Origin of the sequence: Chryseobacterium sp. LAM-KRS1 (assembly GCF_013184525.1) — a bacterium.
GTDB lineage: Bacteria > Bacteroidota > Bacteroidia > Flavobacteriales > Weeksellaceae > Chryseobacterium > Chryseobacterium proteolyticum.
In genome coordinates, this window is the sequence record NZ_JAAOIZ010000003.1 from 461,372 (window position 1) to 519,042 (window position 57,671).

At 34.9% G+C, this 57,671-nt stretch carries 37 protein-coding genes; 18 read left to right on the forward strand and 19 right to left on the reverse strand.

What is annotated here, in order from left to right; genetic code table 11:
* Window positions 1-14 precede the first annotated feature (14 nt).
* The 4 genes from G9C87_RS09600 (at window position 15) to G9C87_RS09615 (ending at window position 9,482) form a co-directional block, all read left to right on the forward strand.
* Window positions 15-902, forward strand: coding sequence for a cbb3-type cytochrome c oxidase N-terminal domain-containing protein (locus G9C87_RS09600; RefSeq protein WP_172280479.1), 888 nt, complete (start codon window positions 15-17; stop codon window positions 900-902).
* 287 nt (window positions 903-1,189) lie between these two features.
* Window positions 1,190-6,214 carry a translocation/assembly module TamB gene (locus tag G9C87_RS09605; protein WP_172280481.1) on the forward strand — a complete coding sequence of 1,675 codons (5,025 nt, stop codon included), beginning with the start codon at window positions 1,190-1,192 and terminating at the stop codon, window positions 6,212-6,214.
* Window positions 6,215-8,542 (forward strand): BamA/TamA family outer membrane protein, encoded by a 2,328-nt coding sequence (locus G9C87_RS09610; protein ID WP_172280482.1) that lies wholly within the window; start codon window positions 6,215-6,217, stop codon window positions 8,540-8,542.
* 1 nt (window position 8,543) lies between these two features.
* Window positions 8,544-9,482 carry a YihY/virulence factor BrkB family protein gene (locus G9C87_RS09615; RefSeq protein ID WP_172280484.1) on the forward strand — a complete coding sequence of 313 codons (939 nt, stop codon included), beginning with the start codon at window positions 8,544-8,546 and terminating at the stop codon, window positions 9,480-9,482.
* 34 nt (window positions 9,483-9,516) lie between these two features.
* On the opposite strand, the gene argS is transcribed toward G9C87_RS09615, so the two are convergent.
* The 9 genes from argS to G9C87_RS09660 form a co-directional block, all read right to left on the reverse strand.
* On the reverse strand, window positions 9,517-11,283 hold the full coding sequence (gene argS, locus G9C87_RS09620) for an arginine--tRNA ligase (RefSeq protein WP_172280486.1): 1,767 nt from the start codon (window positions 11,281-11,283) through the stop codon (window positions 9,517-9,519).
* A gap of 161 nt (window positions 11,284-11,444) precedes the next feature.
* The gene (locus tag G9C87_RS09625) at window positions 11,445-12,872 is read right to left on the reverse strand and encodes a SusD/RagB family nutrient-binding outer membrane lipoprotein (protein ID WP_172280488.1); all 1,428 of its coding nucleotides are present in this window, start codon (window positions 12,870-12,872) and stop codon (window positions 11,445-11,447) included.
* 10 nt (window positions 12,873-12,882) lie between these two features.
* Window positions 12,883-15,906, reverse strand: a complete 3,024-nt coding sequence (locus G9C87_RS09630; RefSeq protein WP_172280490.1) for a SusC/RagA family TonB-linked outer membrane protein — start codon at window positions 15,904-15,906, stop codon at window positions 12,883-12,885.
* A 381-nt stretch (window positions 15,907-16,287) separates the two neighbouring features.
* The gene (locus G9C87_RS09635; RefSeq protein WP_172280492.1) at window positions 16,288-17,709 is read right to left on the reverse strand and encodes a SusD/RagB family nutrient-binding outer membrane lipoprotein; all 1,422 of its coding nucleotides are present in this window, start codon (window positions 17,707-17,709) and stop codon (window positions 16,288-16,290) included.
* 12 nt (window positions 17,710-17,721) lie between these two features.
* Entirely contained in the window at window positions 17,722-20,727 is a 3,006-nt protein-coding gene (locus G9C87_RS09640) for a SusC/RagA family TonB-linked outer membrane protein (RefSeq protein ID WP_172280494.1), read from the reverse strand.
* Between the two features lie 524 nt (window positions 20,728-21,251).
* Window positions 21,252-22,682 (reverse strand): SusD/RagB family nutrient-binding outer membrane lipoprotein, encoded by a 1,431-nt coding sequence (locus G9C87_RS09645; protein ID WP_172280496.1) that lies wholly within the window; start codon window positions 22,680-22,682, stop codon window positions 21,252-21,254.
* Between the two features lie 5 nt (window positions 22,683-22,687).
* Complete coding sequence (locus G9C87_RS09650; RefSeq protein WP_172280498.1) at window positions 22,688-25,717, reverse strand: SusC/RagA family TonB-linked outer membrane protein; 3,030 nt, start codon at window positions 25,715-25,717, stop codon at window positions 22,688-22,690.
* Between the two features lie 483 nt (window positions 25,718-26,200).
* The gene (locus G9C87_RS09655; RefSeq protein ID WP_172280500.1) at window positions 26,201-27,733 is read right to left on the reverse strand and encodes a SusD/RagB family nutrient-binding outer membrane lipoprotein; all 1,533 of its coding nucleotides are present in this window, start codon (window positions 27,731-27,733) and stop codon (window positions 26,201-26,203) included.
* A 19-nt stretch (window positions 27,734-27,752) separates the two neighbouring features.
* Complete coding sequence (locus G9C87_RS09660; RefSeq protein WP_172280502.1) at window positions 27,753-30,746, reverse strand: SusC/RagA family TonB-linked outer membrane protein; 2,994 nt, start codon at window positions 30,744-30,746, stop codon at window positions 27,753-27,755.
* A gap of 315 nt (window positions 30,747-31,061) precedes the next feature.
* Between G9C87_RS09660 and G9C87_RS09665 the strand changes: the two genes are divergently transcribed.
* Complete coding sequence (locus G9C87_RS09665) at window positions 31,062-31,646, forward strand: ribonuclease HII (RefSeq protein ID WP_172280504.1); 585 nt, start codon at window positions 31,062-31,064, stop codon at window positions 31,644-31,646.
* Window positions 31,647-31,705: 59 nt separating this feature from the next.
* On the opposite strand, the gene yidC is transcribed toward G9C87_RS09665, so the two are convergent.
* The 4 genes from yidC to G9C87_RS09685 all read right to left on the reverse strand — a co-directional run bounded on the left by yidC (window position 31,706) and on the right by G9C87_RS09685 (window position 36,475).
* Entirely contained in the window at window positions 31,706-33,505 is a 1,800-nt protein-coding gene (gene yidC / locus G9C87_RS09670; protein WP_172280506.1) for a membrane protein insertase YidC, read from the reverse strand.
* A gap of 193 nt (window positions 33,506-33,698) precedes the next feature.
* The gene (locus G9C87_RS09675) at window positions 33,699-35,306 is read right to left on the reverse strand and encodes a CTP synthase (RefSeq protein WP_172280507.1); all 1,608 of its coding nucleotides are present in this window, start codon (window positions 35,304-35,306) and stop codon (window positions 33,699-33,701) included.
* A 127-nt stretch (window positions 35,307-35,433) separates the two neighbouring features.
* A complete protein-coding gene (locus tag G9C87_RS09680) occupies window positions 35,434-36,003 on the reverse strand; it encodes a YceI family protein (protein WP_172280509.1) in 570 nt (189 codons plus the stop codon).
* A gap of 61 nt (window positions 36,004-36,064) precedes the next feature.
* The gene (locus G9C87_RS09685) at window positions 36,065-36,475 is read right to left on the reverse strand and encodes a hypothetical protein (protein WP_172280511.1); all 411 of its coding nucleotides are present in this window, start codon (window positions 36,473-36,475) and stop codon (window positions 36,065-36,067) included.
* A 60-nt stretch (window positions 36,476-36,535) separates the two neighbouring features.
* Between G9C87_RS09685 and radA the strand changes: the two genes are divergently transcribed.
* From radA to G9C87_RS09700, 3 genes are all read left to right on the forward strand, one after another.
* Entirely contained in the window at window positions 36,536-37,885 is a 1,350-nt protein-coding gene (gene radA, locus G9C87_RS09690; RefSeq protein WP_172280513.1) for a DNA repair protein RadA, read from the forward strand.
* Between the two features lie 303 nt (window positions 37,886-38,188).
* Window positions 38,189-39,730, forward strand: coding sequence for a M12 family metallo-peptidase (locus G9C87_RS09695; protein ID WP_172280515.1), 1,542 nt, complete (start codon window positions 38,189-38,191; stop codon window positions 39,728-39,730).
* Between the two features lie 80 nt (window positions 39,731-39,810).
* Window positions 39,811-40,404 carry an ACP phosphodiesterase gene (locus tag G9C87_RS09700; protein ID WP_172280517.1) on the forward strand — a complete coding sequence of 198 codons (594 nt, stop codon included), beginning with the start codon at window positions 39,811-39,813 and terminating at the stop codon, window positions 40,402-40,404.
* A 358-nt stretch (window positions 40,405-40,762) separates the two neighbouring features.
* Here G9C87_RS09700 and G9C87_RS09705 read toward each other — a convergent pair whose 3' ends face one another.
* Entirely contained in the window at window positions 40,763-40,957 is a 195-nt protein-coding gene (locus G9C87_RS09705; RefSeq protein WP_172280519.1) for a hypothetical protein, read from the reverse strand.
* Window positions 40,958-41,388: 431 nt separating this feature from the next.
* A complete protein-coding gene (locus G9C87_RS09710; protein WP_172280521.1) occupies window positions 41,389-41,892 on the reverse strand; it encodes a DUF6702 family protein in 504 nt (167 codons plus the stop codon).
* A gap of 66 nt (window positions 41,893-41,958) precedes the next feature.
* Here G9C87_RS09710 and G9C87_RS09715 point away from each other — a divergent pair, with 66 nt between their 5' ends.
* Both G9C87_RS09715 and G9C87_RS09720 read left to right on the forward strand, forming a co-directional pair.
* Window positions 41,959-42,537: a HupE/UreJ family protein gene (locus tag G9C87_RS09715; protein ID WP_172280522.1), complete on the forward strand. Its 579-nt coding sequence runs from the start codon at window positions 41,959-41,961 to the stop codon at window positions 42,535-42,537.
* A 67-nt stretch (window positions 42,538-42,604) separates the two neighbouring features.
* Window positions 42,605-44,977: a M1 family metallopeptidase gene (locus tag G9C87_RS09720; RefSeq protein ID WP_172280524.1), complete on the forward strand. Its 2,373-nt coding sequence runs from the start codon at window positions 42,605-42,607 to the stop codon at window positions 44,975-44,977.
* A 27-nt stretch (window positions 44,978-45,004) separates the two neighbouring features.
* Here G9C87_RS09720 and G9C87_RS09725 read toward each other — a convergent pair whose 3' ends face one another.
* Both G9C87_RS09725 and G9C87_RS09730 read right to left on the reverse strand, forming a co-directional pair.
* The gene (locus G9C87_RS09725; RefSeq protein WP_172280526.1) at window positions 45,005-45,706 is read right to left on the reverse strand and encodes a LytR/AlgR family response regulator transcription factor; all 702 of its coding nucleotides are present in this window, start codon (window positions 45,704-45,706) and stop codon (window positions 45,005-45,007) included.
* Complete coding sequence (locus G9C87_RS09730; RefSeq protein WP_228456994.1) at window positions 45,699-46,808, reverse strand: sensor histidine kinase; 1,110 nt, start codon at window positions 46,806-46,808, stop codon at window positions 45,699-45,701. Before G9C87_RS09730 ends, G9C87_RS09725 begins: the two co-directional genes overlap by 8 nt.
* 152 nt (window positions 46,809-46,960) lie before the next feature.
* Between G9C87_RS09730 and G9C87_RS09735 the strand changes: the two genes are divergently transcribed.
* Genes G9C87_RS09735 through G9C87_RS09745 form a run of 3 tightly spaced genes read left to right on the forward strand, consistent with a single transcriptional unit; the run spans window position 46,961 to window position 50,248 of the window.
* On the forward strand, window positions 46,961-47,650 hold the full coding sequence (locus G9C87_RS09735) for a DUF2490 domain-containing protein (RefSeq protein WP_172280528.1): 690 nt from the start codon (window positions 46,961-46,963) through the stop codon (window positions 47,648-47,650).
* 42 nt (window positions 47,651-47,692) lie between these two features.
* Window positions 47,693-48,979, forward strand: coding sequence for a CitMHS family transporter (locus G9C87_RS09740; protein ID WP_172280530.1), 1,287 nt, complete (start codon window positions 47,693-47,695; stop codon window positions 48,977-48,979).
* A 54-nt stretch (window positions 48,980-49,033) separates the two neighbouring features.
* The gene (locus G9C87_RS09745) at window positions 49,034-50,248 is read left to right on the forward strand and encodes a cation:dicarboxylate symporter family transporter (RefSeq protein WP_172280532.1); all 1,215 of its coding nucleotides are present in this window, start codon (window positions 49,034-49,036) and stop codon (window positions 50,246-50,248) included.
* A gap of 51 nt (window positions 50,249-50,299) precedes the next feature.
* Here the strand turns inward: G9C87_RS09745 and G9C87_RS09750 are convergent, their stop codons facing one another.
* Complete coding sequence (locus G9C87_RS09750) at window positions 50,300-51,481, reverse strand: trypsin-like serine peptidase (RefSeq protein WP_172280534.1); 1,182 nt, start codon at window positions 51,479-51,481, stop codon at window positions 50,300-50,302.
* Window positions 51,482-51,742: 261 nt separating this feature from the next.
* Here G9C87_RS09750 and G9C87_RS20885 point away from each other — a divergent pair, with 261 nt between their 5' ends.
* The 4 genes from G9C87_RS20885 (at window position 51,743) to G9C87_RS09765 (ending at window position 56,808) form a co-directional block, all read left to right on the forward strand.
* Window positions 51,743-51,877: a hypothetical protein gene (locus G9C87_RS20885; RefSeq protein WP_262888827.1), complete on the forward strand. Its 135-nt coding sequence runs from the start codon at window positions 51,743-51,745 to the stop codon at window positions 51,875-51,877.
* A 188-nt stretch (window positions 51,878-52,065) separates the two neighbouring features.
* Window positions 52,066-52,344 carry a co-chaperone GroES gene (groES, locus tag G9C87_RS09755; protein WP_029295711.1) on the forward strand — a complete coding sequence of 93 codons (279 nt, stop codon included), beginning with the start codon at window positions 52,066-52,068 and terminating at the stop codon, window positions 52,342-52,344.
* A gap of 110 nt (window positions 52,345-52,454) precedes the next feature.
* Complete coding sequence (groL, locus tag G9C87_RS09760; RefSeq protein WP_172280536.1) at window positions 52,455-54,080, forward strand: chaperonin GroEL; 1,626 nt, start codon at window positions 52,455-52,457, stop codon at window positions 54,078-54,080.
* A 250-nt stretch (window positions 54,081-54,330) separates the two neighbouring features.
* The gene (locus G9C87_RS09765) at window positions 54,331-56,808 is read left to right on the forward strand and encodes an AAA family ATPase (RefSeq protein WP_172280538.1); all 2,478 of its coding nucleotides are present in this window, start codon (window positions 54,331-54,333) and stop codon (window positions 56,806-56,808) included.
* 327 nt (window positions 56,809-57,135) lie between these two features.
* Here G9C87_RS09765 and G9C87_RS09770 read toward each other — a convergent pair whose 3' ends face one another.
* Window positions 57,136-57,354 (reverse strand): helix-turn-helix domain-containing protein, encoded by a 219-nt coding sequence (locus G9C87_RS09770; protein WP_172280540.1) that lies wholly within the window; start codon window positions 57,352-57,354, stop codon window positions 57,136-57,138.
* Window positions 57,355-57,448: 94 nt separating this feature from the next.
* Between G9C87_RS09770 and G9C87_RS09775 the strand changes: the two genes are divergently transcribed.
* A complete protein-coding gene (locus G9C87_RS09775) occupies window positions 57,449-57,634 on the forward strand; it encodes a SymE family type I addiction module toxin (RefSeq protein ID WP_172280542.1) in 186 nt (61 codons plus the stop codon).
* Window positions 57,635-57,671 lie beyond the last annotated feature (37 nt).

Here is a 57,671-nt window from a genome sequence, read left to right on the forward strand (position 1 = left end):
AAATACATGTAAAAATGAAAACACGGACACCCATTTCTATATACATCATTGTAACCGTAGGATTAACAGTTATGGCATTCGAAATGTTTGCTCACGATTCCGGTTATTTCAGTTCCCCATTCTTCTGGGCATTATTACTGATTGCCACCATTCTCCTTTTGATCATGAACTCGATTGGAGATCTGGTGGAAAATGAAAAATTCAGCAGATTGAGTTCGTATGAAAAACAAGAATACCTTAGGGAAAAAAGTACTCCTTATTTTCAGAAACTCTGGAATTCTGCTTTTAAAAAGCAATCACAAACTGAGGAAAAAGACATTCTCATCGATCATGGTTTCGACGGAATTACGGAACTGGATAATTCATTACCCAAATGGTGGATTGGACTATTTTATTTCGGAATTATTTTCTGTGCTGTATATATGCTGGCTTTCGCCTTTACAGATTATGCACATCCGGATGCAGAATATGATAAAGAGACCAAAGTAATGCTGGCTTCCATTGAAGAATACGAAAAAAATGCTCCCACCATTAATCTGGAAACGGCAAAATACAGCGCTGATAACATCGCAGAAGGTGAGCAACTTTTTAAAACCAATTGTGTAACCTGCCATGGTGATGGTGGCAAAGGAGGTATTGGTCCCAATTTAACGGATACATACTGGATCAATATTAAAGAAAAAAGCCTGTTTAAAAATGTTTTCTGGATGCTTGAGAATGGTTCACCGAACAATCCAGCTATGAGGCCATTTGTTAAAGAAGGGACAATTACCGGAAGGGATGCTGAAAAAATTGCCGCTTATGTTTATCACATCAATCAGGAAACCACACCCATTACTGTTACTCAGGGTAGCGCTGCACCCCAAGGTGAAGAAGTAAAATGGGAGAATAATAATCAGTAAAAATACAAACTAAACTTTTCAACTATGCCTCGCCCCCTTTTGAAAATTAACTAGCATTATATTATTTTCGATACCCTTTTCATACTTGAAAATAAACAAAAGGGGGCTTTTTTAAAGAAAAAAATCAATCCTTGCTTTGGCTGTTGTCTCAATTATTCACTTCACTTCGACACAACTAAAATTCCATAAATGGCAGCCAAGGCAGGATTTTTGCATTCTCCAGAGGGTACCACACCAGGTAATTTTTTAAATAGTATTAATTATCTTTGTTCTAAACCCTATCACATTTGAAACTGAAAATCAATAAAAGAAAACTCCTAAGACGCACTGCTATTACCATTATATCGATATTGGTATTTCTTACCTTACTTATTTTAAGCTTGAGACTTCCGGCAGTTCAAAACTTCATCAAAGACAAACTTATTGTTTATCTTGAGAAAAAAATCAAAACAAAAGTAAGCCTTGAAAGGGTTTATATAGGTTTCCCTAACAGCCTGGTTATGGAAAATCTTTATTTAAAGGGGCAGAATATTGATACACTTCTTGCTGTAAAGAAGCTCGATGTAGGCCTGAACATGCTTAAACTTATTAATTCTACAGCAGATATTACTTCTGTTGATCTTGAAGGAGTACAGGCCAACGTGGTAAGAAAAAAAGACGGAAAATTTAATTTTGATTATATTATCGATGCCTTTGCCACTTCTGATAAAGAAGAAAGTCCTTCGAAACCGTTTATTATTTCATTGGATAAAATCAAATTAAAAGATATCGGGATTAATTTTAATGACCAGCAATCCCGAAACGATATTAAATTATATTTTAAATCTTTTGACACCAGGGTAAAAACTTTTGATTTAAATAAAAATAGCTACGCCGTTAATGATATCAACCTCGATGGACTGAAGCTCAAATTAAAGCAGGATATTGTAGAAGAGGTTTCAAAAAAAGTTGAAAAGAAAGTAGATTCTCTTAACCAGAAAAAATCAATGAGTATTGGATTAAGGGGAATTAAGCTGACAAATTTTGATATAGATTATGGGGATGACAATACCAAAACCTTTGCAAAAATTGTATTTAAAGAATTAAGTACTAAGGTCAATAAGCTGGATCTTGATAACAACTCTTACAACGTAGCCAATCTGTTTCTTTCCGGAGCAGATATTAATGCCAATCTTTATCTGCCGGCTCAAAATGCCAATCCCAAAAACTCAAAAGAAGAGCCTAAGCCTTCTGCGAATGCTGAAAAAGCAATGAAAATACTTTTGGGGAAGATGGTTTTGAACGATGTGAAAGTAGCATACAATAATACCGCGATTACTCCTACAAAGCAGGGAATGGATTTTAACCATCTTAATTTTTCAAAAATGAATGTGGAGGTCCGTAGTTTCAAGATGGAAAACAATACGTTTGCAGGAACTGTAAGCTCTGCGGAAATTAAGGAAAGTCGTGGGCTGGATATACAGAAATTCAATACAGATTTTGTATATGGTGAAAGACAGGCCTATCTGAAAGACCTTTATTTGCAGACCTCAAAAACAATTCTAAGGGATGAGGTTGTTTTGGAGTATAATTCAATCGAACAACTCAGTTCAAACCTGGGCGCAGTAAAAATATCAGCTAACATTAAAGATTCCAAAGTAGGATTTGCCGACATTTTAAATCTGGTTCCAACTTTAAGGACAACGGTTCCGTTTAATAAATATCCTAATGCAATACTTGCAGTAAATGCAAATGTAAAAGGAAATGTAAATGATCTGCTGATCCAGAATTTTAAATTATCAGGGCTTGATCAACTAAGGGTTTCGGCATCAGGAAGAATTAAAAACGCCATGAATCCCGATCAGTTATATTATGATCTGAAAATTGGCGAACTGTCATCTTCTGCAAAAACAATCTTTAACCTGGTACCTAAAAATACTATTCCATCGAATATTTCCCTTCCATCAAATTTCAGCATCAAAGGGACAGCGAAAGGAACCACGAAGATGGTTGATACCAACCTCAACCTGTATTCCACTCTCGGAAATGCAGCAGTTATTGCCAAGGTGGATATGCGCAGAAAAAATCATGAACTCTATGATGTAAAGGCTAATTTGCAGGGGATACAGGTGGGAAAAATTATACAGAATAAGGACATTGGCTCGGTTACAGCTCAAATCTCTGCAAAAGGAGAAAGTTTTGACTTCAAAAAAGCAAAAGCAGATCTTAAAGGACATGTTGCTTCAGCAACCTATAAAGGATACCAGTACCGAGATATGAACCTGACCGGAAAAATTGATAATGGTGCTTATAATATCCTATTGGATTCTAATGATCCTAATGCCAACCTGAAATTAACAGCCTCGGGAATATATAATGAAAAAAAACCTACGGTAAAGGTTAATGGAAATATTATCAAAGTAGATCTCAATAAACTAGGCTTCTATGATAAACAAATGATTATCGGTGGAAAAATTGAGGGTGACTTTACAAATCTGGATCCGGATCATCTTAATGGTTATCTGAATCTCCAAAATTTCGCGTTCTCGGATACCAAAGAAGTTTATCCTGTTCAGGAAGTAACGCTGAAAGCAAGTTCGGCAAATGATTCAACAAGCATTGTCCTCAATTCTCAGATTGCTGATGTCGAGCTCAAAGGAAAATACAGGTTAACGCAGATTTTCGGATCGTTGGCTCAGACCATTAACCAGTATTACCAGTTTCAGAAACCTGATAAATCTCAAAAGATCGATGCAGGACAATATTTTACCTTTAATGCAAAAATTAAAAATGATGATCTGATCAGAAAGTTTGTTCCGGATCTTAAAAGTTTTGAAACAATCAATTTAGCTGGAAATTATAATGCTGACTCCCATAAAATTGAAATCGACGGACAAATTCCTCAATTACTATATGGTGAAAACTCCATTGAAAATGCTTCACTTAAAGTAACGAATGAAAACGAAGCCCTGCAATATAATTTGAATGTTGCCGGATTGAAAAGCTCAAGTTTTGCTTTAAATAAAATAAATATTGGCGGAGATATTTCTGACAACACTATCAATTATAACATCACGACCAAAGATCAGAAAGATGTGACGCAATTCCTGATAGCCGGAAATGCCAAATCACTGAATGACATTACAGAAATCTCGTTAAATCCAAACGGCCTCAAATTAAATTATAATGACTGGACCGTTGCGGAAGGAAATAAAATACAGATTAGCAGCAAAGGAATTGTAGCAGATAACTTCAGACTTTCCAACACGGGAAGCGAAATTTCCCTTCAGTCCGAAAGCACATCTCCTAACAGCCCTTTAAATATTTCATTAAAGGATTTCAAGATAGAAACAATCACAGAGGTCATTAAAAAGGATTCTCTACTGGCAAAGGGAACGATCAACGGTACAGCTCAGCTAAGGGATCTTACAAAGGACATGACATTTACCTCAGACCTCAACGTTTCTGATCTTTATGTATTTGGAAATCCAATCGGGGACCTTGCTGTAAAGGTTAACAGTACTTCACCTAAGCTTTTAAATGCCAATATCGCATTATCAGGCAATGATAATGATGTAAAGATCGTTGGAGATTATAATACATCATCAAGCACATTTGATTTAGACATGGCTATCAATAAGCTTCAGATGAAAAGTGCCCAAGGCTTCTCAATGAATGCCATTACCAATACGGAAGGATACCTTTCCGGAAATCTTAAGATTACAGGAAGTCCGGATAAGCCTAACATTCTCGGTAAGGTAAAATTTAATAATGTTGGGCTTGAGATAGCAAAGACGGGAAGTGATTTCAGAAAACTGAATGATGAGATCGATTTTACCAGCCGTGGAATTGAGTTTAATCAATTTAAAGTGAATGATAAGGATGGAAATGCACTTGTCGTAGACGGGCAGGTCCTTACACAAACCTATAGAGACTTCGCCTTCAATCTTGATGTAAACGCTAAAGATTTTAAGGTTGTAAGTTCTGAAAAATCCAATGATGCCATGATGTACGGGATTCTTGCTATCGACGCAGGACTGCATATCCGTGGTAATCTGGATCTTCCGAAAGTAGATGGAAGATTAGCCGTGGCGGATAATACGGATTTTACATTTGTCCTTCCTCAATCCAGCCCGTCATTGCAGGAAAGAGATGGAATCGTGGAGTTTGTAGATCAGGATCAGGTGGTTTTAAACAAAACAATCAAAGCTGACTCTTTGAAAGCTCAGAGCCGCATTAAAGGCATGGATGTAAGTGTAAATATCGAAGTAAGTAAAGAAGCAAAAATGTCAATTGTTATTGATAAGGCCAATGGTGATTTTGTAAAACTGCAGGGAGAGGCGGAACTGACCGGAGGCATTGATCCATCCGGAAAAACTACCCTTGTGGGTGTTTATCAGGTGGAAAAAGGATCTTATGAGCTTTCTGTAAGTGTACTTAAGAGAAAATTTGATATTCAGAAAGGGAGTACCATTACCTGGACAGGAGAGCCTACTGCAGCCATTATGGATATTACGGCCATTTATAAAACCGAAACGGCTCCAATTGACCTAGTTGAGCAACAATTCACGGGTGATGCTGCTACATTGAATCAATTCAAACAAAGAATTCCTTTCAATACGTTGTTAAAAATGAAAGGTGAATTACTGAAACCACAGATTACATTTGACATCACTACAGATAAGAAAAATAATGCTGTTTCATCTACTGTAACTGAGGCAGTTGATCAGAAACTTACCCAGCTCAGAACCCAGGAATCGGAAATGAATAAACAGGTCTTCGCTTTGTTATTATTGAACCGTTTTATTGGAGAGAATCCATTCCAAAGCAGTGCAGGAATGTCTGCGGAAGCAATGGCAAGACAAAGTGTAAGTAAAATCCTTTCGCAGCAACTGAATAACCTGGCTTCAGGACTTATTAAAGGAGTTGATCTAAATTTTGGGCTGGAATCTTCCGAAGATTATTCTACCGGGCAGAAAAATACAAGAACCGACCTCAACGTAGATATTAGTAAAAAGCTACTAAACGATCGTCTTAAAGTAACGGTGGGAAGCAATTTCGGCCTGGAAGGTGATGCCAGACAAAATGAGAACACAACCAATATCGCAGGAAATGTTACTGTGGATTACAGTCTTTCCAAAGATGGCAGATATATGCTGAGGGCTTATCGTAAAGATGAATATCAGGTAGCCCTGCAAGGACAAATTATTGAAACAGGTGTCGGTTTCATTATTACATTGGATTATGACCGATTCCGGAATATTTTCAGGAAATCAAAACAGGACAAACCAAAAAAAGAAAATAAAAATAACCAAGTGGTAGAGTTTAAATAAATGGGAAATACATTCAAAATATATCTTACATCTTTATGTGCATCGGGATTCGCTGCCATTTCACTTTCGTGTAGCAATACAAAGTTTCTGAAAGAAGGACAAATGCTATACACCGGTGGTGAAGTAAAAATTGAAAATGATACCATCTCCAAAAAAGAGAAAAAAGAACTTCAGGCCGCTTTGGAAGAAAATCTGGTTCCCAAACCTAATTCAACCATTCTGGGCCTACGACCAAGGTTATATTTTTATAATATTGCCAAAGAACCTAAAAAAGAAAAAGGATTCAATTACTGGCTTAAATATAAGGTGGGTGAGAAACCCGTCTTATTAGGAGACGTTGACCGTGAATTCAATAAAGACATTATTGTTAATTACTCCGAGAATAAAGGATATTTTAATGCTAAAGCCACTTATGATACGATTTCCAAAAACAAGAAAGCAAAAGTCATTTATACATTAAGACCAGGAGCCCAATATCTGATTAGCAACGTAAAATTTCAAAAAGATTCTACTCTGGTTAATCGCGAAATTCAAAATTTAAAAGATAAAAGCTTACTGAAAAATGGAAATCCATTCGACCTTGGTGTTATTAAGTCGGAACGTGACAGGATTGATAACGGGTTGAAGGAAAAAGGATTTTATTATTTTCATCCTGACAATATTATTGTTCAGGCAGACAGTACAGTAGCCAAAAATCATAAGGTTGAGCTTAATGTAAAACTAAAAGATGATACACCTGAACTTGCAACACAACAGTTCGGTATCGATAAGGTTATTGTATTCCCCAATTATAATCTTCAGGATGTAAAGCAGGGAAAATACAGTGTCCCTATGAATCCGGATTCACTATCAAAATATGTTTATGATGATATCTACGTTATAGATCCGCAGCATAAATTCAAACCTAAGATCTTTGACAGAGCATTATATTTTAAAAAAGGAGATCTTTATAACCGGACAAATCATAACCTTTCATTAAACAGGCTGATTAGTTTAGGGGTCTTTAAGTTTGTGAAAAATGAGTTTATCGTTTCAGATTCTTTGCAACACAAATTTGATGCATATTACCTGTTAACACCTCGGGAAGTACAATCTTTACGTCTTGAGGCTTTAGGGAGAACCAATTCAGCAAGCTACGCGGGTAGTGAGCTCAACTTAAACTGGACCCACAGAAATTTTTTCAAAGGTGCTGAACAATTCAAAGCATCTGTATACGGAGCATTTGATGTACAGATGGGAGGACAACAATCTGAAGCTAAGAATATGTATCGTGCGGGAGCTAATGTGCAGTTGTCAATTCCTAGGATTGTTGCTCCTTTCCGCTTTAATTCTTCGAGTGCTTTTGTTCCAAGAACAAATATCAGTTTAGGATATGAATTCCAGAACCGTACGCAATATTACACATTGAACAACTTTACAGCATCTTTCGGCTATGTATGGAAGGAAAATGCTCGCAAAGAACATGATCTGAAAGTGATTGATATTACGTTGGTTTCCCCTGCCAATGTAACTCCATTGTATAACTCTATTGCAACCACACCAGCACAGCAAAGAATTGTAGAAAAGCAACTCATTTTCGGGCCTACATACTCATATACTTATACCAATACTATGTTACCCCAAACCAATACTATCTATTATAAAGGTACACTGGACTTGGCAGGAAATATTACAGGCTTGCTGACAGGAGCTAATGCAAAAAAAGATAAACAAAAAGAAATTTTTGGAGTTCCATTCAGTCAATATGCAAAAATTGAAAATGATTTTAGATTCTACCATAAATTTTCAGAAAAAACTAATTTCGCATCAAGAATAATTGCCGGAGTTGCATATCCTTATGGGAACTCAGAATTCATCCCTTTTTCCAGACAGTTTTTTGTGGGAGGAAGTAACAGTATCAGAGCATTTAGAGCAAGAACATTAGGGCCGGGAAGTTTTGACCCAAGGTCCCTATCACAAGGATTTTCATTTGATCAATCAGGAGATATTAAACTAGAAGTAAATGCAGAATATAGAGCAAATTTATATAAATTTTTAAATGTTACTGCTTTTGTGGATGCTGGAAATGTCTGGTTAATCAATAGTGACCCTTATAGGCCAGGAGGAAAATTCTCCAAAGATTTTTTAAGCGAAATAGCTGTAGGTGCAGGAGTTGGTCTAAGACTTGATTTCTCTATTTTGATTCTAAGGCTCGATTTAGCAATGCCGATACGTGTTCCTTATTATGAAAAGGGGGACCGATGGACTTTTAACAGAATTAATTTCGGGGACAGCAGCTGGAGAAAAGATAATCTTGTATTAAATATAGCAATCGGATATCCATTTTAATATGATCAATAATATAAAATTTTTCTGGGAAGTTTTAAAAGAAACGTTTAGTGAATGGAATAGTTCAACCGCATCAAGGGATTCGGCAAGCCTAGCTTATTATGCTATTTTTTCAATCCCGGGACTATTAATTATTATTATCTGGATAGCCGGAAACTTTTTTGGTGAAGAAGCCATCCGCGGGCAGATCAGTACTCAAATCAGCGGATTAATGGGGGAAGATGTTGCTAAAAGTGTAGAAAATATGATTGCCGGAGCATTGATCGATAAGCAGAATATTTTCATGAAAGCAGTAGGGATCGGTTCTTTGGTTTTTGGTTCTACTACTTTATTTTTTCAGCTGCAACATTCGTTAAACACTCTTTGGGATGTTCAATCAGCACCCAAAAAAGCATTGATCAAATTTCTTCTTGATAGAGCGAACTCACTTGGAATGATCCTTATTCTTGGGTTTTTATTAATGATCACTATGATTCTTTCATCAGCGATTAGCCTTTTTAATACATGGATCACCAATTATTTCGGGTTCGAGACGTATATGCTGGTTGAACTGGTCAATTTTGCTGTTGGCTTTGCGCTCGTTATGCTTCTATTTGCTTTGATGTTCAAATTTCTCCCGGATGTACAGATCAGCTGGAAACCTGTATGGAAAGGTGCAATTTTAACAACTATTTTATTTACATTGGGTAAATTTTTATTAAGCCTGTACTTCAGTAATTTCAAACCAACCTCAACCTTTGGAACGGCAGGAACTGTGATCCTTATTATGATGTGGATTAATTATTCCTGCATGTTGATATTTTTCGGAGCTGAATTCACTAAAGTATACTCTTACAAAAAAGGCTATAAAATTGTTCCTTCCAAACATGCCAAATGGAGCGATGCAAAATTATATGAAGACAGTCACAGAGATGTATCAAAACAAAACCAACAAACTTAATAAAAAAGCCTCCCGAATCCGGAAGGCTTATATTTTACATTCTGTTTACGGTTCCTATTCCCAGTAACCCTAAAGATTTTTTTATAGTTTTTGCCGTCAGATCAGATAAATTTAAACGGGTTTGTTTTAAATCTCCTTCTTCAAGTTTTACAATCGGTGTACTTTGATTCTGATAAAATGAATTATAAGATTTTACCAAATCATAAACGTAATTAGCGACAAGAGCAGGACTTAATGCCTCGGCAGCTCTTTCTACAATAGTTTTATAATTCGCCAGTAACATGATTAGCTCTTTTTCAAATTCATTCAGCTCTACTGCAGAAGCTTCTTTATATTCATAGTTAGCTTTTGACAATAAGGACTGAATACGGGCATATGTATACTGAATGAATGGTCCCGTGTTTCCATTGAAATCAACACTATCCGCCGGATTAAATAGCATTTTTTTCTTTGGATCTACTTTAAGCATAAAATACTTCAATGCACCTAACCCAACAGTTTCATAAGAAGATTCTCTTTCTTGATCCGAAAGCGTTTCAAGTTTTCCTAATTCCTGAGCCTTTGATTTAGCAGTTTCGTACATTTCCTGCATCAGATCATCAGCATCCACTACAGTTCCTTCACGGGATTTCATTTTTCCTTCCGGAAGTTCCACCATTCCATATGATAAGTGGAACAACTGATCAGCCCACGCATAACCCAGTTTTTTCAATATCTTGAACAACACCTGGAAATGATAATCCTGCTCATTCCCTACAGTATAAATTAGTTTCTTAATATCATTCTGCTTGAATCGTTCTACTGCCGTTCCCAAATCCTGGGTCATATAAACTGATGTTCCATCCGAACGCAATAAAAGTTTTTGATCCAATCCCTCATCCGTCAGGTCACACCAAACCGATCCGTCTTCTTTCTGATACAAAATCCCTTTATCAAGTCCTTCCTGAATAAGATCTTTACCTAAAATATAAGTATTGCTTTCGTATTGAACCTGGTCAAAATCAACTCCCAATCTTTTATAGGTTTCATTAAAACCTTTATACACCCAGCTGTTCATTTCTGCCCATAAACTTCTTACCTTCTCATCACCGTTTTCCCAATCCTGCAACATTTTTTGAGCTTCTTTCATCAAAGGAGCTTCTTTTTTAGCCTGATCCTCTTCTATTCCCCGTTCTACAAGATCAGAGATTTCTTTTTTATAGTTTTTATCAAATTCTACATAATAGTTTCCAACGAACTTATCTCCCTTGGTATGAGTGGTCTCAGGAGTTTCTCCATTTCCAAATTTTTCCCAAGCCAGCATTGATTTACAAATATGAATTCCCCTGTCATTAATGATCTGCGACTTGATCACATCATATCCGGCCTCTTTTAAAATCTGGGCCACAGAAAACCCTAACAAATTATTTCTGATATGCCCCAGGTGAAGAGGTTTATTGGTGTTTGGCGAAGAATATTCCACCATAACTGTAGCATTTTTCTTATCAATATTTGAAAAGTCTTCACTTATTGATTTGAACTGATCTACAAAGAATTGGTTTTTAACCTTTACGTTCAAAAATCCTTTAATAACGTTAAAGCTTTCGAACAAGTCAGTCTGTGCAGTAAGTGATTCTCCCAATTCTACTCCGATACTTTCTGGATTTTTTTTCAACTGCTTTACCAATGGAAAAGTGACAATTGTAAAATCTCCTTCATATTCAGTTTTATTTTCCTGAACTTCAAGGTTGATATCTTTCAACTGATATACATTCAAAATGACCTCCGAAAGTTTTTCCTCTATTATATCTTTAATATTCATGTAATTATTTTTATTTTTCCGCTATAATACTAGCTGTAACAAATCATGAGCAAATGAAACACTTCTGAGGTGATTCATTTCAAAATTTTGAAGTACAAATATACGGAAATAAAAAAACCGCCCGAAGGCGGCCTAACATGAATGTGAAATATATTAAGGTGTTAAAATTTATCCCAGAATAACTTTGTTTGTAAATGATCTCCTCCAATTGCAGCTGCTGCCTGATTATAATTACTTCCATTCAAAGTAGTTTCACGTACAGGATAAGTAAACCTGTTTGGCACAGGTGCTTTTGTTGCTGCAGGTAATCTTAAAGCAGGAGCATCATATTTTCTCCATACAGTCCAAGCTTCGAATCCTCTATTATACATCGCAATCCAGAATTGCTTACCAATTTTTTGCTTCCATGTGCCAGATGCTGTAGCATAATTTACATTAGCCTTAGCAAGATAAGCCGCTATATCCACAGAATCTATGCCCCAGTACTGCATATTTGCAGTAATCGCTTGTGTATAATAAGCCGCTGCAGGTAAAGGGACATTATAGCCTCTCTCTTTCGCTTCAGCAAGTAGAAATGAGATTTCGGAATAATCCATTAAATCTCCTTTAAGGTCAGGATTAAAAAAAACTTTCCCGATATGGCTGTAATCTGTATAGGTATTAAAACTTCCATAAATACCTCCAACATAAGGAGTTTTATTATTGTCAAAAAATACATTCCTTCTTGGGTCCTGTAAATCATTTAGGTAGTCTACGAAGGTATCCGCAGGAACAAAGTCCTGTCTTCCGCTTAAAACCAGATCAGCATACAATGGATTAGCATTAGCAATATTACTTTCGTACCTTAGAATAAAGTTATCCTGATTAGAAGAGATGAGCCCTTGTGTGAAAGCGGCTTCTGCTTCCGTCTTTGATAATGAAGGATCGGCATCTGCTATTCTCATAGCAAGTTTGAATCTTATTGAAGCAGCTAATTTTTTCCATTTGGTATGGTCTCCATCAAAAACAAAATCTTTTTCAAAACCAGTCGACTTAGGATCAATATCGCTATAAGCTTTTGTTATCTTTAATAACAGGTCTTTATAAATAGTAAAAGCATCATCATAAGCAGGTAAAGTTCCTTCTACCCCTTGTAATGCTTGTGAGTAAGGAACATTTCCAAATAGATCAACCAATTGCTGCCACGTATAAACCTCAATGATTGAAATGTAGGCAGTCTGATTTTTTTTCTGTCCCAATGTAAGTTTAGGATCTTTATTAATAGATTCCTTGGCTTGCTTTAAATTATAAAGAACTTTAGTATAAAGAATGTTCCAATGATTATCCGGAATACTTCTGTTTCTTATACTATAATTGGTTTCATCGACATACTGAGTCTGTGTCCATTGCTGAGCAAACAACCGGAATACATTTCGATTAACATTGGTATTACCCATTTGATCAAAAAGGCTTTTCACCCCATTTGTAAAAAGAAAACTCCCGGGAACTTCTGCAGGATTTTTCGGATCTTTATTTAAATTTTCGTAGTCTTCATTAGTACATGAAAACAGGGATAAGCTTAAGAATGAGCCTATAATTATTTTTTTCATTTTCTTAACTTTAAAATTCAACTTTTATACTTGCACCAATTTCTCTCATAGATGGATGTGCTCCATTTTGAAAACCTAATGCATTTCCTGAACTCATTAAGGCTTCGGGATCGGCGTACGGTAAATTCTTATGAATAATCCATAGATTCCGTCCAATTAAAGAAAGTGTCATGCTGTCAATGAAAGAATTTCCAAAAGTTTCTTTAGGTAATTTATAGGAAATTGTTACATTTCTAAGCTTTACAAATGAGCCATCATAAACATGCATTGCCTCTGGTCCACCATAGTAGCCATATGGATTTCTATAGTTTGTAAAGCCAGCCCTTATATCATTAGGTGTTCCGTCAGCCTTCACTCCTGGCAAAATAACTCCACCTCCATTTGCAAGGGTATTTCTTAAAGGATTACCCAGATCATTAAGTCCTGCTGTTTCTTTGTACAATCCTGTAGCAAGACCAAATGCCATATCTTGCGAATACACATCACCTCCCTTCTTCACATCAATTAAAAAGCTTAAACTTAAATTTTTATATCGGATTGTATTGATAATACTTCCTCTCCAATCCGGCACTGCATCACCAATTTTTTCTTGTGGATTTGTGCTTATCATATATTTACCATTACTATCAACTACACGTTGCCCATTTAGGTAAACATAATTAGTTCCTCTGATAGTCCCAGTAGATTCTCCCAACATTGCTCCGGAAGTAACATTCCACATTGAAGCAAATGGTAAGAAATCTGTTTCTCCATAAATCTTAGTAACCTTTGATTTGTTTTTAGACCAGTTGGCAGTAACTTCCCAGGAAAATTTAGTAGTTTTTATTGGGACAACAGTTAACCTTGTTTCAATACCTCTGTTTTCAATATCACCTGCATTTATCCATCTGCTTGTAAAACCTGATGCTCCTGAAATATTGGTTGGGGTAATCAGATCCTTGGTTTTCTGTTGGTAAACCGAAACATCAAAACTTATTCTATTTTTAAAGAAACCCATTTCTAAACCTGCTTCCATCTCATCCAGCATTTCAGGTTTTAGATTTGGATTTGCCGCTACATCTCTTGCACTAGCATTGAAAGACCCGTTAAATGCAGGATTAAAAGGATAAGTATTTAATAAATTATAAGGTCCTGTATCATTCCCTACCACTGCATAATTGAATCGAACTTTACCAAAGCTAATTTTATTCTTACTAGCTAAAAGTTCAGAAAAAACAAAGCTTACAGAACCAGAAGGATACCAGTATGTATTGTTACTAATTGGCAAGGTTGATGATCTATCTCTTCTAATAGATCCGTCTAAGAATAACATATTTTTATATCCTAAACTAGCCTGGGCAAAGATTCCGTCAACACTTTTATTTTCATCGAAATCGCCAACATTCACTTCTGTCAAGGGTTCCGCACTGTTTGTGATAGAATATAACCCAGGTACCTTTAGGCCTCCATTGGTTAGTCCTGAATTACCATACCTTCCATTTCTTCTAAGATTAAAACCTACATTTCCATTCAAATTAAAATCTGCTCCCAAATTTTTATTAATGTTTAAAATAGCATCATAATTCATTTCATAAACCTTGTGGGTCATAAAATAATATTCACCTTTACCGCCGTTACTAAGACGCCCCTGATTAGATGAACCGGTTGCTACTCTTTCCTGCCTAAGCTCGTCGAAAGTATCAAATGCATATCTTCCCATAAAACTTATCCAATCAGTAATCTTATAGTTAAATCCAAAGTTTCCGAAATATCTATTTCTTGTATCTGACTGATAATTCTGGTTTCTATTAAAGAAATAATTATCCGTATATCCTACTTCTTGCTTTGTATAATCTTTAATATTCCAGGTTATATTTTGACCTGTAAGGTTGTAGGCTTCTCTTTGCTTATCCATGTCTACAGACATATTCCACCACTGCCTGAATCCCTGCATAGGATTTCTGGATTCATATCCTGTGTATACTCTTCCCCTCCCGTTAGTATTTATATAATTTATATTACCAAAAATATTAAGCTTCTCTGTAAAATTATAGTCCGCGGAAAAGTCAATTGTATTTTTTCTTATTTCGCTATTATCCAAAGCTCCCTCTTGTAGAAAATTGGTATATCCCAATCTATATTTTCCTTTTTCATTTCCTGCAGAAAAGGCAATGGAATTTTGATATGTTGCTGCGGTATTCCAGATCGAATTAGGATCTTTCCCTGCTACCCAGGGAGTAGTCTTAAGGTATCCCGGTAATTGAGGATATTGGGAATCCCAATTATAAACATAAAGATTAGGATCAAAACGGGTTCCGAAAGAAGCATCATCATAGGTGTAAACAATATTATTCTCCACAACACCATTCCCTTTAATGTCACCACTATAAAAAGAATTCCCTGTGTAGCCACCACCATATTCATGTTGATACTTTGGAAGTGTAGACTTATCCACAAATCCTAAAGTTGTTGAGCTGTTAAATTCTATTCCAATTTTTCTGCTCTTTCTTCCCTTTTTTGTCGTAATCATGACCACACCATTCATCCCCCTTGATCCGTACAAAGCACTTGCCGCCGCACCTTTCAATACATTGACACTTTCAATATCATTAGCATTAAGATCTGCTAATCCATTGGAATAATCGTACCCTCCACCTCCGGAGCTAATCCCACTTTGATTAAATGTTTCATTGTTAATTGGTGTTCCATCAATTACAATTAATGCCTGATTACTTGAGGTTAATGATTTAATGCCTCGTATAACCATATTGGTGGATCCTCCCATTGTGCCAGACTGAGTAATGTTTAAACCTGCAACTTGCCCTGCTAATGCATCTGAGACATTAGCTACAGGTACTGCGGAAATCTGGTCTCCCTTCACTTCCTGTGTTGAATATCCTAAGGATTTTTTCTCTCTTTTAATTCCAAGAGCGGTAACAACAACTCCTTCAATGTTTTGTGTTCTTACTGTATCACTTTTCCCTTTTTGTGCATATGACACAGCTAGGGATGAAGACAATACAAGTAAGAGAACACCAGCAGTAGTTTTCTTCATATATAATTAATTTTTTAGCCTCACAAATTTGTTAAACTTTAATTAACAAGACAAAAGAAAACGACACAAAATTACCGATTACTCAAAAACAATGAAATTAATCCATTATTTTGTTAATATTTTAAACCAAAAATTAGCAAATAAATAAATATAAGTAAGCTAAAAATTAGCATATCCCTGTAAAAAAGAATATCAAATTGGATATATACATTACAAAAAGAGCGAAAATTAACATCTTTTATTTTAAAATAGTTATAATCTGACAATATGATTTACATCTTGTATGTTCATTACTATTAATTGGTAAAAAACGAAATGGCCGGGATAAATCCCGACCATTTTGACACAAAGTATTGTTTAATATGAATCTTAAATATATTATTAAAACTTGTCCCAGAATAATTTTGTAGTTGCTTTATCGCCACCAATTTTATTCGCAGCTGCCTTCACATTTGCACCGTTTAATACATATTCCTGATCGGAATAAGGCATTCTGTATGGTACAGAAGACAAGTTTGATTTTGGAGGGTTCACAAGAATTGGATTATCTAAGCGTCTTGTAAAGTTCCAACTGGCAAATCCTTTATTAAACATGGCAATCCATGCCTGAACTCCAATCGATTGCTTCCAGTTAGCCGCATTGTAAGGATTAGTTGCCAGATATGTTGCTATATTAGCAGTACTAACACCATTCTCTCTTAAAGATTCTGTAACAGCAGCTGTATAAAGATCTACTGCTGTACCCCCAGCTGAATAATTTCTGGCAGCTGCTTCCGCTTTAAGAAAAGCAACTTCTGCATAGCTCAATAAATTCGACGAAGCAGTTGCAGATCTAAAATAGGGACCTAATTGAGAAAAATTAGTATATGGATCATTTAACTCACCAAAAACACCTCCTTTATAAGCACCTGCAACTTTTGTAAACCATACATCCATTCTTGGATCTGATAAGTTTTTCATCGTATTCACTACCAATTCGCTAGGTAAGAAGTCATTTCTGTTGGAAGCCACTAAATTATCAAATACGGGATTTGAAAAAGTATTTCCATCATATTTAAACTTGTAGGCTTCATCATCTGAAGAAATAACACCACTAGCAATTGCAGATTCAACCGTAGTTTTTGATAATGTAGGATCAACATCTGCTAAATTCATCCCTAGTCTTAGTTTAATAGAATTAGCAAATTTTTTCCATTTGGCCATGTTACCTCCGTAAACCAGATCAGCATAACCAGTTGATGCAGGCTTTATGGTAGCTGTAACAGCATCGATTCTGTTAATCAAATCAAGATAAATTGTTTTCGCGTCATCATATTTCGGAGTTAGAATTTCATCAGGCTTAAATGCTTCTGAATAAGGAACATCACCATAAGTATCCACCAAATTTTCCCAGATAAAAATCTCTTCAATTTCCAGCGTTGCTAGTTTATTTGTTCTGATATCGTCTGTCTCCACCTCGTTTTTCAGATTCAATTTTGCTTGTCTCAGGTTATTAATACTGTAAACATACATCCTATTAAAATGGTTACGAGGCTGATTACGAGTCACTAAATTATACTGAGTTTCATCTGGATATTGAGTTTCAGCCCACTGCTGTGTAAAAAATCTGTAATTATTAAAATTTACACTTGGATTATCCATATAGTAGGAAGATTGATACATTGCAGTAGCTAGCAAATTATCAGATGGAAGAACTGAAGGATGCTTAGGATCATCGTTAAGAGACGTTAAATCACTTTGACATGAACTTAAAGTCAACCCAATACATACAGATACCAAACCTAGTTTTATAATATTTTTCATTTGTAAAGTAATTTAGAATTTAAATGTTACATTAACACCAATATCTCTTGTTGTTGGCATCGAACCGATAGACCACCCATAAGAGTTAAGGCCTCCACCTACCATCGCCTCAGGATCAGCATATGGCAAATTTTTGTGAATAATCCACAAATTCCTTCCAACTATTGAAATTTTAGCATCATAGATTTTAGTCCCTGCTAACAGAGATTTAGGAAGCATATATCCGATGCTTGCTTCTCTTAGCTTGATGAAAGATCCATCATAAACAAAGGCGCTTGCCGGTTGTGTTTTGTATCCCATAGATCCATTGTTATCAACCGGCGATAAAGCAATAGTATTTGGGCTGCCATCAGGAAGAACTCCCGGCAGAACAATAGGCTTATCCCTGTAATCTCCGACAGCTGTTTCTTTATAAAGACCTGAAGAAAGGCCGTAATACATATCCGTTGAAAATACATCACCTCCTTTTCGCATATCGATCAAGAAACTCAAGGAGAATCCTTTATAACTGAAGCTATTTCTAATTCCTCCAATCCAATCAGGTGTCGTGTTACCAATGATCTGATTAGGATTTTGTAAATATTTACCTGTTTTAGGATCAATAACTTTTTGTCCGTTTAAATATGTGTAATCAGCACCAACCAAGGTGCCCCAAGCTTCTCCTTCTCTTGCATTTAAAGAAACACCACCCTGGAAACTATTTACTAAAAGATTAGAAATTCCTGGATATATACTTACAACCTGGTTCTTATTTTTTGACCAGTTTGCATCAATATTCCATGTAAAATCTTTAGATTTTATTGGAACCAATCCTAGCTGTACTTCAACTCCACTATTATCAATTCTACCTGCATTGAATACTTTACCTAAATACCCAATAGCTGCCGATGTAGGAAGTGGTGAAAGAATCTGATTTATAGTTCTTGTTTTATAGTAAGCAAAGTCAAGCGTTATTCTATCCTTTAAAAAATGAGCTTCTGTTCCGATCTCAAATTCTTTAGCTCTTTGAGGTTGTAAATTAAGAAAAGGCTGATTGATAATCGGATTATATATTCCTATTCCAGATAAGATTCCAGAGGCTCTATAATTATTAACTAATTGATAAGGATCTGCCGTACCTCCTACCTCTGCGTAGTTTGCTCTTAATTTCCAAAAGTTCATCCAGTTTTTCGTATTAAGAATTTCCGACATGATTAAAGAGCCGGTTACTGAAGGGTAATTGTATACATTATTACCAGCTAATAATGTTGAACTCTGATCTATTCTCCATGTTGCATCCACGTAGAATTTTTTATAAAAATCAAATGAAGCAGTAACGTATCCTGAATTAGTTTGTGTGGTATATTCAGTTTCATCTGATGCTAATGGTGATTTTTTAGAATTTGATAATGCATAGATCCCAGCAACGATTAATCCACCCTCTGTTGAAGCATACACAGAATTATAGTAATTTCTTCGAATATTTCCACCCACAACCCCGGAAACATTAATATTATCAGTAATATCAAATTTATAATTTACCATTAAATCATAATTGGTCTCTGTTCTTAACACATCACGTCTCGCGTAACCTGAACCAATAGAATTATTTGATTGCCCGAAAGCCTGTGGTAAAGATCCAACAGCTAATCTATTCTCTGCTAAAAGATTTGATCTGTCATATGAAACCTTTCCAGTAATAGAAATATTATCTAATAAATCATAATTTAACTGTGCGTAAGTAAAGTTTCTATATCTTTTATCTGATGTATAATTTTGATAGGCCTGGAAATATGGGTTATTCCAATATGCAGGTCGTCCATCAGCGGCCGATTTTCTACTCCAGGTAACATTTCCATAATTATTTGCAGCACTGGCAACACTAGGGTCAACATTTGCAAAATAAGCCCTTTCTAGATCGGTCACATCTACGTTAGTTTGCCACCATTGTCTGAAACCTGTTGCTGTATTATTTGAATATCCTGTAATACTTCTACCTTTAGTATCCTGCAAAGTCATTGTAGAATAAAAAGTGGAATGCAATTTTGGAGTCAGATCGTAATTAATTTTTAGGGAAAGATTATTTTTGTTGAGATGAGAGTTAGGCATTAAACCATCGGACATCATATTTTCGTAGGTAAAGCTTATGTTTTTCCCCTTTTGTCCTTTTTCCAGTGTTACGCTATTAATGTATGTGGCAGGGTTCTCGAAAAATTTAATAGGTCCATTTTTTGCAGCCACCCATGGTGTCGCTTTTTTATAGTTAGGAGAAGTTGGATCAAAAGAATCCCATTGGTAAACCATTAGATTGGGGTCAAATTTTGGGCCCCATGATGCATCAGCTCCATAATTAGCATTATTAAGACCATCTGCTGCCTGCGATCCAAACTTTTGAGAATAACCTGCTCCATATCTTGTCTGATATTCAGGGAAGGTGGATTTATCAATAAATCCTACTTGTATAGCAGATGAAAGTGTAATTCCCCAAGACCCATCATCCTTTCCTTTTCCATTTTTGGTTGTGATAACAATAACCCCATTTAATCCTCTTTCTCCATATAATGCGGACGCTGCTGCTCCTTTTAATACATTGATCGATTCGATGTCGTCCTGATTGATATCAGAAAGAGCATTACCATAATCAATATTTTTTTCCTGAGTGTTGGAGTTATTAACAGGCGATCCGTCAATAACAATTAGCGGGTTACCTCCTCCTAATGTTTTCATCCCCCTGATAAGCAGGTTTGAGGACCCTCCAAAATTATTATTGGTAGTAACATTAAGACCAGCAACCTTTCCAGATAACTGAGCTGCAATATTACCCGTATTTGTAGTACCATCGGAGAGTGCACTCGCTTTAATCTCCTGGGAAGCATACCCCAAAGACTTTTTCTCTCTCTTAATACCCAAGGCAGTCACAACGACTCCCTCAATGTCCTGGGTCTTTACCGTATCATTCTTCTTCTTTTGCTGAGCGTTTATAACAGCTAGGGATGAAGATAACACCAGTATAAGGATACCCGTAGTTACTTTCTTCATATCAAATTATTTTTAGCGTTACAAATTTGTAAAACTTTTTCTACAACACAAAAGAAATAGACGAAAAAGTAACGATTAGACAAAAATTAACAAAAATTAATGAACAGAAACACATCAAATATGTTAAAAAAATGCTTTTTAACAAAATATAGATAATTATAACCTGTATTAATTACAAAAATAGAATCAGTCTATTAAAAGGCCATACTAAATCATTAATTGGTGATATTTATGTATGAAAAAATTCAAAATAAATACACAAACAACTGTATATCATATAATTAAAAAAGAACAAAAAATAAACACTAATCTTTATAAGCTATATATTAAGTACTCATTATGAAGTAATCAAACGATAATTATTATGCATTACATAATTTATTTTTCTCCCTATAACCTTAAATAATTCATCATTCTCTGAAATTTAGAATAAAAAAAACATTATAGTTTAAATCAGATCAGATGATTTGTAAAAAAAATAGCCGGAATAAATTCCAGCTATTTTATCTATTGCATTTCTTAGTTTAAAATTTATCCCAGAAAAGTTTTGTGGTAAGCCTGTCACCGCCAATTGCAGCACTTGCTGCAGCGTAGTTCGTACCATTCGTTGTCGCCTCTGCAGCCGGATACTGAAGTCTTACCGGTACTTTTCCATTAGCATTTGGAATTGCAGTTGCGGGCGCAACTAACTGTGGATAATCTAATCTTCTATAGAAATTCCACGAAGTTACTGCCTGATTATACATAGCTACCCACGCCTGCTCACCAATAGACTTCTTCCAGTTGGACGCATCATAAGGATGAGCAGCTATATATGCAGCTGCGTCAGCACCCACACCCCATTCAGTAAAGGAAGCAGTGATTGCTTCACCATATAAAGTAGCAGGATTTCCGCCTATACCCCATCTTGCAGCAGCTTCAGCAAGATAGAAGGCAACCTCTGTATAGCTTAAAATAACACCAGGAGTAGTTGCAGTATAGGCAAATTCACCAGCATTCGAGAATTCAGAAAACTCACCAGGTGCCCCAATAACCTGACCTACATAATTACCATCAACATCAGTATAGTACTTAGCAATTCTCGCATCATTAGAGTTATTCATATAATCTACCAACGTTTTACCTGCAATAAAGTCATCTCTTGAGCCTGTTTCTTGAAACATAGGGTTCTCATTTGGAGATGCTGCTAAATATTGAAATTTACAATCATCCAGAGAAGAAGCCAATACTCCACCAGTAATCGCCTTGTTAACTGTTGATTGAGCCAAGGCAGGATTAACATCTGCAAGAGCGATTCCCAATTTTAAAAGCAGTGAATTTCCGAACTTTTTCCATTGTGCGTTATTCCCTTTATAAAAGATATCTCCGGAAGCAAACGAGCTTCCTCCAACAACTAAATTATTTAAATCAGTTTCTAATTTACTTATCAGAGAAGAATAAATATCAGATGCTTTATCATATTTAGGAAGAGGATATACATCAATATTTAAAGCTTGCGTATAAGGAATATCTCCGTAAGTATCAACCAATACCTGATAAGTATAGATCTTCATCATATCCACTATAGCCAATTGATTTGTTTTTTTTGCAGGCCAGGTAGACAATTCCGAAGGTGGTGGTACATATGCTTTAATTATCTGCTCTGCCTGGTCTAAGTTTTTCAAAACATTTACATAATTATCAGTCCAGACATTATTGGATACATTCCGATTGGTAAAATCATAATTACTTTCATTCACATAAATCGTTTCCTGCCAGTATTGCATCGTCAATCTGAAATTATTCTCATTTACACTTGGCGTATTCATGTAATCACTAAGTTCTTTTTGTGCAAAAGTAACTAAAGACTCCTGAGTCGTATTATAAGCTGCATGTGGATCCAAATTTACATCATCTCCCGTTGTACATCCTACAAATAAAAGAGCTAATATTGGTGTTATTATATATTTTTTCATATTCTTTAAAAATTAACTTTTACATTAAACGAAATGTTTCTTGTTGCTGGCATAGGACCAGATTGATACCCTTGAATATTACCTGAAGACAGCCCTGCTTCCGGATCTGAATATGGTAAATTCTTATGCATAATCCATAGATTATTCCCAATTAAACTCACTGACATTCCCTGTATAAATTTAGAATTGAAAAAATCTTTATCAAATCTATAGGTGATAGAAACCTCTCTTAATTTTATAAAGCTGGCATCATAAACAAAAGCAGCTCCCGGAAGATCTGTTCCCAGTACCTGGCTTGATTGTGATTTATCCAATCTTATTGTATTTGGAATATAGCTACCTGGGTTATTAGGATCTTGCATTACACCTGGTAGTATGACCCCTCCACCATTTGCTAAAGTATTTCGAATTGGATTTCCAAGATCATTTATTCCTACAGAATCAGGATAAACACCTGTTCCATATCCATAGAACTGATCTAATGAATATACCTTACCTCCTTTTTTCCAATCAATTAAAAAACTTAATGAAAAGTTCTTATAGCTAATTGTATTATTTAAACCTGCAGTCCACTTCGCCTGAAAACTTCCCTGATTATATGTCGGCGTATCCGTAACTAAATAAGCTCCATTTGCACCAACAATTGGTTGTCCATTCGAATCTCTCACATAATCAGAAGTCCAGATTGAACCATAATCTCCATTTAAAGGAGCATTAATACTTACACCACCCTGTGATCTACCCATCGTTATATTTTCAATTCCCGGGCTAAGAGCCGTAACTTTTGTCCATGGATTTGACCAGTTTAAATTAAGATCCCATGAAAAATTACTTGTTTTAATTGGTGTTGCATTAATGGATACTTCAAAACCCTTTGTAGTTAATTCTCCTGCATTTTGAGTTTTAGCAATAGCTCCGTTTGCAAAAGATACTGGTAAAGGTAAAATTTGATCGAAGGCTTTATTACGGAACCAGGCAACATCAAAGCCTAGACGGTTTTTAAACATTCTTGCCTCAATTCCGAATTCTATATTTTTCAAACTCTGAGACCTTAATTCAAAATTTCTCAACGTTGTATTGTATGCATAAACAGGAATATCTCCATAAGAAGGCTGGCTGAAATATCTATTCAACAGTTGATCAGCTTGAGTATCTGAACCCACTTCAGCGTAAGCAGCTCGAATCTTACCAAAGTTAAGCCATTTAGCATTGATAAGATTAGAAAATACAACACTGGCAGATAATGATGGATACCAGTACACTGCATCATTTTCAGGCAATGCCGTAGACTGATCTCTCCTGTATGTCCCTTCTAAATAATAGGTATTTTTATAACCTAATGAAATCTGAGCAAAAGCACCATAAACATATTTGGAAACATCTGAAATCAATGGTCTAACTGGGGAAGATGCTGAATTGGCGATTGTATAAATACCTGGAATGTATAATCCTCCTGAGGTCGATTGTTGATTTGAATATACTTTCTGAACATTAATATTTCCTCCTAACAACGCATTAATATTGAAATCATCGGTAATATTCTTTTTATAGGTACCAATGAAATCATAATTTGTTTCAGAAAATTTATATTGACTTGTGGCATAACCTGAAGGTTGATCAACAGTTCCATTGAGTCCAAAATCATTTCCAATATAAGACCCTACTGCTTTCCTGTCTTCCGTTATCATTGTATAACCATCTCTTCCCATACGGAACAGTAAATTGATGTCCTTTGTAACATCATAATTTAAACTAAAATTTCCAGCAAACCTATCTCTTGAATCATTCTGATAATTTTGGTATCGCTGAAAATAAGGGTTATCCCAAAAAGCCGGAGTTAAGTCCGTAATACTTTTCATGTTCCAAGTATAATTTTTATACGATCCCATATAGAGATTTCGCAAATCATTTATATCAACATTTGTTGGCCACCACTGTCTAAAATTGGTCATAATATTATCATTATACCCCGTAGTATTACGCCCAACTGTTTTTTGAGTTACATAATTTGCATAAAAATTTGCCGTTAACTTATCTGTGAGTTTGTATGATGCATTTCCACTAAAGTTATTTTTTATCAAGGAGCTATTAGGCATAATATCTGTGGCATCAGTATTTGCATAACTCAATCGGTAAGTTGCTTTTTCATCACCTCCACTAAAGGAAAGGGTATTTACATAATTGGTTCCAGTATTAAAAAATTTAATAGGACCATTTTTTGCGATTTGCCAAGGGGTTCTTTGTCCTTCAGTTGGAGAACCCGGTATAAATGCTCCATATTGCCAAACCATGGAACCATCATATGCGGATCCGTAAGAAGCATCATTTCCGAAAACAACCCTTGGACTTCCCTGGTATAAAGCACTGCTAAAACTGTTACCCGTATACCCTTGCCCATACTGTGTTTGGTATTTAGGGAAAGTAGATCTGTCAACCGTTGACATAGTAATGGAACTTGAGAACTCCATTCCTATACCTTCCTTATTTTTCTTTCCTCTTTTAGTTGTAATAATAGCTCCATTTTGGGCCCTGGAACCATAAAGAGCAGTCGCTGCAGCTCCCTTAAGGACATTTAAAGTTTCGATATCATTTGGATTAATATCCGCAACTGAGCTTCCGTAATCATACCCACCACCACCAGTCGCCTGATTGGCCGTGTTTATATTTTTATTTAGGATAGGAACCCCATCTACAACAAAAAGAGCCTGATTATCTCCTAAGAGCGATTTATACCCTCTTGTAACAACGTTTATAGACCCCCCAAAGTTTGTACTCTGTTTAATTTCCAGACCTGCTACTTTACCCGATAAGTTGTTTAGAAAGTTGGTGGTAGGATTTTTATTTACAGCATCTCCTTTTACTTCTTGAGTTGCATAACCGAGAGATTTCTTTTCTCTTTTAATACCGAGGGCTGTCACTACAACACCTTCAATATCTTGCGTTCTTACAGTGTCACTTTTCTTTTGCTGAGCATTGGCAACAGCTATAGATGAGGACAATACCATAATCAGAACACCTGATGTTATTTTCTTCATATTAAATTGATTTTTGTGATAATACAAATTTGTAAAACTTTCTTAACAACACAAAAGAAAATAGTAAAAAATTAACAATACTTCAATAATCAATAAAAATAAACATCATTGAATAGTTAATTTTTGTTAAAATTTAAACATTTAATGAAAACCACTTAACCAATAGCTTAAATAATTATTGAAATACAACAAGTCCACAAAAACACTATACTAAATCAATAAAAAGTGATATAAACGGAATAAAAACACAAGAAATACAAAACAACTATCTAATAAACAAACACTTATGAAACAATTAGGAAAAATAACAAAAAGAGTAATACATTTTAAAAGATAGAAAAATGAGCAATCATACAGATCCAATGATTTGCATAATAATATTTCTTTTCAATTAATTTATTAATATTAGCATAAATTATGAAATAATAAACTAAAAAAACCGCCATTGGGCGGTTTTAAATATATTAAAAATTTGTTCTAGAATTAATTTCTATTCCAAAACGGAGTATATTGATTTTTTACAAAAACATCCGCTTGAGTGATATTAGGAACGTTAGCAGAGTTCCCTGTATACTCAGTGGTCGGATAAATTAATCTATATGGCTTATTAGGATGAACCGCTGTAAGAGCCAGAGGAGTTTCCGGATAACCAGTCTTAATATAATTGATATAAGTTTCTACCGGTCTTACGTGTGTTAAAGCAATTAATCTTTGATACTGAATAGCTGCAATTTTATCGCCAGCCCCAGCCCATCCAACAGTTTTTGAATTCAATGCATTAAGATAAGTTGTTGCTTGAGCTCCTGTTAAACCAAAAAACGTAAAAGAAGCCGTTACCCCTTGTGTATAATGTCCTTGAGCATTGCTAAAATACTGAGGATACAAAACAGCTGCCTCAGCTTGTAAGAACTCAGATTCAGATTTCATCATCATATATCCATCCATGGAAGAATTTACAGGATTACCATAATATTTCCATCCTAAATTTGAATAATTAGATGCATTCATGTTTGGATCACGAGGAGCGCCTTGAACCAATCCATTAATAGTTCCTCCTGCTACTCTCCATTCTTTTGTAGCTCTCGGATCAACTATCCCAGCCGTTGGTTTAGATGAATGTCCAATTAAAAGCTTAGCTAAATGATCCGAAATAGTACCGTAATATCCATATCCGTTAGTATTTAATGCACTACCATCATATACGATATACCCATATTGTCTATAAAGTGGATTTTGCTGAGCTGCAGCACTGCTATTGTAACCAGGATTAATAACAACGTCAGCATCTACAAGGGCCTGCCCTTGTAATTGAGCTAATTGAGCATTTCTAAATTGTACAATACTAGGGTCCGTCACTTTAGATTGCCTTAAAAGAATTCGCAATTTGATTGTATTTGCAAATTTCTTCCATTGATTCATATCACCCGCAAAAATAACATCTTCACTAGCATTTACTCCATTATTAGCAGTAGGAATAGCATTATCAATTGTATTAATAGCTTCATTTAACTTAACTACTAAATCTTTATAAATATCTTCTCCTTTATCATACTTAGGAGAGATATTCTCCTGCTGCATAAACGCTTGAGAATAAGGAGCATCACCATAAAAATCCACAATATACTGCATAGAATTAGCAAGAAGAATCTTGGCTATCGCAGTGTGGAAAGGAAATGATGCCGCATTTTCATTTCTTATAATCGCAGCCGAATTTGCTGCAGCAAGATAATTTTCATTCCAGATTCCACCATAAAAGTTACTTGCTACATCCATTTGATATTCTCTTGTCATAGGAGAGGCAAATTGATATATATTCCCTGCCCAACAGTTCATCCATATATTAGATAATTGAAACATACCTGTTGTTTGTGCCGTATAAGCAGTTGTCTCAGCTGCAGCCAATAAGTTTCTTGGAGATAACTTTTCAACTGTTGGCGTATTAGGACTAATATTATCATCCAGTTGACAAGAAATTAATGCCGCAGATGATATTATCGCTAAAAATATTTTTTTCATGTTATTTAAACTTTTTTAATTAAAATGATACAGTTACACTTGCTCCGTACGTTTTAAGGTTTGGATATTGATCTGGATTTGCTAAACCTCTATATCTCGGGTCAAAAGCCGTCTCTGGATCATCATAACCTCTATTTTCTTTTGAAAATTTGTAGAATGGATTTCTAGCATGTACTCCGATAGTTAATTCATTAATTTTGGAAGCTCCCAGAAGCTCTTTACCAAAAGAATAACTTATTGCTATCTCTCTAACTTTAAATGCAGTTGCATCAAGGATATAGTTCTCACCGACTGTATTATATGCCGATCCACCAAAATAGTTGATCAGTTTTTCAACAGGAGTATCTCCAGTATTATTATAAATTGCTACCGATGTATTTGGAACATATACACCATTACTCAAATAAACTGAATTTGGTACGATATAAGGTTGGTTTCTGTCAAAACCGGCACTTGCAGGATTCATTCCATTAAAGGTCATCCCTTGTAGGGTTCCTGAATAAAACTGATGTCCAGTTCTGTAATCCATTACCGCTGATACTCTTAGACCTTTATATTTTATTGATGTAGTTAAACCAAGGATATATTTTGGCGTAGCTTTACCTAACACTTGCTGAGTAGACGTTACAGTAGGCAAACCTGTCGTAGGATTTACAATAACTCTTCCTTGATCATCCCTAACATAGGCAGTTCCTTTAATTATAGGAAATTCCTGCCCTTTAACTGCATACAATCCTACAAAATTATTTCCTGCTAATCTAACTTCGTCAGCATCATCGGTAACCTTATCAACGATAGTTTTATATGTTGTATAATTCACTCCTATATCCCATCTAAAATCTTTACTTTTAATAGGAACTACATTTATCGCAGCATCAATTCCTTTATTATGAAGCTTTCCAATATTTAATAAATTAGTAACTATACCAGAAGCTGTAGAAGTTGTAACATTCGTAATTAGATCTTTAGTATCCTCCCTGTATGCAGATGCATCCAATGTAATTCTGTCATTAAGGAAACCTAAAGTCAATCCAACTTCTTTTTTAGTATTAAATTCAGGCTTTATATCTTTAAAAGTTTGTGATTGATTCACTACAAAACTAATACCTGTGTTATCATAAGGATATCCACTTCCTACAACAGCAAGATTCTGTACCCCATAAACCCCAATATTAGATGTTATACCTGTTCTTTGGAATGCTGCTGTTACTTTAGCATAGTTTAAAATCTTTCCTTTAATACTTGGAAATGCTTTAGTCGGAATAAATGAAGCAGACACAGCAGGGAAGAAATACCCTCGATTACCCATAGGAAGTATAGAAGACATTTCATACCTTCCAGCTCCATTCAAAAATAAATAATCCTTATATGCTAAATCAACGTTTGCCAAGAAAGCATGTTGATTATTATAAAATGAATTATTATTAAGATTAATTGGCAATGTTGGGTTACTTAAATTCCAAATCTGATAGATTCCCGGGGTAATAATACCAGTTCCTCCTGCGGATACCGTATTTGTTCTCCATTCCTGATAATTATGCCCAACATTCAATTTCATATTAATATCCTTAGTTAAATCATAATCAAAATTAACTAAGAAATCCCCATAGTATGTCGTATAGTTTTGAGTGCTCTTGTTATAAAAAGACTGAATAGCAGTAATACTACCTTGCTCTTGGATATCATCTAAATCTTTTTGATATCTCGGATCAGACCATCCATCATTGTGGCTATCAGATTCTGTTGATCTGAACTGCAGATTTCCCCTATATAAAAAGTTAATATGATCATTTAATTGAAATTCAGTACTTGCAAGAACGTTAAAATAATTACTCAAAGTATTATATCTTTCATGCTTCATAGTAAAATATGGACTCGCGTAGAATGCACTCCAAGCATATCCTCTATCAGGGTGATCTCTAAACAAAGTAATTGGAATATCTGAAGAAGATTGTAATAAATTACTATATAAGTTAGAATTAGTTGTAGATGTTTTTTGTCTTATATAGTTAACTGTACCATCAAATCTCCATTTCCCAACTTTAACCCCTCCTTTAAACATACCGGATATCCTTTTCATTGTATCATCCTGAACAACAAATTCTCTATCTACACTACCTAAACTCATCAAAACATACCCATCTGAATTCCCTGCATTTACTGTAAGCGTATTCTGATAAGTCGTTCCAGTTTGAAAGAAGTCTCTTATATTATTTTTTCCATAAGGTGCATATCTTGAGTGGATCGCTCCAGCATCATCAGCTGTAAAATTACTATCGTCCTGATTGTACGCGATATAACCATCTCCATCAACATCAGTAAAGGATGGTCCATAAGGAACTAAAACACCTGCAAATTTAGGATCATCAAAAGCAGCACCCCAAGCTCCATTCTCAACACTTATTTTATCACCATACCACCCTTGCCCATATTGCCTCTGTCTTTCAGGCAAAAAAGCTACTTTATCAAAATCAACAACGCTATTAAAAGTAGCCGTCATTCTCTTATTAGTTCCCCCTCTCTTAGTAGTTACGATAATCGCACCATTCACACCTTGAGAGCCATAAAGAGCAGCTCCAGCAGCTCCCTTAATTACATTCACCGTCTCTATAACCTCCGGTGGCAATTGTTGGAAGACAGTAGCGGAGGAAATAACGTTATCGATAACAATCAAAGCTTCACTAGAACCAGTAAAGGATCTATTACCCCTAATCACTATACTATTAGTTCCTGTAACACTGGTATTAGTTTGTGTAATTTGCAAACCAGCAACCTTTCCAGCCAAAGCACTTACCGCGTTTGGGTTTGCCGCTTGGGTTAGCTCCTGGTTACCAACTACCTGCTGTGAAGTTGTAACAGCATCAGCTTTTCTCTTAATACCTAAAGCTCCTGTAACAATAACCTCTTCAATACTCTGTGTTTTCAACGTATCACCCTTTCTTTGTTGTGCATTTGCAACAAAAAAAGAGGAAGTCAGAACTATAGCTAAAACACTTGTAGTTAATTTCTTCATATTTAAACTGATTATTTTTTTTATTAATTGCAAATATGTAAAACTTTCTTAAATTAACCAAATTAATTGTTAAAAATATTTAAAATTTTAGATGATCAAACACACTTATCCATTATATTTAAAAATATGATAAAATTAATGCTAATTTAACATAAATCACTAATTCGTGTTATTTTTTAAATATGATAAAAATTTTATAACTCAACTAGAAACATTAAATAAATAAGATAAATACACTACCATTTACACATATTGCCGCAAAATATATTTTTCTTTATTTTTACAAAATATTATAGTGTTTTAGATATTATTTTAATGGATTTATTACAAAGTTGGTCAGGGAGTTACATAGAAGCAGGATGTGATGAAGTTGGAAGGGGGTGCTTGTCAGGGCCTGTGGTTGCTGCAGCTGTCATCTTAGACCACAACTTCAAACAAAGCTTAGTAAATGATTCTAAAAAATTGAATTTTAAAACCAGAATGGATCTGGATAATTATATAAAAGATAATGTTAAAGATTATGCTATCGCAGAATTACCTCCAGCATTCATTGACTTACACAACATTCTTAATGCCAGCATCCATGCAATGCATCAGGCATTAGATAAATTAACAACAAGACCGGAACTAATTCTGGTGGACGGAAACAAGTTCCACCCTTATAATTACATCCCACATCAATGCATCATTAAAGGAGATTCTAAAATCCTTTCAATTGCTGCAGCTTCTATCTTAGCTAAAAATTACAGAGACCAGCTGATGATTAAATTACATGATGAGTTTCCCGAATACGGATGGGATACTAATTTTGGATATGCCACTAAAAAGCATCAGGATGCACTTATAAAGTTTGGCCCCACAGTACACCACAGGCAATCTTTCAGACTTAAATATGATTAAAGAGGTGCAATAAAAAAAGAGGTGCAAATTATTGCACCTCTTTTTTTATTATTATAATATTATTTCTTCTTATTTCTCTGTTGTTCCTGAGCTCTTTGTTGTTCCTGAGCCTTCTCCATCATCTCCCGCATTCTTTTCTGGAATTTACCTTCAGTTTTGGGCTTTTCCTTATTCGCCTGGATCTGGGCATGAATTTTCTTTTCATCCAGGATCACATATTTAATAACAAGGATAATCAAGATGTTAATTGCATTGGATACAAAGTAATACCATGAAAGACCAGATGCAGAAGTATTCAGGAAGAATAAAAATGTAATTGGGAAAATGTACATTAATACTTTCATATTTGGCATTCCCTCTTGTTGAGGTTGCTGGATATTTCCTGATGTCATGATAGTATAGATTAAAATTACCACCGTACACGCTAAAGCAAAAACACTCAAATGATCTCCCAGGAAAGGAACTTTAAATGGTAATCTGATTAAATCATCATAAGCGGTCAGATCTTTTGCAAACCAGAAGCCTTTTCCTCTTAAATCAATAAAGTTCGGAAAGAAACGGAATAATGCATAGAAGATAGGAATCTGTACCAACGCCGGCAAACAACCCGCCATTTGATTAACACCAGCCTTTCTGTAAATTTCCATTGTAGCTTGTTGCTTCTTCATCGGATCCGCATCCTTTAACTTCGCATTAGCCTCGTCAATTTCAGGACGAATTACCCTCATCATAGCACTCAATTTATGTTGCTTGTACATAATTGGCGATAGGATAAGTTTAACAATGATCGTCATAAAGAAGATCACCCAGCCTGCTGTTAATCCCCAAGATGCAATAATATTATACATTGGCATGAAGAAATAGCGGTTCATCCCACCGATAAATGACCAACCCAAAGGTAATATCTCATCAAAGTTTTTATCATATGATTTTAATAACGGTAAATCTAATGGCATAAAATACCATGTAAAATCCTGATTCAATTCACTCCCTGTCATCTGAACAAATCCTTCATAGTTGAATTTCTTCAAATATTCACCCTCTTCTATTGATTCCTGATTTCCTTTACTTTGTGTAAATCCGTTTTTAGCTTCAATCACAGAAGAGAAGAATTGCTGTTTTACACCAATCCAGTTAAGAGTTTCTTTCTCTTCTTCCATGGTCGTTCTTCCATCGTAATCATAGCTCTTATAGTTATTAAATGCATAAGAAAATTCTGAGTGAGATTGTTCCTGAGCTCTACCTTTTTCTAAATTTCTCACATTATAATTCCAAAGAAAATCAGCCTTGGTATCAGAAGTTACTGAAGCCAATCCCTGAGTTCTTACTTTAAAGTCTAATGTATATTTAGGAAGTAATGTATAAATAAACTGAATAACAGCACCATTGTAATTAGCTGTCATCGTTACAGCATTTCCATTCACTGTCGGAGAGAAAACCAGGTCTTTAGTATTAATAACCTTACCCGTTTTATCCTTAAACTGAAAACCGTAGTTTGAGTTATTCTTATTGATTAAATAAAGAGGGAGATCAGCCTGATCACTTTTGTGATCATACGCTTTGTATTTTAAAAGTTCTACTTTAGAAACTTGCCCTCCCAAGCTGGAAAATTCCAATTTCAGTTCATTATTTCCTAAAGTAGAAACCTGAATAGCGTTAGGAGTTACATTTGGATTGATATTACTTGCCTGAGTTTGTTTTACGGCAGTTTTTACCTGTTCAGTTTTTTGTTGCTGAGCTTTCAACTGTTCCTCTTTCTGCTGTTTATTCTGAAAATAAAACATGAATCCAAAGAGAACCAAACATAAAACCGCAAAACTAATCATTTGACTTTTATCGAGTCCGTTGTTCTGTTGCATTTTGATTTTATTAAAATTATTTTTTCATAATCCACCGTAAAATTCAACATTAAATTTCACCCTAGATTTCGAGCTGACAAAAATACTGATTTTTTATCAAAACTCTATCTTTTACTCTATTACAATATGATAAACTCAGGCTGATAATAATCAACCTGAGTTTAAATATGACGTTTAATCGATATAAATTCCTTTATTTCTTCTCACATGCTTTAATAAAAGCTCTGAATAACGGATGCGGTGTTGCAACCGTACTCTTATATTCAGGATGATACTGCACTCCTACATAGAACGGATGATCATTAAGCTCAAGAGCTTCAACCAGTCCGGTTTCAGGATTAGTACCTGTTGCAAAGAATCCGTTTTTTTCAAATTCTTGTAAATAATCACTGTTAAATTCATAACGGTGACGGTGTCTTTCAGCTATATTCTTACTTCCATAGATATCGGAAAGTTTAGAGTTATTCTTCACAGAACACTTCCAAGAACCAAGACGCATCGTTCCTCCTTTATCAACAACATTCTTTTGCTCTTCCATTAAAGAGATCACAGGATGCTCTGTAGCAGTATCAAATTCCATAGAATTTGCTTTAGAATACCCTAAAATATTTCGTGCAAATTCAATAGTCATAATCTGCATTCCTAAACAAATTCCCAACATAGGAATTTTATTTTCTCTTGCATATTGAGCCGTCAATACTTTACCTTCAATACCTCTGTCTCCAAAACCAGGAGCAATAAGAATTCCATTAACTCCTTTTAAAGTTTCTTTGATATTTTCCTGGGTGATATCCCCACTATAAACCCATCTCACTTTTACTTCCGTCTCAAGATCTGCTCCGGCATGCTTAAATGCTTCAGCGATAGAAATGTAAGAATCCTGAAGAGAAACATATTTACCTACTAAAGCAATTTCAACAGTCTTTTTTGGATTCTGGAATTTCTTAAGGAAACTCTTCCAATCTTTAAGATCCGCTTCTTTATCACTCTTAAGATCCAATTCTTTTAGAACTACATCATCAAAGTTCTGTTTCTGAAGGTACATAGGAACTTCATAAATAGTTTCCAAATCTTTGCACTCAATTACATTATCCAAAGGAACATTACAGAACTGAGCTAATTTAGCTCTCTGATCTTTTGGTATTTTATGCTCTGTTCTGCAAACCAAAACATCTGCCATAATTCCGCTTTCCATCAATTGACGTACGGAATGCTGAGAAGGTTTTGTCTTTAATTCTCCACTGGAAGCCAGATATGGCAACAGGGTTAAGTGAATTACCATAGAATTCTTTTCTCCCAATTCCCATTTTAGCTGACGTACAGTTTCAATGTATGGCAAAGATTCGATATCCCCTACAGTTCCTCCGATTTCAGTAATAATGATATCGTAGTTCTGCTTGGATAAAATTTTAATCCTACGTTTGATTTCGTTAGTGATATGAGGAATTACCTGAACTGTTTTTCCTAAAAAGTCGCCTTTTCTTTCTTTTTCAATTACAGTCTGGTAGATTTTTCCTGTAGTAACGTTGTTGTTTTGAGAAGTGGGAGCATCTAAGTATCGCTCGTAATGACCTAAATCCAGATCCGTCTCCGCACCATCTTCGGTTACATAGCACTCTCCGTGTTCATAAGGGTTCAAAGTTCCTGGGTCAATATTAATATAAGGATCTAGTTTTTGGATCGTTACATTAAAACCGCGTGATTTCAGCAATAGTCCCAGAGAAGCAGAAACAATTCCTTTTCCCAAAGATGAAGTTACACCTCCTGTCACAAAGATGTATTTAGTATTCTTTTTACTCATTAGATTAGGTTTGTGCAAAGTTATGGGAAAAAGAAATACGAGGCAATTTATTTGCTAAGAAATAAAAAAAAGGTTCCTCAAAATTACTTGAGAAACCTTTAACCAAACCAAATTATATTTAAAAAAATTATTGCTTTATTAATTCAAAATATAAATTAACATCTACATCCTTTGCAACACCCGCTCCTGTTGGATCATATTTAATATTATAATCTAAACGGTTTACTGTAAATTTTGTTTGAAAGCCTAAAATTTCTTTACCTTGCTGATTTTTTGTTACACCACCATACGTTACCGGAATGCTGATTTCTTTTGTCACATCTTTAATGGTAAGTTTTCCTTTAAGGATGTAGGTATTATTTTTATCTTTCGTAATAGATCCGCTTTCGAATGTCATGGTCGGAAATTTCTCTGCATCGAAGAAGTCTGCACTTTTCAAATGCTTATCTCTCATTTCAACGCCTGTGTTTACCGATCCGGTTACCACGCTAAAATTGAAAGCTGCCTTATCCAGATCTTTCCCTGAAGAAACCACTGTACCATCGAATTTATCAAATCTTCCCTGCACAAAACTAATCCCCATATGCTTGATATTGAAATTAACTGAAGAATGCATAGGATCTACTTTCCAGGTTGATTGTGCAAAGCCTGCGATGCTTAAAAAAGCAAACATAAAAGCTAATAGTATCTTTTTCATTGTAATATATTTTATTTTTTACCCACCAAAGATAAAGTGATAAACCCATTCACCTCTTGACCTATGATAATTTTTTCTTTGATTTTATTTTCACATACATAAAATGAATAGCAATTACAATCAGAAAAACGACAACTGCATTCATATACAAAAGTACATTCAGAAGTTTCGCGTTTGTTTTCTCAGAAAAATAAGTAAAAGGATTAGTTCCTGATATCATCAGCATAAAAAGGTAGAGTACTTCAAATAAAATAGCAATCCTAACCACCGATTGATATGTGCTTTTAAATATGACAACCGTTACAAGTCCCACTCCGCTGCTTATTATACATCCAATAAGAACAGCCAACGAAAGCATTCCAAAATCACCGCCGGGTAAATGCAAATATCCTACGAGCCAATCTGCAAGCCATGTAGTAAGGATTGTCATTATAAAGAATATAACCACGCTTTTTATTAAAATATTTTTCATACTAGAAAATTAACCAAAAATTCAGAAGTAAAATTCAAAAAAAATTTTGAACTTCGCAGTATGGCAAAACTTAAAACAGCATATTTCTGTCAAAACTGCGGAACCCAATACTCACAATGGATGGGACAATGCAAAAATTGCGGACAATGGAATACATTAGTTGAAGAGGTCGTGGAAAAGGTATCCAGCAGAAGTCTTCCTTCCTCGAAAACAAAACAACACGTTATTAATATCATTGAAGTTGAAGCAATTGAAGAACCCAGGATTAAAACACCCTCCGAGGAGCTCAACCGGGTAATGGGAGGTGGAATTGTTTTAGGTTCTGTTACTTTGATCGGAGGAGAGCCGGGAATCGGAAAATCAACATTGCTTTTACAGCTGGCATTAAAAATGAAGAAGAAAATATTTTATGTTTCAGGAGAAGAAAGCGCCTCACAGATCAAAATGAGAGCAGACCGGTTATCTGAAGTTCAAAACCCAAATTGCTTCCTTTACACCGAAACTTCACTGGAAAAAATATTACATGAAGCCAAAAAATTAGAGCCTGATTTCATCATTATCGACTCCATTCAAACCTTACAGTCCCAATTGATAGAAAGCTCACCGGGAACCGTTTCCCAAATAAGAGAATGTTCGAATGAGATCATTAAATATGCTAAAGAGAACAATACTCCCGTTTTTCTGGTAGGTCACATTACTAAAGACGGACAGATTGCCGGTCCAAAGGTTTTGGAACATATGGTAGATGTAGTTTTAAATTTCGATGGGGATAGGAATCATCTTTTCAGATTATTACGGGCTAATAAAAACCGTTTTGGCTCCACCTCGGAAATTGGAATCTATGAAATGATTTCCCAGGGCTTAAAAGAGATCAAAAATCCATCTGAAATTTTAATTACAAAAAAATTCGAGGAGCTTTCCGGAAACTCCGTAGCTGTAACGCTTGAGGGAAATCGCCCTATGTTATTGGAGATTCAGGCACTGGTAAGCACGGCTGTTTATGGAACACCTCAGAGGAGTTCTACCGGATTTGATGCTAAAAGATTGAATATGTTACTTGCCGTACTGGAGAAGAGAGCCGGATTCCAGCTTGGTGCTAAAGACGTTTTTCTCAACATTACAGGGGGAATAAAGACAGATGACCCAGCCCTTGATCTCGCTGTAGTAGCCTCTATCCTTTCTTCTAATGAAGACATTGCAATATCCGAACATTTTTGTTTTGCCGGGGAAATCGGACTTAGCGGCGAAATCAGACCTGTTGCTCAAATTGAACAACGCATCTCGGAAGCTGAAAAATTGGGATATGAAAAGATCTTTGTCTCCAACCTCAACAAAATACCTAAAAGAAAATTCGGGATTAAAATTGAGGAAGTCAGTAAAATTGAAGATTTCCATGAACGAATCTTTTAATTAAAAGACAGTCCTAAAACATCCTTATTTAATTTATCAAGAAAACGTACTCGTTTCCAATTTATCGCCAAAATCCAAGCAGGGATTAAATAAACATCATCACTCTTTATCAATATAAATATTCGATAGAGAGTGATGATATTATTAAAAACAATCTTCAACCGTGGTTTCTTAGATCAATTCAATAGCAACAAAGCTCTGAAATTAAATATTTCGCAGAAATTTCGATCATCCATTGAAAAAAAATCACCACATGTTGATATTTTATATATATTTGTATATCACCATACTAAATCACATAAAATGAAAACAAAATTCACTATTTTCGTGTTGTTTTGCGCCGGCATGCTATTTGGGCAAAACAAAATTTTTCAAACAGCTATTAATGAGAATAATTTAAAAAGTAACCAAAAAGTAAGCAGGGAGCTATCCTCTTCTTATTTAGTTACAAAATACTATTCCCAAGTTCCCTTTAATTTAAAATCCGATTTACAAATCAACCTCCCGACCGGTAAAGAGATCACAGCCAAATTCAGCCGTTCTTTAACGTACAGCAATAAGAGTGAATCTTATATTTACACTATTGAAAATGATCCCAGAGCCGAACTTGTACTTTCACAATATGATCGCGTGGTAACAGGAATGTACGCTTCAGGCACAGGTGAAAAAGTAATATTCCACCAAACTGATGTAAACGTTTTTGCATTATCCGAAGTGAGCGATTCGACAATCCTCAATCAGGACTCGATTGATGATTATGTAATGGACAAAAACGAAAACTTTAATAAAGCAAATTCTAACGTTTGCTTATCAACAACCCCTGTATGCCCTGCCACCAGAGTAGATGTGATGGTAGTTTTCACTACCGCAGCAAAAAACGCATGGGGCGGACTTTCACAGAGTAATTCGTTTGTAGCAACTGCTATCACCAATTTCAATACTGCATTAATCAATTCCGGGGTTTCCAATGTCACCATTAATCTTGTATACTCCGGAGAGATCAGCTACACTGAATCCGGAAGTTTGAGTACGGATCTTCCAAGGCTCAGAAATAATAATGATGGGTATATGGATGATGTACATACACTAAGAACCACCTATGGAGCGGATCTATGCGCTTTAGTTACCTCAACACCAACTAACACTTGCGGCTTAGGCTATGTAAATACAAGTTCTACCAACTACAGCAGTAATTCAGGGTTTTGTGTAAGCCTATACAATTGTGCTGTATCCAACTACTCACTTGCCCACGAACTTGGACACAATATGGGATTAAGACATGACTGGTACGTAGACTCCAGCACCACACCATGTGATCATCATCATGGATACACCAATAAAAAAGCAATAGATCTTGGAACTTCGAGCACTTCTTCTCAAAGATGGAGAACTATAATGGCTTATAATGATGAATGTTCCTCTAAAGGATTCAACTGTACCAGAATCAACAGGTGGGCAAATCCGGACATTAACTACAATAGTGATCCTACGGGGGTAGCAATAGGAAACACCAAGCCGGCTAATGAAGCCTTTGGATTTGCACGTTTCGCTTGTGTCGTTTCTAATTTTATGCCTGAAACACAATCTTTCCTCGCCACAAAGGAAGCTATTCATGAAACACAAGAGTTCTTACTATATCCTAATCCTGCCCATGATATGATTCAGATTTCAGGAAACAGAACCGGCAAGTATTCTTTTAAAGTATACAATTCTGCAGGCCAAAATGTAATATCAACTACAGAAACTACCATCCACCTCAAAGGATTAACTTCCGGAGAGTACTTCCTAAGTATTTATGATGACAAAAATTCTTTGATAGAAAGTAAAAAGTTTATTGTTAGATAATTTCTTTTAAATAGTTAGTTTATAAACCTTCAAATACCTTAACTTTATTTGAAGGTTTTATTATTATAACCTGATACCCTATGAATTATTTAGCACATTCTTTTCTCTCTTTTACAGATCAGCAAATTGTCGGACAGTTTCTCGAAGATTTCATCAGAAACAAAGAGCGGTTCTCATTTCCAAAAGAAATTCAGGATGGAATTACCTTACACCGAGCTATTGATACTTTTACAGACTCCCATCCGGCTATTCATGAAGCTAAAAAAATATTCAGCCCTCTGGTAAGACTATATGCAGGAGCATTTGTAGATGTATCTATGGATCATTTTCTGGCTAATGACTTCACTCTTAATTCACTGCAAGGCTGGAAAAACCATTCCCTTCGCGTTTACAAGGCTCTTAATGAAAATCAAGAATGGCTTCCTGAAAATTTTAAGAGAATGTTAGCAAAGATGGAAACAGAGGATTGGCTATATAATTACAGAGAAGATTGGGGAATAAAATTCAGTATTCAAAATGTTCTTAATAAAGCACAATATCTGGAGAAAGATATTCCTGTATTCGAAGCATTTTTAAAAAATAAAGATCTTCTTCAGGAATGTTACAATAATTTTTTTCCGCATTTGCTTGAGCACACAAGAGGAATCAATGCTCTTTTACAAATAGACAATTAACCTTTAAAATAAAAAAGCACTTACGTGAGTAAGCGCTTAATAATCTTCTGTATTTCGCTAAAAATAATTTGATATGAAGATTATATTTTAATTAGTCAATTTTATTGCCAAAATGTTACAAACAAACATTTGTTAGTTACAAAATAAAAACATTTATCCCATTTATGCAAAGAAAAACTAATATTGAAATCCATACAAAAAAAGCACTTACCATTAAGATAAGCGCTATATATATGTCGAATTTGTGTTGTTAGAATTTTTTGTGCCTGATCCTATCCGGAGTTTGTGGGAACTATTTCTCCAAATAGCAATAAAATAAAAATATAATATTCTGTTTTACTATTTCCAATTTTTATAATTACGTTGAATCCATCGATAGCCCAATTCTGTCATTTGGAGGATTACCTATTTTCAGAATCCAGGTTAAATAATCTTTTGCTTCATCTGCATAAAAAATACCTGATGTCTTTATTGTATTAACCCCTACTTGTGCTTTAATTAAAGTACATGCGGGATAAAAATGCAAGAAAAAATTACTCTCTTTATTTTCCATATGCAATATTGTTATTTCTAACAACTAAGAATTAATACAATTTTTAAAACTTCGTTAAATTCAATACAAAATATATAATATATATAATTTTATAAAAAATTAACATATCTAAACCCTATCAAATATAAAAAAAATTATTTAATAAACACACATAAAGATCAAATATTAAAAAATATTAATAATATTAATTAGTCACTATTAATAGATTTAACAAAATTTAGAAAATCCTTAATTTGCAAATATTTAAGACCTTTAAATATCTAAAATAAATGTTAAAAAAAATAAAATCCTTTATTTTAAATATTTTCTCAAATATATAAATTTAATATTTATCACGCAATGGTGTATTAATTTTCATCAAAAAAGAATATTATTAGAAAAAATACACATGTACAATTACATATATACTTGAAAGCGTATTAAATACATTATTATTGGAACTGTTGATACAGATATCGATTGGGATAGGATAATTTTTCACTTTTCCTTTTCCCATTCAAAATAATATGGACAATGTTGATCTGATCATCAAACAGATTATACAAAAAACTAACTGCAGCTTCAACTTTCTTAGGCATATTAACAGATTCCGTTTCCAAAAAAATATTCACAGACTCATTATCCTCTTCATATCCCAGATAATTTACCCTTAAGAACTTACCGTCGGACTTTAGTTTCAGATATTCTGCACTATAATTTTTTAAAGCGTCATCCAACTGAACCTTATACTTCGGATCATTAAAGTGGAAAGACTTGTTGTATTTTTTACCTAGGGCATTTTCCAGATCATCCAGAAAAAAACGCCCGGTAACCTCGAATGTCTTTGATTTTGTATTATAATTGATTTCAACGGAACCTACATGATAGGGATGCTTTATAATAGTAAAAGAATACAAAAAAACAAGAGGAATAAACAGTATCCACAAACCTTTCATAAAAACAGACTTAATTATTTTTCGAAATTAATCATTATTTTCGTACGTTTTACAGTACATTATACCATGCAAGATTTTTTATTCTATTTAAAACTTGGTTGGGAACATATCATTTCTTTAGATGCGCTTGATCACCAACTTTTTGTTTTAGCTTTAATTGCGGTTTATTCATACAAGGATCTCAAGAAAATTCTAATCCTGGTGACAGCATTCACAATAGGTCATTCCATAACATTAGCATTAAGTATCCTTGATATAGTAAGAGTGCCTTCAAATTGGGTAGAGTTTTTAATTCCGCTAACAATAGTCCTTACAGCATTAGGTAATATTATTATGAAGAATAAAAAGCAGGCTCTGGACAAAACAAATTATTACCTGGCTTTATTTTTCGGACTTATTCACGGAATGGGATTTGCCAATACGGCAAGAGTGATGATTGCAAAAAGCCAGAGTATTGCGATTCCTCTTTTGGGATTTAATATTGGTTTGGAAGTAGGACAGATTGTAATTGTTTGTGCTATTTTAATCCTGCTGTTTATTGCATTAACATTATTCAAAATTAATAGAAAAGACTGGATACTCTTTATATCGTCCGGTGTTTTTGCCCTGGCATTAAAAATGACAATAGAAAGAATTCCATTTTAAGACTTATTGATTGATATTTTTTCAACTACTTATTGTTATATTTGAAAATTATTAAATCATTTCGGTCATGAGACTAAAAGTAACCCTACTTTCTGTATTCACATTTGCAGGTTTAGCAGCCCAAAATATTCAAAATAACCCGGGAAGTAATCACGGAAATAAGTTTGAACAATTAGGAACCATTTTACCTACTCCAAATATTTATAGAACTGCTTCCGGATCTCCGGGACATGGTTACTGGCAAAACAGAGCAGATTATAATATTTCCGCCTATCTGGACGAGGACAAAAGAAACCTGAAGGGATCCGAAACGATTACTTATTATAACAATTCTCCTGACGACTTAGATTATATATGGTTACAATTGGACGAGAACGAGGCATCAAGTATCAACAAAGCCAATTATCCTACTTCTACAACCCTTCCTAAAACCATAAATGACCAGAAGTTAAAGATAACGGAACTTCCGGAAAAGGACAATGGTTACGGCGTTCATCTGGAAAAAGTAACCGACGAAACCGGTAATGCATTACGGTATACTGTAAACAAAACCATGATGCGTATTGATTTGCCTAAAATCCTGAAAAAAGGAGAAAAATTCACGTTAAAAATAGACTGGAATTACAATATCACCAACAGAATTAAAATGGGGGGCCGTGGTGGTTATGAAAACTTTCCTGAAGATGGAAATGATTTGTACACAATGACACAATGGTATCCAAGGATGTGTGTGTACAGTGATTTTCATGGATGGCAGAATCACCAGTTTACAGGAAGAGGAGAATTCGCCCTGGCCTTTGGAAATTTTAAAGTTTCAATGAATGTTCCTGCAGATCATGTTGTAGGAGGTACCGGAGAGTGTAAGAATTATGAACAGGTATTATCTTCAGACCAACTATCCCGATATAGAAAAGCCCAAAGCTCATCAGAGCCTGTAGAAATTGTAACGCTCGATGAAGCGAAGAAAGCAGAAAAAAACAGATCGAAACAAAGAAAAACCTGGGTTTTTGAAGCCAATAATGTAAGGGATTTCGCATGGACGTCATCCCGAAAGTTCATCTGGGATGGAATGGGCGTGGTAATACCGGAAAACAATAATAAGGTAATGGCTATGAGCTTCTATGGAAAAGAGGCTTACGGACTTTACAGAAAATTCTCTACAAAAGCTGTTGCACACACAATAAAAACTTATTCGGAATTCACTATTCCCTACCCTTATCCGGTTGCTCAGTCTGTAGAAGCGGCAAATGGTATGGAATATCCTATGATCTGTTTCAATTTTGGAAGAACTGAGAAAGATGGAACTTACTCAGAAGGAACAAAAAATGGTATGATCGGAGTAATCATCCATGAGGTAGGACACAATTTCTTTCCCATGATCATTAACTCCGATGAAAGACAGTGGACCTGGATGGACGAAGGATTAAACACCTTTACAGAATATCTTACGGAAGAAAGATGGGATAACAAGTTCCCTTCAAAACGTGGACCAGCGTGGACTATTGTGGATTACATGAAATTACCAAAAGATCAGCTGGAGCCTATTATGAGTAACTCTGAAAACATTGTTCAGTTTGGCCCTAATGCCTACTCAAAACCGGCAACTGGCCTGAATATCCTTCGTGAAACCATTATGGGCAGAGAACTTTTTGATAAGGCCTATAAAACATATGCAAAAAGATGGGCTTTTAAACACCCGGAACCTGCCGATTTCTTCAGAACAATGGAGGATGCAAGCGGAGAAGATCTGGATTGGTTCTGGAGAGGATGGTTTTACGGCACAGATCCTGTTGACATAGCTATTGATAAGGTAACCATTGCCACTCCCGATTTAGATGCCGTACCTGCACCTAAAGAAGTAAAGTACAAAGTCGACAAAGCTCTTGTTAATGATTTTGAAGACCTTTCCAAAATCAGAAACAGAGAAGATAAAAATATTACGTTCTATGTAGACAAGGATAAAGAAGCTCAGGATTTCTACTATCGTTACGATCGTGGCCAGGAAAAAGTGGATCAGAATAAAGAATATTCCCTTACACACGACAATGATATGGCTCTTGATAAACAGCAAAAAGAAAAGTTCAAAAACATTCAAGCTTATCAAATTGACTTCTTAAACAAAGGAGGACTGGTAATGCCAATCATTCTGGAATTTACTTTTGAAGATGGAACGAAATTATACGATAAATCTTCCGCTCAGATCTGGAGGCTCAACGAACAAAAGGCCACAAAGACTTATTATTTTGAGAAAAAATTAAATTCTATTCAGCTGGACCCAATGCGTGAAACAGCAGATATTGACACTTCAAATAATTTCTGGAGCAATGATGGTAGTACGTCTGAGACTTCCAGATTCCAGGTATTCAAACAAAAACATGAAGGGGCAGTAAGAGGCGGTGCCAATGGAAAAGTGAATCCAATGCAGGCCGCAGGAAAATAAAAAAAACCGCTTTTAAAGCGGTTTTTTTTATTTTCCCAAATGCTCTTTCAGTATCTTTTTATAAGTTCTTCCCAGAGGAATTTTATCTCCACTTTTAAGGTAGACGCTTTTCACATCATAAGATTCAATATGAGAAGCCAATATGATATAAGATTTATGCACTCTGATAAATCCAAAAGCCTGAAATTTTTCTTCAAAATTTGACATCCTGTCGAGGATCATATATTTTTTCAAAGAGGTTACTAAAATAATATACTCCCCAAATCCCTGTACCCAAAGAATATCTTTAAGAAAAACCTTATTCATGATATAATTGGATTTAAACATGATGAAATCTTCTTTTTCTGAGTGTTCTGCAGAATTTTTAAACTGTAAAAAATCTTTGGCTTTGTTGATGGCTTTCCTGAAGGTTTCAAAATCTACAGGCTTTACAAGATAATGCACAACATCAAGCTCAAAAGCTTTTACCGCATGTTGGGTCTCCAGGGTCATAAAAATACAGAGAGGTTTATAAGGAAGCTGTTGCAGTAGCTCTACTCCATTAATACCCGGCATATTAATATCAAAAATAACAAGATCCACCACATTCTCTTTTAAATATTCCAATGCCTTCTCTGGTTCCTGAAAAGAGCTTTGGAGATCTACACCTTCTATTTGATCACAATATTGCCGGACAAGTTGCAACGCAGGATATTCATCATCCACATTAATCACGGAAAGATTAGCCATTCAGATCAATTTTTAAAGTTGTTTTGTATCTGTTATTTTCAATCATTTCTGAGGAAAGAGTATATTTTCCCGGATAGTATTTTTCCAGTATCTGGGTGATTGCTTCATTTCCCAACCCGTAATATCCGGTTTCTCCCAAAGCTTTTTTTTCCGGAACAGAGTTTATAATTTCGAAGAACAAATCACGGTCGTTAATAGCATATACAACTTTTATGAAGCTATTGAGATCCAGACCGATTCCTGAATGTTTCAAAGCATTTTCAAAGAAAGTCAAAAAAACGGAAGGTGGAATTTCAATTAATTCCAGTGTTTCCTCATTCCGGATATCAAAATCTATATTCAGTTGGTTATCATATTTCAACTGGTACAACATGGTAAGAGAATGAATCGACGAAAATTCCTGGGCCAGACTAATCCTTTCTTTTCCGCTGTCATAGATAATATATTGAAGGAGCTTACTGAGCTGCAGGATGGAATCTGAAGTTTTTCCCGATGGGATAAAACTGTTCGCATATATATTATTTAAAGTATTCAATAAGAAATGAGGATTCATCTTTGATTTTAAAAGATCAAAGTAAAGCTGTTCTTTTTGTTCCCCAAGATCCACAACATTCTGCTCTATAAGGAATTTATCTTTTGTAATCCCTAAAAAGGAGGCAACAAGAATCACAATTCCCTGCGCCGTATATACATTAAAAAGGAAGTTGGTGTTGGAAAGAGTTTCACTAAAATTCATTTTAAAAATGGTAGGCTGTAACAAAATCCTGAAAAGACTTGACATCAAAAAACAGATCAAGGCATACAGGATAAACTCCGGATATTTATTCGATAGGTAAAAGTGAGGAACCAGATAATAATACACCAGATAATAAATCCCAATATTAAAAATCATTACAGATAAAACACTCCAAATAAGCTCCGGGGTATCAAGAAAGTAATTTTCCGTAAAAAAAGTGATTAAAATAAAGACAAAAAAGAAGAAAACATGCTGAAACCTCAAAAGAAAACCCCAACGGTATTCCATCAGTTTTTTCAGAATCTTATCACTAAATAAAACCCTGAAAAACAACAGTATAAGTATAATATTTACAATTAAAAACATTCTAAAAACGTGATTTCTTGGGTTCTCAAATATAAGATGTTTTTTAACAGAAAATGCAGTTCGCTGATAAAATAGGTCATTGATTGAAAAATTAAAAACCCGGTAAATCGAATAAATATATTTGAGAAGTAACAATATTAACCCAATATTATATGAAAATTAAGAGAAAATTAATTTTTATTTTTTTATTAGTGCTTCATCATTTTTATCAAGGTCAAAGCACTGATACCTACAATATGTGGTTCCAATATATCATGACTGCAAAGGTGTCTGACAAAAGTACTTTAACGGCCCTTACACAATACCGTTCTTTTGACCTGGCTTACGACAAAAGACTCTTCCTTGTCAATGCATATATGGATTATGAAGTAACCAAAGGAGTAAGACCTGCCTTAGGGGGTATGTTTCTCATTTTGGATTCCTACCAGACAGAAGATCAGAAAAAGACCCGCTATGAGAAAAGAGCCTTTCAACAGGTAACCCTGGACCATGATATCGGCAGATCTTCCGTTTCCAGCAGATTCCGTGTAGAAGAGCGTTTCCTGAATAATCCTGACGAATTTGTATTAAGGGTCCGGTATCTCATCTCTATGAGAATCCCTTTCAACAGAAAGGGTGAAAAAGAAAGGCTGTATGGAATTCTAAAAAATGAGATAAGGATGAACATCAAAAAGGAAGACCCTTTCGACAGTAACCGTATCACCGCAGGGCTTGGAATAAAAACAGGGAAAAACTCGGCAATTGAACTGGCTTTCATTAATCAGTTATCTCCGGGCAGAACCAGTAATTACGGATACATAGGGTTCAGAAACAGTTTTGATTGGAGAAAAAAACAAAAATAACCAGACATTCAATTTAAAAAATTTAATATTTAATATAATGCTATGCTAACATTTCTTGGGTTTCTGATGATCTTTATTTTCATGGTTCTTATCATGAATAAAAAAATGACACCACTTACTGCTTTGGTAATTGTTCCAGTAGTGATTGCTCTTATTGCAGGATTTGGCGATGAGCTGGGTGACATGATGAAAAATGGGGTTAAAGAAATCGCACTTACAGGCGTAATGCTGATTTTTGCAATTCTCTATTTTAGTTTAATGATCGATACAGGATTATTTCAACCTTTAGTTAACCTTATTTTAAAAGCAGTCGGAGACAACCCAATCAAAACAACCATCGGAACAGCGATCCTTACAACATTAGTTTCTCTGGATGGAGATGGCTCTTCTACTTATATTATCGTAGTGGCAGCCATGCTTCCCCTATATAAAAAACAGGGACTGAATCCCCTGATCCTTACCTGTATCATAATGCTTGCAGGAGGTATCATGAATATCCTTCCATGGGGTGGTCCCACAGCAAGGGTTATGAGTTCCCTCAAACTGGGTCACACAGAGATTTTCGTTCCCATGATTCCGATTATGGTCCTTGGTATTTGCTGGGTAATCTTTGTGGCTTATATTTTAGGACTGAAAGAAAAAAAGCGTATTGCAAAATATGGAAAATATACAAAGTACAGCAATAGTGATATCGCAGGTGAAACGGATCCGGCCCTTCTTCGTCCTAAACTGATCTGGATTAATCTTGCCCTTACCATTGTATTGCTAACGGTAATGATTTTAGATATTGTTCCTTTGGGAATTGCTTTTATGATTGCTTTCTGCATAGCATCTGTTATCAATTACCCTAAATTAAAAGACCAGCAGAAACTCATGTCCAAACATGCAGGAAATGCATTATCTGTGGCAGGAATGATCTTTGGAGCAGGGATTTTCACTGGGATCCTCAATGGATCGGGTATTATGCAGGCTATGGGAAATAGTATGATAGAAATTGTTCCGAAAAGCATGGCAGGCTCTTTAAATATTATTACTGCTGTCTTCAGTGTTCCCCTTACCTTTTTCCTGACCAATGATGCTTATTATTTCGGGATATTACCCATTATTGCAGCAACCGGACAACAACTGGGAATCCCACCTGATATTCTGGGAAGAGCGAGTCTTGTCGGACAGGCTTCTCATCTTCTGAGCCCATTGGTTCCGTCAACTTACCTATTGGTCTCTCTCGCCGGTGTGGAATTTTCTGATCATTTGAAATACACATTGAAATGGGCTATCGGATCTTCCATTATCATGTTATTAGGAGCTTTGCTTCTTGGGATAATATAAAATTTATATATATTTATATTGAATTGTCCGTCTATCCAGCGAAAAAAAACTCAAATGAATCTTTTCCATACAAAAAAAACATTCACCAGCCGATATTTAAAGAATCTTTCTTTGTATGTTTTCGTGGCTATTATCTGTGGTGTTTTTACAGGACAATACCTTCCCGAGATAAGCAGTAAATTAGGGATAATCAGCCAGTATTTTTTTTTGGTTCTGGAGTCTATCATCCTGCCTATTATTTTTATGGCAGTTATTTACGGGATCTGTCACCTGGCAGATATAAAAAATGCGGGGAGCATTGTATGGCAAACAATTCTCTACTTTTTTATCATCAGTTCTGTGGCTATTACCATAGGATTTATTTTTGGACTTGCTATTCAGCCCGGTTCCCATACGGGAATTCAGATCGTTAAAACAAAAGTAATTCTTCCCAGTAGGTTTGAAATCAATGATCCCTCCCTATCTTCTGTCATGTATCGCAACAGGTACGCTATTTTCCTTATAGCTTCAATCATTATCGGCATATGCATGAACCTTTCAAAAAGACGAAAGAGTTTTCTGAATATACTTGATAAAGGACTTGTTATTTTTTATCATATTATTAAATATTTATATATCATTCTTCCGGTTATCATTTTCTGTAACATTGCTTACGGTATTTCTGTATATGGAATTAATACCCTGCTGCCATTAAGCAAAGTTGTGGGAACCGTATACCTTGCTGATATTGCTTTTATCTTCGGAGTTTTAGGACTGGTTTCTTATATCTTTAAATTCAATTTGCTCAAATTTTTGGTAAGCATTAAAGAAGAGATCATTTTGGTTATAACCACTTCTTCTTCCAAAACAGCTTTTCCTATCATTTTTGACAAGATGGAATCTGAGGGATACAGCAAAAAAATTTTAAGATTTATTATTCCCCTGGGGTACAATTTCAACCTCGCAGGTGCCTGCATTTATATTTCTGTAGCCTGCTGTTTTCTGATTCAGTTTTATAATATCTCATTAAGTCTCAATGATTACTTATGGCTTTTTGTTATCATTTCTGTTACATCTAAAACAGCTTCCGGGGTTCCGGGATCAGGTTTTCTTGCTCTTATTTTTACTTTGAACAGGTTTGGAAAGATCCCTGCGAATGATATTGCATTGCTTTATAGTGTAGACCGTTTCATGAACGAGGCGAGGTCAGTAACCAATTTTATCGGTATTGCCGTTTCCGGAGCCATTATCTCAAAAATAAATCAGCCCGTAGAAAAAAACGCCCCATAAAAATGAAGCGTTTTTTATATTAGTTGTGTTTTGTTTTTTAAGCTGATCCTTTCAATTTCCCCAATTATTTCTTGCCCAGATCACAAGTGCCGGCAACATATCTCCCCCTGAAGCCACAGAATGAAGATCAGATCCGAAAAGTTCCCAGTCGGTTTCATTACCATGATGAACACCTATGGCATACATCTGTCCATTGGTGAACCAGCTATATAACGGTGATCCCGATGCACCACTTGCCTCGTCTGCATAGCTTTCTATCTGTGTACTATCCACACTATTTCCATCCGGAAGCTTTACATCATCTCCGTCATCATCATCCACAACACTGATGCTGCTCTGATAGGTAGGTCGGTTTTCTCCTTTATCATAAGGATATCCCGTCATGGTCCACACATTCATATCTTCCCAATCGTCGTTATAACTTTTTGCCCCGAAATAACCTGTTGTATCTCCGATATTATCATACAGCTTCACCACCATCATATCATTTCCAACGTCACTTTGGTAAGCCACATAGCTTTCTCCATAAGTATAAAATGAATTTCCATAAATGGATCGTCCATCATAATATGCAGGAATCACTTTGATCATCCATGATGCATAAGGTTTTTGAGGTCTCATATGTCCGGAGGTCATTAGAATTTTTCTGCCTACCATAAATCCGGTTCCCCTGCCCTGATAATTCCATGATGAGGTACTGGTTAATTTGGTATATACTTCTACCCTGCACACACAGCATTCCGGATAGGTATTAGGATAAATATTTACCCTGTCATCATTTCCGAAAATAGTTACATGATTGGCACTTTTCGTAACCAATCTGTTCAAACGGTTTCTCTTCACAGACTTCGTATTCGGAAAAACCACTTTAGGATGAAGTCCCAGTATATGAGTTTCCGGCACAAAAGCTTCAGCTTCGGTCACTTTTATTTTCTTAGTTTTAATTGTAGCACGAAGCTTTTCTACGGTAATGATCTCTTCGGATTTACCGGGAATACCCCAGTCAAAAGGTGAAATCTGGTCCAGCTGGTAAAATTCCCGGTTCAGCTTTGATACTGAGATTTTTGCTGAGTCTTTTTTTCCGGTTAGTCTGAAGTTTTTGGCAGAATCCGTAATAAATAAATTGCGATCCGGCTCTTTAGTCGGAAGCGGATTCTCATACTCCAATAGCAATTCCCGGGGAACCGGTGAATCAGCCGGAGCATCCCGAAAGATTTTTTTTAATTTTTCCATTGTTTCAGTTTTTATGATATTTGGTCTCACAAAGTTGAAGGAATGCATCACCAAATACCACAGTAATATCCCTGTTTTTGCACAGTATTAACCCTGCTGCCCTTTACAGTATAATCCACTGGTTATCAAAACACAAAACACCAAAAACTATCTACAAACAACATCATTTTGATTGAATAAAAAGCTTATATTTGATCATGTCAAAAAACTCCTGATTGACAATAAATGTTCAGGAACATCAGAAAAACAAAATATTAACTTATGAAAAATGCTAAATTATTAAGCAGAGATGCTCAGAAAACCATCCACGGTGGAGCTGCAAGACTTGTTTGCTGCGAACGTGATGAAAACGGAAAATGTACATTATGGATCGGACCGGGACAATATTGTCCTTAGTCTGATAAATTGATCAGTAAAGTAAGCCGGAATTTTTCCGGCTTTATTTTTTTAATCTGCCAAAATTTCACACCAAAAATAAAATTCTGCCATTTTTAACCATGAAGCATCGCCTGACAAGTACCAACCTCATTTGGCACACATTTAGAGAATTTGAAAGCAGAAATAATTAAAAAAACAGATATATTATGTCAGTAAACTTTAAACCATTAGCAGACAGAGTTTTGATCGAACCCATCGCTGCAGAAACTAAAACAGCTTCAGGTATTATTATTCCGGACACAGCAAAAGAAAAACCACAAGAAGGTACAGTAGTAGCGGTAGGTCCTGGAAAAAAAGATGAGCCTACAACTGTGAAAGTAGGTGACAAAGTTCTTTATGGAAAATATTCAGGTTCCGAATTAAAATTGGAAGGAAAAGATTACTTAATCGTAAAAGAAGGAGATTTACTGGGAATTATCGGATAAGATTCCAGATATAAGACACCAGATTTCAGATTTAAAACTGAATAAAAAATAATTTTCAAATAATGCTTGGCGTCTAACATCTGACGTCTAACATCTAATATCTAAATAAAATGGCAAAAGAAATAAAATTCGATATCGAGTCAAGAGACGCTTTAAAAAGAGGGGTTGATGCATTAGCAAATGCAGTAAAGGTAACTTTAGGACCAAAAGGTAGAAACGTAGTGATCGAAAAATCTTTCGGTGCTCCACACGTAACGAAGGATGGTGTTTCTGTAGCGAAAGAAATCGAACTTGAAGACAAGGTAGAAAATATGGGAGCTCAAATGGTAAAAGAAGTAGCTTCCAAAACTAATGATATTGCAGGAGATGGTACAACTACCGCTACTGTATTGGCACAGGCTATCGTAAGAGAAGGTCTTAAGAACGTAGCTGCGGGTGCTAACCCAATGGATCTTAAAAGAGGGATCGACAAAGCGGTAACTGCAGTTGTTGAAAACCTAAAATCCCAGTCTCAGGAAGTGGGAGATTCTACAGATAAAGTGAAGCAGGTTGCTTCTGTATCTGCTAACAACGACGAAACTATCGGTGCTTTGATCGCTGAAGCTTTCGGAAAAGTAGGTAAAGAAGGGGTGATTACTGTAGAAGAAGCTAAAGGTATCGATACAACGGTAGATGTTGTAGAAGGTATGCAGTTCGACAGAGGATACCAGTCTCCTTACTTCGTGACTAACCCTGAGAAAATGGTAGCTGAAGTAGAAAATCCATATATCCTTTTAGTAGAGAAGAAAATCTCTTCAATGAAAGAATTGCTTCCTGTTCTTGAGCCAATCGCACAAGGTGGTAAGTCTCTATTGATTATCTCTGAGGAAGTGGAAGGTGAAGCTTTAGCAACTTTAGTGGTAAACAAACTAAGAGGTTCTCTTAAAATTGCTGCTGTAAAAGCTCCTGGATTCGGAGACAGAAGAAAAGCAATGTTAGAAGATATCGCGATCCTTACAGGTGGTCAGGTAATTTCTGAGGAGCAAGGTTTCACTATGGAAAACATCTCTCTAGATATGTTGGGAACTGCTGAGAAAGTAACAATCGATAAAGACAACACAACAATCGTAAACGGTGGTGGTGACGAAGCGAAAATCAAAGGAAGAGTAGCTCAGATCAAAGCTCAGATGGAAACGACTACTTCTGACTACGACAGAGAGAAACTTCAGGAAAGATTAGCTAAGTTAGCTGGTGGTGTTGCTGTACTTTACGTAGGAGCAGCTTCTGAAGTGGAAATGAAAGAGAAAAAAGACAGAGTTGATGATGCACTTCACGCTACAAGAGCAGCTGTTGAAGAAGGTATCGTTGCTGGTGGTGGTGTTGCTTTAGTAAGAGCAATCTCTGCTTTAGAAAACCTTTCAGGAATCAACGCTGACGAAACTACAGGGATCAAAATCGTAAAAAGAGCGATCGAAGAACCATTAAGACAAATCGTTGCTAACGCAGGGGGTGAAGGTTCTGTAATCGTTGCTAAAGTAGCAGAAGGTTCCGGAGACTTCGGATACAATGCTAAAACTGACGAGTATGTAAACATGCTTGAAGCAGGAATCATCGACCCTACGAAAGTAACAAGAGTTGCCCTTGAAAATGCAGCTTCTGTATCTGGTATGCTTTTAACAACTGAGTGCGTAATCACTGAAGTGAAAAAAGACGAACCTGCTATGCCAATGGGTGGCGGAATGCCGGGAATGATGTAACAACGTGTCGTTGAGACAATTTAATATATAAACCGTTCTGCTTTTGTAGAACGGTTTTTTTGTTTAAATTATGGTTTTCCGTAAGAAAAAACTATTTCAATATTTTAATTTCGTGAAAATTTTTATTATAAAAAATAACAATACAATTTAAAAATCAACATAATAATGTTAATTATATTGGTGTAATTTGTAAATTCGGATATTACATACAAAACTATAACTAGGTTAAAACATCAAATTAAGAAATGAAATGAAACAAATAGATGACGCATTTTGTGAATTCGAAAATACTAAAACCGACATAGAACAATTTATTCGTGAAGATCATAACGAATCAGATACACGTTCTAAAATAATAGATAATTATCTAATTAATATTATGGGATGGGACGAAAAAGATATTAAAAGAGAAGGTAATGTAGATTCTGGATATTTTGATTATAGAATAAGTTGCCCCTCTATTTCTTTTATAATAGAAGCAAAAAGAGTTTATAAGGAGTTTGTACTACCGTCTGGTCATAAAAAGGCTAAATATAAATCACTATTAAAAGAAAATGCTGAGGTAATATCACAAATTAGAAGCTATTGCGGGGATATAGGTCTTCAATATGGAATTATAACAAATGGAAAACAATTCATCATTGGAAAACTTTATAATTCTGATGGAACAGATTGGAAAGAAAATATTTGTTTATTATTTCATGGGATTGAAGACATTGAAAATAGATTTATAGAGTTTTATGAAAATATTTCTAAATTTGCTTTGATAAACAATGGTGGTTTTAAATTTGATTACCAACCCATCGATATAGAAGCTAAATCCATTTTATCAACTTTGCTTCATCGAGATAAAGAAATCGATAGAAATAATCTCAGTGCACAAATTTCTCCATTAATTGACCGGTTTTTTGGTGAAATATTTTCATCTCAAATAGAAGATGATAGTGATTTCATAAAAGAATGTTTCGTAGAAAATAAAGAAACAAAAAAGAATAGAGATGAAATAGAACGTTTATTCGCAGATAGAGTACCTGAAATTACAAATGTAGTCAAAGCAGTAAATACATCTAGTATAGCAGATCAAATTTCTAATGAAATAAACTCAGATCAAATAAGTATTAAAAATTCAATCCCCCCAAAACCAATAATTATTATAGGAACTAAAGGGGCAGGAAAAACTACATTTATAAATCATTTATTTAAAACAAAAGACGAAGAATTTGAAGAGAACCATTTAGTCGTTTACATAGATTTCCGTGAATTCTATGAGACATATCATTCATTCGAACCCTCAAATATTTCTAAAGAAATTTATGAAAGGTTAATAGAAAAATACTCTTCATTAGAACTACATAAGCTTACAGCATTAAAAAGAATCTATCAAAAGGATATTAAGCAAAATAATGAAAGTATATGGTTATATGCTCAAGACAAAAGTGAAATTTATGAGCCTCTATTAGCAAACTTTTTAAATGAAAGATTAGGCAATTATTCAAAACATTTAGAATATCTAAATAATTATCTAATTCGTGACAGAAGGAAAAGAATGATTATAATTATTGATAATGCTGATCAATATCCTATTACTATACAAGAAAAGATTTTTTTATATTCTCATTCGTTATCAAGAGCTTCTAATTGTGGAGTTATATTTTCATTAAGAGAAGGATATTATTATAAATGGAGAAACAAAACACCCTTTGACGCCTATGAATCAAACGTTTACCATATAACAGCACCAAAGTATTCTGAAGTACTATTGAAAAGAATCAATTACACATTAGAACATTTAAATAGTTTAGATGGAACAACATCTTCATTTACAAGAAAAGGATTAAAGATTGAAATATCAAACCAATCCGTAATTGAATTTCTATCAGGATTGAAAGACTCTCTTTTTTCAGATAGTAATAGTGATTTGATTGACTTTTTGAGTTTTACAACTTATCCGAATATTAGAGAAGGTTTACGTGTATTCAAGCAATTCTTAACTTCTGGTCATACAGATGTAAGTAGCTACATATTACGAGAAGTATATAAAGAAACTGATCGAAAGAATAAACAAGTCATTCCTATTCATGAATTTATTAAATCATTGGGATTACAGAATAAGCTATACTACAATTCTGAATATAGTATTATTAATAATATTTTCATTCCTCCAAAAGATTCTAATGATCATTTTCTAAATTATTTTGTATTAAAAAGATTTTTTGATACTTACGAAACCAAAGGAATAGCTAATAAATACTTATCGTTGGAAGATTTTATCGCATTTTTTAAAGATTTGGGTTATAGAACTAATATTATTATTTCCTCAATAGAAAAATTAATTGAATTCGACCTATTAGAATCTGATGACTTTTTATCGGATATTGAATTAAGTAGTATAGAAAATAACATCAATTTATCAATATCATCAAAGGGATATTATTATTTTAGACAACTAATCAAAAGATTTCATTATATCGATTTAATTTTGCAAGATACTCCTATTTTTTCACCAGATTATTTTGAGAAAATCAAAAGTTCGTTTCCTTTATCCGATCAAAAAGGATTTCGAAATTTGGGTTCAAGAGTTGAAACTGTTAAAATATTTTTAGATTATTTATCATTTGAAGAAAGTAAGCAAGCGACTTCAATTATTAATATTTTTGGAAGGCCTCTTGAATATATAAATGAAGAGTTAATTTCTGACATACAAAAAATAGAAACTAAACTCTTATAATTTCTATGATACAGTATACTATACATTTATTGGACTATTACCTAAATTGAAAACTTTGAAGACGAGCCTTTTCTTTCCCATCATTGTAATTAGATTCTAAGCAACAAGCTAAAATATTTTTAACTATCTCAATTATAAATGAAAACTGAAATTAGTAAAGTTATCAAAGACAACAACTTTAGAGATTTGATGACTAATATTAATGAAGTTGTTTTAGATTCATTCTTAGAAAATGGAATAATAAAGGTATACCAATTTTAGGATTAGTTTCTAAAGCAATTAATCTTGGTGATACTATAACTTTCATTTTATTGACAAAATTAGGTTTTAGGACAAATCAACCAATCTAGATAAAGAAATTTCCAAGGCATTTGCAACCTCAAGCAGTGTAAAAAGTGTAGGGTTCACTTTCCCATTTTCTAATTTTTCAATTGCCTGACGATCTTTATTGCAAGCCCTAGCAAGGTCTGCTTGGCTCCAGCCCTTTTGCTCACGAAGTTCGATTATTCGTTTACCAAGTTCTTTTTTTAGTGTATCTCTAGTCACAAATCAAATGTCAGCTAATTTGTTGACAAAAATGTCATATAAAAAGTTGACATTTTGAAATTTTAATCTATATTTGTCATATAATTATACGACAGTGACAAATCTAAGAAAGCTTAAAATTTACACTAAATATCAAATTAGGACATATGGTTTGACAACTATTCCCGAAATTAGACTTAAGGGAAAATGGCTTGAGAAGCTTGGGTTTAAAGAAGGAAAAATAATCAACATAGAGCAAAAGAAAAATAAACTGATAATTACACTTGACAATAAAAAGTAATCAGCCAATTAAAACCAAAAACCTATAAGTTTACTAC

Bases quoted from the DNA above. Each gene is read 5' to 3' on its own strand.
- G9C87_RS09600 (WP_172280479.1), top strand. From the start codon at position 15: ATGAAAACACGGACACCCATTTCTATATACATCATTGTAACCGTAGGA.
- G9C87_RS09610 (WP_172280482.1), top strand. From the start codon at position 6,215: ATGGGAAATACATTCAAAATATATCTTACATCTTTATGTGCATCGGGA.
- G9C87_RS09615 (WP_172280484.1), top strand. From the start codon at position 8,544: ATGATCAATAATATAAAATTTTTCTGGGAAGTTTTAAAAGAAACGTTT.
- argS (WP_172280486.1), bottom strand. From the start codon at position 11,283: ATGAATATTAAAGATATAATAGAGGAAAAACTTTCGGAGGTCATTTTG.
- G9C87_RS09625 (WP_172280488.1), bottom strand. From the start codon at position 12,872: ATGAAAAAAATAATTATAGGCTCATTCTTAAGCTTATCCCTGTTTTCA.
- G9C87_RS09630 (WP_172280490.1), bottom strand. From the start codon at position 15,906: ATGAAGAAAACTACTGCTGGTGTTCTCTTACTTGTATTGTCTTCATCC.
- G9C87_RS09635 (WP_172280492.1), bottom strand. From the start codon at position 17,709: ATGAAAAATATTATAAAACTAGGTTTGGTATCTGTATGTATTGGGTTG.
- G9C87_RS09640 (WP_172280494.1), bottom strand. From the start codon at position 20,727: ATGAAGAAAGTAACTACGGGTATCCTTATACTGGTGTTATCTTCATCC.
- G9C87_RS09645 (WP_172280496.1), bottom strand. From the start codon at position 22,682: ATGAAAAAATATATAATAACACCAATATTAGCTCTTTTATTTGTAGGA.
- G9C87_RS09650 (WP_172280498.1), bottom strand. From the start codon at position 25,717: ATGAAGAAAATAACATCAGGTGTTCTGATTATGGTATTGTCCTCATCT.
- G9C87_RS09655 (WP_172280500.1), bottom strand. From the start codon at position 27,733: ATGAAAAAAATATTTTTAGCGATAATATCATCTGCGGCATTAATTTCT.
- G9C87_RS09660 (WP_172280502.1), bottom strand. From the start codon at position 30,746: ATGAAGAAATTAACTACAAGTGTTTTAGCTATAGTTCTGACTTCCTCT.
- G9C87_RS09665 (WP_172280504.1), top strand. From the start codon at position 31,062: ATGGATTTATTACAAAGTTGGTCAGGGAGTTACATAGAAGCAGGATGT.
- yidC (WP_172280506.1), bottom strand. From the start codon at position 33,505: ATGCAACAGAACAACGGACTCGATAAAAGTCAAATGATTAGTTTTGCG.
- G9C87_RS09675 (WP_172280507.1), bottom strand. From the start codon at position 35,306: ATGAGTAAAAAGAATACTAAATACATCTTTGTGACAGGAGGTGTAACT.
- G9C87_RS09680 (WP_172280509.1), bottom strand. From the start codon at position 36,003: ATGAAAAAGATACTATTAGCTTTTATGTTTGCTTTTTTAAGCATCGCA.
- G9C87_RS09685 (WP_172280511.1), bottom strand. From the start codon at position 36,475: ATGAAAAATATTTTAATAAAAAGCGTGGTTATATTCTTTATAATGACA.
- radA (WP_172280513.1), top strand. From the start codon at position 36,536: ATGGCAAAACTTAAAACAGCATATTTCTGTCAAAACTGCGGAACCCAA.
- G9C87_RS09695 (WP_172280515.1), top strand. From the start codon at position 38,189: ATGAAAACAAAATTCACTATTTTCGTGTTGTTTTGCGCCGGCATGCTA.
- G9C87_RS09700 (WP_172280517.1), top strand. From the start codon at position 39,811: ATGAATTATTTAGCACATTCTTTTCTCTCTTTTACAGATCAGCAAATT.
- G9C87_RS09705 (WP_172280519.1), bottom strand. From the start codon at position 40,957: ATGGAAAATAAAGAGAGTAATTTTTTCTTGCATTTTTATCCCGCATGT.
- G9C87_RS09710 (WP_172280521.1), bottom strand. From the start codon at position 41,892: ATGAAAGGTTTGTGGATACTGTTTATTCCTCTTGTTTTTTTGTATTCT.
- G9C87_RS09715 (WP_172280522.1), top strand. From the start codon at position 41,959: ATGCAAGATTTTTTATTCTATTTAAAACTTGGTTGGGAACATATCATT.
- G9C87_RS09720 (WP_172280524.1), top strand. From the start codon at position 42,605: ATGAGACTAAAAGTAACCCTACTTTCTGTATTCACATTTGCAGGTTTA.
- G9C87_RS09725 (WP_172280526.1), bottom strand. From the start codon at position 45,706: ATGGCTAATCTTTCCGTGATTAATGTGGATGATGAATATCCTGCGTTG.
- G9C87_RS09730 (WP_228456994.1), bottom strand. From the start codon at position 46,808: ATGTTTTTAATTGTAAATATTATACTTATACTGTTGTTTTTCAGGGTT.
- G9C87_RS09735 (WP_172280528.1), top strand. From the start codon at position 46,961: ATGAAAATTAAGAGAAAATTAATTTTTATTTTTTTATTAGTGCTTCAT.
- G9C87_RS09740 (WP_172280530.1), top strand. From the start codon at position 47,693: ATGCTAACATTTCTTGGGTTTCTGATGATCTTTATTTTCATGGTTCTT.
- G9C87_RS09745 (WP_172280532.1), top strand. From the start codon at position 49,034: ATGAATCTTTTCCATACAAAAAAAACATTCACCAGCCGATATTTAAAG.
- G9C87_RS09750 (WP_172280534.1), bottom strand. From the start codon at position 51,481: ATGGAAAAATTAAAAAAAATCTTTCGGGATGCTCCGGCTGATTCACCG.
- G9C87_RS20885 (WP_262888827.1), top strand. From the start codon at position 51,743: ATGAAAAATGCTAAATTATTAAGCAGAGATGCTCAGAAAACCATCCAC.
- groES (WP_029295711.1), top strand. From the start codon at position 52,066: ATGTCAGTAAACTTTAAACCATTAGCAGACAGAGTTTTGATCGAACCC.
- groL (WP_172280536.1), top strand. From the start codon at position 52,455: ATGGCAAAAGAAATAAAATTCGATATCGAGTCAAGAGACGCTTTAAAA.
- G9C87_RS09765 (WP_172280538.1), top strand. From the start codon at position 54,331: ATGAAACAAATAGATGACGCATTTTGTGAATTCGAAAATACTAAAACC.